The sequence below is a fragment of the Flavobacterium sp. PL12 genome, from assembly GCF_039123485.1.
Lineage (GTDB): Bacteria > Bacteroidota > Bacteroidia > Flavobacteriales > Flavobacteriaceae > Flavobacterium > Flavobacterium weaverense.
This window is the reverse complement of the sequence record NZ_JBANDI010000013.1, coordinates 1-57671: the sequence shown is the minus strand read 5'-3', so window position 1 is coordinate 57671 and position 57671 is coordinate 1. Positions and strand designations below refer to the sequence as shown.

51 protein-coding genes (1 of these 51 running past the window's edge) are annotated in these 57671 nt (G+C 32.2%); 21 read left to right on the top strand and 30 right to left on the bottom strand.

Annotated features, from left to right (window positions below; all coding sequences use genetic code 11):
• The 6 genes from yidC to guaA form a co-directional block, all read right to left on the bottom strand.
• A protein-coding gene (yidC, locus tag RCH19_RS07900) for a membrane protein insertase YidC (RefSeq protein WP_343022764.1) crosses the window boundary here: on the bottom strand, positions 1-1597 show its 5' portion. It extends 311 nt beyond the left edge of the window; the window shows 1597 of its 1908 coding nt (coding positions 1-1597); the start codon lies at positions 1595-1597; the stop codon falls past the left edge of the window.
• A 53-nt stretch (positions 1598-1650) separates the two neighbouring features.
• On the bottom strand, positions 1651-3264 hold the full coding sequence (locus RCH19_RS07895; protein WP_343022763.1) for a CTP synthase: 1614 nt from the start codon (positions 3262-3264) through the stop codon (positions 1651-1653).
• 197 nt (positions 3265-3461) lie between these two features.
• The gene (locus RCH19_RS07890; RefSeq protein ID WP_343022762.1) at positions 3462-3695 is read right to left on the bottom strand and encodes a DUF3820 family protein; all 234 of its coding nucleotides are present in this window, start codon (positions 3693-3695) and stop codon (positions 3462-3464) included.
• Between the two features lie 71 nt (positions 3696-3766).
• Entirely contained in the window at positions 3767-4168 is a 402-nt protein-coding gene (locus tag RCH19_RS07885) for an OsmC family protein (protein ID WP_343022761.1), read from the bottom strand.
• On the bottom strand, positions 4168-6120 hold the full coding sequence (locus RCH19_RS07880) for a LysM peptidoglycan-binding domain-containing protein (RefSeq protein ID WP_343022760.1): 1953 nt from the start codon (positions 6118-6120) through the stop codon (positions 4168-4170). Before RCH19_RS07880 ends, RCH19_RS07885 begins: the two co-directional genes overlap by 1 nt.
• 129 nt (positions 6121-6249) lie before the next feature.
• The gene (gene guaA, locus RCH19_RS07875) at positions 6250-7779 is read right to left on the bottom strand and encodes a glutamine-hydrolyzing GMP synthase (protein ID WP_121924269.1); all 1530 of its coding nucleotides are present in this window, start codon (positions 7777-7779) and stop codon (positions 6250-6252) included.
• 192 nt (positions 7780-7971) lie between these two features.
• Between guaA and RCH19_RS07870 the strand changes: the two genes are divergently transcribed.
• Positions 7972-8499, top strand: coding sequence for a hypothetical protein (locus tag RCH19_RS07870; RefSeq protein WP_343022759.1), 528 nt, complete (start codon positions 7972-7974; stop codon positions 8497-8499).
• A 104-nt stretch (positions 8500-8603) separates the two neighbouring features.
• On the opposite strand, the gene RCH19_RS07865 is transcribed toward RCH19_RS07870, so the two are convergent.
• Entirely contained in the window at positions 8604-9272 is a 669-nt protein-coding gene (locus RCH19_RS07865; RefSeq protein WP_343022758.1) for a hypothetical protein, read from the bottom strand.
• A gap of 282 nt (positions 9273-9554) precedes the next feature.
• On the opposite strand from RCH19_RS07865, the gene RCH19_RS07860 reads away from it, so the two are divergent.
• The 6 genes from RCH19_RS07860 to RCH19_RS07835 are packed head-to-tail and all read left to right on the top strand — an operon-like array spanning position 9555 to position 15392.
• Positions 9555-9944: a RidA family protein gene (locus RCH19_RS07860; RefSeq protein ID WP_343022757.1), complete on the top strand. Its 390-nt coding sequence runs from the start codon at positions 9555-9557 to the stop codon at positions 9942-9944.
• Positions 9945-9998: 54 nt separating this feature from the next.
• Positions 9999-11255: a voltage-gated chloride channel family protein gene (locus RCH19_RS07855; RefSeq protein ID WP_343022756.1), complete on the top strand. Its 1257-nt coding sequence runs from the start codon at positions 9999-10001 to the stop codon at positions 11253-11255.
• A 60-nt stretch (positions 11256-11315) separates the two neighbouring features.
• Positions 11316-12320, top strand: coding sequence for a bifunctional oligoribonuclease/PAP phosphatase NrnA (locus tag RCH19_RS07850; RefSeq protein WP_343022755.1), 1005 nt, complete (start codon positions 11316-11318; stop codon positions 12318-12320).
• 4 nt (positions 12321-12324) lie between these two features.
• Positions 12325-12978, top strand: a complete 654-nt coding sequence (gene gldI, locus RCH19_RS07845) for a gliding motility-associated peptidyl-prolyl isomerase GldI (RefSeq protein ID WP_343022754.1) — start codon at positions 12325-12327, stop codon at positions 12976-12978.
• Between the two features lie 16 nt (positions 12979-12994).
• Positions 12995-14119 (top strand): peptidylprolyl isomerase, encoded by a 1125-nt coding sequence (locus RCH19_RS07840; protein WP_121924262.1) that lies wholly within the window; start codon positions 12995-12997, stop codon positions 14117-14119.
• Between the two features lie 34 nt (positions 14120-14153).
• Positions 14154-15392 (top strand): peptidylprolyl isomerase, encoded by a 1239-nt coding sequence (locus RCH19_RS07835; protein WP_343022753.1) that lies wholly within the window; start codon positions 14154-14156, stop codon positions 15390-15392.
• Between the two features lie 74 nt (positions 15393-15466).
• Here RCH19_RS07835 and RCH19_RS07830 read toward each other — a convergent pair whose 3' ends face one another.
• Both RCH19_RS07830 and RCH19_RS07825 read right to left on the bottom strand, forming a co-directional pair.
• Entirely contained in the window at positions 15467-15910 is a 444-nt protein-coding gene (locus RCH19_RS07830) for a hypothetical protein (RefSeq protein WP_343022752.1), read from the bottom strand.
• 134 nt (positions 15911-16044) lie between these two features.
• On the bottom strand, positions 16045-16647 hold the full coding sequence (locus RCH19_RS07825) for a GNAT family protein (RefSeq protein ID WP_343022751.1): 603 nt from the start codon (positions 16645-16647) through the stop codon (positions 16045-16047).
• A 225-nt stretch (positions 16648-16872) separates the two neighbouring features.
• Between RCH19_RS07825 and RCH19_RS07820 the strand changes: the two genes are divergently transcribed.
• Positions 16873-19701: a pitrilysin family protein gene (locus RCH19_RS07820; protein ID WP_343022750.1), complete on the top strand. Its 2829-nt coding sequence runs from the start codon at positions 16873-16875 to the stop codon at positions 19699-19701.
• Between the two features lie 264 nt (positions 19702-19965).
• Here the strand turns inward: RCH19_RS07820 and RCH19_RS07815 are convergent, their stop codons facing one another.
• From RCH19_RS07815 to RCH19_RS07770, 10 genes are all read right to left on the bottom strand, one after another.
• Positions 19966-20325, bottom strand: coding sequence for a hypothetical protein (locus RCH19_RS07815; RefSeq protein WP_121924257.1), 360 nt, complete (start codon positions 20323-20325; stop codon positions 19966-19968).
• Between the two features lie 62 nt (positions 20326-20387).
• Positions 20388-21566 (bottom strand): AIR synthase related protein, encoded by a 1179-nt coding sequence (locus RCH19_RS07810; protein ID WP_343022749.1) that lies wholly within the window; start codon positions 21564-21566, stop codon positions 20388-20390.
• A 179-nt stretch (positions 21567-21745) separates the two neighbouring features.
• Complete coding sequence (locus RCH19_RS07805) at positions 21746-23248, bottom strand: carboxypeptidase-like regulatory domain-containing protein (RefSeq protein ID WP_343022748.1); 1503 nt, start codon at positions 23246-23248, stop codon at positions 21746-21748.
• A 33-nt stretch (positions 23249-23281) separates the two neighbouring features.
• Positions 23282-24646 (bottom strand): CsgG/HfaB family protein, encoded by a 1365-nt coding sequence (locus RCH19_RS07800; RefSeq protein ID WP_121924254.1) that lies wholly within the window; start codon positions 24644-24646, stop codon positions 23282-23284.
• A gap of 1 nt (position 24647) precedes the next feature.
• On the bottom strand, positions 24648-25052 hold the full coding sequence (locus tag RCH19_RS07795; RefSeq protein ID WP_121924253.1) for a curli production assembly/transport component CsgF: 405 nt from the start codon (positions 25050-25052) through the stop codon (positions 24648-24650).
• A gap of 15 nt (positions 25053-25067) precedes the next feature.
• Positions 25068-25358, bottom strand: coding sequence for a CsgE family curli-type amyloid fiber assembly protein (locus RCH19_RS07790; protein ID WP_343022798.1), 291 nt, complete (start codon positions 25356-25358; stop codon positions 25068-25070).
• A gap of 44 nt (positions 25359-25402) precedes the next feature.
• Positions 25403-25804 carry a hypothetical protein gene (locus tag RCH19_RS07785; RefSeq protein ID WP_343022747.1) on the bottom strand — a complete coding sequence of 134 codons (402 nt, stop codon included), beginning with the start codon at positions 25802-25804 and terminating at the stop codon, positions 25403-25405.
• A gap of 7 nt (positions 25805-25811) precedes the next feature.
• On the bottom strand, positions 25812-26348 hold the full coding sequence (locus RCH19_RS07780; protein ID WP_343022746.1) for a hypothetical protein: 537 nt from the start codon (positions 26346-26348) through the stop codon (positions 25812-25814).
• Positions 26349-26426: 78 nt separating this feature from the next.
• Positions 26427-27281: a hypothetical protein gene (locus RCH19_RS07775; protein WP_343022745.1), complete on the bottom strand. Its 855-nt coding sequence runs from the start codon at positions 27279-27281 to the stop codon at positions 26427-26429.
• 347 nt (positions 27282-27628) lie between these two features.
• Positions 27629-29818, bottom strand: coding sequence for a glutamine synthetase III (locus RCH19_RS07770; RefSeq protein WP_343022744.1), 2190 nt, complete (start codon positions 29816-29818; stop codon positions 27629-27631).
• Between the two features lie 294 nt (positions 29819-30112).
• Here RCH19_RS07770 and RCH19_RS07765 point away from each other — a divergent pair, with 294 nt between their 5' ends.
• Positions 30113-31060, top strand: a complete 948-nt coding sequence (locus RCH19_RS07765) for a TerC family protein (protein ID WP_121924247.1) — start codon at positions 30113-30115, stop codon at positions 31058-31060.
• Positions 31061-31129: 69 nt separating this feature from the next.
• On the opposite strand, the gene RCH19_RS07760 is transcribed toward RCH19_RS07765, so the two are convergent.
• The 6 genes from RCH19_RS07760 to RCH19_RS07735 all read right to left on the bottom strand — a co-directional run bounded on the left by RCH19_RS07760 (position 31130) and on the right by RCH19_RS07735 (position 37983).
• A complete protein-coding gene (locus RCH19_RS07760; protein ID WP_121924246.1) occupies positions 31130-31633 on the bottom strand; it encodes a hypothetical protein in 504 nt (167 codons plus the stop codon).
• A 314-nt stretch (positions 31634-31947) separates the two neighbouring features.
• Positions 31948-32193, bottom strand: a complete 246-nt coding sequence (locus tag RCH19_RS07755; protein ID WP_121924245.1) for a zf-TFIIB domain-containing protein — start codon at positions 32191-32193, stop codon at positions 31948-31950.
• Positions 32194-32204: 11 nt separating this feature from the next.
• The gene (locus RCH19_RS07750) at positions 32205-33134 is read right to left on the bottom strand and encodes a TerC family protein (RefSeq protein ID WP_343022743.1); all 930 of its coding nucleotides are present in this window, start codon (positions 33132-33134) and stop codon (positions 32205-32207) included.
• Between the two features lie 7 nt (positions 33135-33141).
• The gene (locus RCH19_RS07745) at positions 33142-33756 is read right to left on the bottom strand and encodes a hypothetical protein (protein ID WP_343022742.1); all 615 of its coding nucleotides are present in this window, start codon (positions 33754-33756) and stop codon (positions 33142-33144) included.
• Positions 33757-34021: 265 nt separating this feature from the next.
• The gene (locus RCH19_RS07740; protein ID WP_343022741.1) at positions 34022-34321 is read right to left on the bottom strand and encodes a hypothetical protein; all 300 of its coding nucleotides are present in this window, start codon (positions 34319-34321) and stop codon (positions 34022-34024) included.
• Between the two features lie 209 nt (positions 34322-34530).
• Entirely contained in the window at positions 34531-37983 is a 3453-nt protein-coding gene (locus RCH19_RS07735) for a methylmalonyl-CoA mutase family protein (protein WP_343022740.1), read from the bottom strand.
• A gap of 291 nt (positions 37984-38274) precedes the next feature.
• On the opposite strand from RCH19_RS07735, the gene RCH19_RS07730 reads away from it, so the two are divergent.
• Complete coding sequence (locus RCH19_RS07730) at positions 38275-38985, top strand: DUF4197 domain-containing protein (protein ID WP_343022739.1); 711 nt, start codon at positions 38275-38277, stop codon at positions 38983-38985.
• 209 nt (positions 38986-39194) lie between these two features.
• Here RCH19_RS07730 and RCH19_RS07725 read toward each other — a convergent pair whose 3' ends face one another.
• On the bottom strand, positions 39195-39980 hold the full coding sequence (locus RCH19_RS07725) for an alpha/beta hydrolase (protein WP_343022797.1): 786 nt from the start codon (positions 39978-39980) through the stop codon (positions 39195-39197).
• A gap of 87 nt (positions 39981-40067) precedes the next feature.
• Here RCH19_RS07725 and RCH19_RS07720 point away from each other — a divergent pair, with 87 nt between their 5' ends.
• A complete protein-coding gene (locus tag RCH19_RS07720; RefSeq protein ID WP_343022738.1) occupies positions 40068-40223 on the top strand; it encodes a hypothetical protein in 156 nt (51 codons plus the stop codon).
• Here the strand turns inward: RCH19_RS07720 and RCH19_RS07715 are convergent.
• Both RCH19_RS07715 and pyrF read right to left on the bottom strand, forming a co-directional pair.
• The gene (locus RCH19_RS07715) at positions 40218-41030 is read right to left on the bottom strand and encodes a helical backbone metal receptor (RefSeq protein WP_343022737.1); all 813 of its coding nucleotides are present in this window, start codon (positions 41028-41030) and stop codon (positions 40218-40220) included. The two genes, RCH19_RS07720 and RCH19_RS07715, sit on opposite strands and share 6 nt — an antisense overlap.
• A 95-nt stretch (positions 41031-41125) precedes the next feature.
• A complete protein-coding gene (gene pyrF, locus RCH19_RS07710; RefSeq protein WP_343022736.1) occupies positions 41126-41944 on the bottom strand; it encodes an orotidine-5'-phosphate decarboxylase in 819 nt (272 codons plus the stop codon).
• Between the two features lie 514 nt (positions 41945-42458).
• On the opposite strand from pyrF, the gene RCH19_RS07705 reads away from it, so the two are divergent.
• The 5 genes from RCH19_RS07705 (at position 42459) to RCH19_RS07685 (ending at position 46676) form a co-directional block, all read left to right on the top strand.
• Complete coding sequence (locus tag RCH19_RS07705; protein WP_343022735.1) at positions 42459-43019, top strand: AraC family transcriptional regulator; 561 nt, start codon at positions 42459-42461, stop codon at positions 43017-43019.
• Between the two features lie 16 nt (positions 43020-43035).
• Positions 43036-43482, top strand: a complete 447-nt coding sequence (locus tag RCH19_RS07700) for a response regulator (protein WP_121924236.1) — start codon at positions 43036-43038, stop codon at positions 43480-43482.
• A 1-nt stretch (position 43483) separates the two neighbouring features.
• The gene (locus RCH19_RS07695) at positions 43484-45280 is read left to right on the top strand and encodes a CHASE3 domain-containing protein (RefSeq protein WP_343022734.1); all 1797 of its coding nucleotides are present in this window, start codon (positions 43484-43486) and stop codon (positions 45278-45280) included.
• A gap of 508 nt (positions 45281-45788) precedes the next feature.
• Positions 45789-46325: a hypothetical protein gene (locus RCH19_RS07690; protein WP_343022733.1), complete on the top strand. Its 537-nt coding sequence runs from the start codon at positions 45789-45791 to the stop codon at positions 46323-46325.
• A gap of 9 nt (positions 46326-46334) precedes the next feature.
• Positions 46335-46676 carry a hypothetical protein gene (locus tag RCH19_RS07685; protein WP_343022732.1) on the top strand — a complete coding sequence of 114 codons (342 nt, stop codon included), beginning with the start codon at positions 46335-46337 and terminating at the stop codon, positions 46674-46676.
• Positions 46677-46758: 82 nt separating this feature from the next.
• Here the strand turns inward: RCH19_RS07685 and prfA are convergent, their stop codons facing one another.
• The gene (gene prfA, locus RCH19_RS07680; protein ID WP_121924233.1) at positions 46759-47835 is read right to left on the bottom strand and encodes a peptide chain release factor 1; all 1077 of its coding nucleotides are present in this window, start codon (positions 47833-47835) and stop codon (positions 46759-46761) included.
• A 453-nt stretch (positions 47836-48288) separates the two neighbouring features.
• Here prfA and RCH19_RS07675 point away from each other — a divergent pair, with 453 nt between their 5' ends.
• Entirely contained in the window at positions 48289-49950 is a 1662-nt protein-coding gene (locus tag RCH19_RS07675) for an ATP-binding protein (RefSeq protein ID WP_343022731.1), read from the top strand.
• Between the two features lie 232 nt (positions 49951-50182).
• On the opposite strand, the gene RCH19_RS07670 is transcribed toward RCH19_RS07675, so the two are convergent.
• Positions 50183-50923 (bottom strand): DUF3891 family protein, encoded by a 741-nt coding sequence (locus RCH19_RS07670; protein WP_343022730.1) that lies wholly within the window; start codon positions 50921-50923, stop codon positions 50183-50185.
• A 205-nt stretch (positions 50924-51128) separates the two neighbouring features.
• Between RCH19_RS07670 and RCH19_RS07665 the strand changes: the two genes are divergently transcribed.
• The 4 genes from RCH19_RS07665 (at position 51129) to RCH19_RS07650 (ending at position 57494) form a co-directional block, all read left to right on the top strand.
• A complete protein-coding gene (locus RCH19_RS07665) occupies positions 51129-51614 on the top strand; it encodes a DUF6265 family protein (RefSeq protein ID WP_121924230.1) in 486 nt (161 codons plus the stop codon).
• Positions 51615-51877: 263 nt separating this feature from the next.
• On the top strand, positions 51878-54193 hold the full coding sequence (locus tag RCH19_RS07660) for a DNA topoisomerase 3 (RefSeq protein ID WP_343022729.1): 2316 nt from the start codon (positions 51878-51880) through the stop codon (positions 54191-54193).
• Between the two features lie 245 nt (positions 54194-54438).
• On the top strand, positions 54439-56832 hold the full coding sequence (locus tag RCH19_RS07655; RefSeq protein ID WP_343022728.1) for a TonB-dependent siderophore receptor: 2394 nt from the start codon (positions 54439-54441) through the stop codon (positions 56830-56832).
• A gap of 113 nt (positions 56833-56945) precedes the next feature.
• On the top strand, positions 56946-57494 hold the full coding sequence (locus tag RCH19_RS07650; protein WP_343022727.1) for a PepSY-associated TM helix domain-containing protein: 549 nt from the start codon (positions 56946-56948) through the stop codon (positions 57492-57494).
• Positions 57495-57671: the final 177 nt, after the last annotated feature.

The window sequence follows — 57671 nt, the reverse complement described above, 5'->3', positions numbered from 1 at the left end:
GCGCAGCCATTTGTTGATCTCCAGAAGTCATTTTCATATAAAAGAAAATCGCTATCGCAGCTAATATTGGAAATAAACTAATATGGCTTCCGTACATTGGAATATGGAAAGGTAATTTTATAACCTCATCAAAAGAAGATAAATCATCTGCCCAAAGGAAGCTTTTTTGTCTTAATTCAAATGCTGAAGGGAAAAACTGGAACGACGCATACATGAAAGGAAGCTGAATCAATGCTGGAATACAACCCGCCATTGGATTTACACCTGCTTTGTTGTACAACTTCATTGTTTCCTGCTGTTTCTTCATTGGATCTTTCTTAAACTTATCACCCAATTCAGCAATCTCAGGACGAAGTACTTTCATCTTAGCTTGCGATAAGAAAGACTTGAAAGTAATAGGTGACATTGCTATTTTTATAAGAATAGTAAAAACAATAATCGCTATCCCATAAGAAATATAATCACTTAAAAATCCAAATAAAGGAATAAATATAAACTTGTTAATCCATCCAAAAACTCCCCAACCTAACGAGATAATTTTTTCTAAATTCTTATCGTAATGCTTTAAAGTTGCATAATCTGTTGGACCAAAGTACCAACTCATTTTATGGTCTAATTCTCCGCTTGTAAATGCAAGTGGAATATTTGCTTTATATTGCTTAGTGTAAACTGTGTCAATTTTATCATCTTGAACTAAATTAACTGAAGTTACTTTAGCAGATTCTAATGGTGTTTTTGATAATAGTATACTTGAGAAAAAATGCTGTTTGAAAGCTATAAAAGTGGGCTTTTCTAAATCCTCTTCTTCTGATTGACCTAAACCAGCATAATCAATTTTTCCATCCTTATGTTCAAAATAGATCTCATTATAGCGGTTTTCATAAGCAATACTTTTTTCATTTCTGTACGCTTTTAAATCCCATTCTAAATCTAAAGGTTTTGAAGTATTCAAAACTTTATTCAATCCTTGAGAACGAATATCAAAATCCACCATATATTCGTTAGGCTTCAATATGTATTTGTACTCCAGGAATTCGTTAGCTCCCGCCTTCAATTTCATCGAAAGTACTTGATCTGCTCCAACTTTCTGCAAAGTAGGTTCGAAGAATAAATCTTTAGAATTTAAAGTTCGATTATCACTCGTAAGTAACTGCACATTTAAATGAGCATTATTGTTTTTGATCAATTCAACTAATTCGCCTGAACCTTTCTTGAATTTTTCGAATTTCTTCAAAACAGCTTCAACAATAAATCCTCCTTTATTTGAAATTGTTAATTTAACAACTTCATTCTCTATAACTGTTAAACCATCTTTAGCAGATGGAAGTGTCGCTGAATACGCAAAATTACCTAAGTTCTTTTGCAATTGAGCTAATTGTATTGAATCACCGGTAGTTGCTACAGCTACCGTTGCTGTTGCAATTGTTTTTGCTTCTAATTCTTTAGCTTTAGCTTCTTTAGATACTAATTCCTTCTTTGCTTTATCAGCCGCAACTACTTTTGGGTCTGGCTGATTTTGGTACATGATGAAGATCAAAATAACAAAAATCAATACAAAACCAATAATCGAATTACGATCAAATCTTTTTTCTTCCATCTTACTTTAAAAAGTTATAAATTTTAAGGTTACTGAAAACAAATTGTTAACAGTTATTTCTTTTTTGCCTTAACGGCTGCCGCCACGAAACTTACAAAAATAGGATGCGGATTCGCTACCGTACTTTTGTATTCTGGATGGTATTGTACACCAATAAAAAACGGATGATCTTCAATTTCTATAATCTCAACCAACCCAGTATCAGGATTTACACCCGAAGCAATTAAACCTGCATTTTGTAATTGCGCTACATAATTACTATTGTATTCATAACGGTGACGATGACGCTCTGAAATAGTATCTTTTCCGTATATTTTATGTGCCAATGAATCTTCCTTTATGTCACATTTCCAAGCTCCAAGACGCATTGTTCCACCTTTATCAGTTACTGTCTTTTGCTCTTCCATCAAGTTAACAACAGGATGAGAAGTATGTTCATTCATTTCAGTCGAATTAGCATCAGCTAATCCTAAAACAGTTCTTGAATATTCAATAATGGCCATTTGCATACCTAAACAAATTCCGAAAAATGGAATTTTATTTTCACGAGCAAGACGAACTGCGTCTATCTTACCTTCAATTCCTCTTTCACCAAAACCTGGAGCAACTAGTATTCCATCTAAATTAGCAAACTTTTCGCTGATATTACTAGCATCAATATGCTCAGAATGTATTGAAATCACATTAACTTTAGTTTCATTTGCAGCACCTGCATGAATGAAAGCTTCCAAGATAGACTTGTAGCAATCTTGCATTTCAACATATTTTCCAATCAATCCAATATTCACTGTGTGTTTTGGATTTTTCAATCGCTTTAAAAAGATATTCCAGTTTTTTAAATCTGGAGCTGCTTTTTTAGGCAAATCTAATTTCTTCAACGCTACGATATCAAGACCTTCTTCCAACATTAAATTTGGCACTTCATAAATAGTAGAAGCATCTATCGATTGTATAACTGCTTCTCTTTTTACATTACAAAACAAAGCTAATTTGTTTCTTAATTCTTCTGAAATTTCATGTTCTGTTCTACAAACTAAGATATCAGCTTTAATTCCGCTTTCCATCAACGTTTTTACAGAATGCTGCGTCGGTTTTGTTTTTAACTCACCTGCAGCAGCTAAGTAAGGAACTAATGTTAAATGAATTACAATAGCGTTATGCTCACCTAAATCCCAAACCAATTGTCTAACAGACTCGATATACGGTAAAGATTCAATATCTCCAACCGTTCCACCAATTTCAGTTATAACAATATCAAAGTCACCTGAATTACCAAGCAACTGCATTCTATCCTTAATTTCATTGGTAATATGGGGTACAACTTGTACTGTTTTTCCAAGAAATTCTCCTCTTCTTTCTTTTTCAATTACCGAAAGATATATTCTACCAGTAGTAACATTATTCGCTTGAGAAGTAGGAACATTTAAAAAACGCTCATAATGTCCTAAATCTAAATCTGTTTCAGCACCATCATCAGTAACATAACATTCCCCATGTTCATAAGGATTTAATGTTCCTGGATCTACATTAATATAAGGGTCAAACTTTTGAATTGTTGTACGGTATCCTCTTGCTTGTAACAATTTTGCTAAAGATGCTGCAATGATTCCTTTCCCTAAGGATGAAGTCACACCGCCTGTAACAAAAATATATTTCGTTTGATTCATTCTGTTGTTGTTTGTGTTGTAGTTGTGTAAAAAACTTGGCAAAAGTACGAATTAAATTAGAGAAACAGCCAATTAGATAATGAGAAAATAAATAGATAATTTTATTAAAAAGTTTGCACTTTAGAACATAAAAAAAAAGCTACTTAAAGCAGCTTTTTTTAGTTATATCGTAGTTATACACATTGTCAATAAAATATTTAATTTGGCTTAGGATACTTCTTTTTAATATTTCTTATTAACTCCTCTAAGCCATTAAGTTTCAATTCGTAAATTAACTTTAGTTGTTCTCCTAACTCGCCTTTAGGAAATCCCTTATTGGAATACCAAACAATGTAATATTCGGGTATATCGATAAGAAACCAGCCCTCATATTTGCCAAATGGCATTTTAGTGTGAGCGAGCTTAATGAGTTGTTTTTGGTTTTGATCCATTTGATAAAAAGAAAAAAGAAGCAAGAATAAAGATTCACTTTACACCTACTTCTTTCTTTAATAGCTAAATATTATTTCCAGTTAAAAGTAATTCGTTTTTCAACATCTGGATGAAGACTTAAAAACACGGGACAAGTCATTCCAGCTCTCTCAAGAACTGTCTTACTTTTTTGATCATTAGTTCCTTGAATTTCAAAAACTATTTCAATAGCACCAATTCGTCTTGGTTCAGCATTCATAACTTTTACCACTTCAGCAGTAGTACCTGCCAAATCAATTCCTAAATCTCTAGCTTTAATTCCCATAATAGTCATCATGCAAGTTGCTAAACCATTAGCAACAGTATCTGTAGGAGAAAACGCTTGTCCTTTTCCATTATTATCTACTGGTGCATCCGAAAGAATTTCGGTTCCAGATTGTATGTGAATCGACGATGTTCTTAAATCTCCTAAATAGGTTACTTTTGATGTCATTATTTTGCTTCTTTAATAGTTAAATCAGTGTCGTAATACAAAATATAGATTCCTTTATTTGCATATCCGCCACTTTCTTGTTTATAAAATTCAAATTTATTATCAACTTGTTCCGTTGCTGAGTTTTCAACAGTATCTTGGTATTTCTCGCCTTGAGACATACGCATCATGGTATCAAAAGTAAGGTCAAAACCTCTTGTTGCAAAAACAGTAGGATCAATTCTATTTTTCTTTTTAAACTCTTTTTCGAAAATTAAAGCTTCAGGAGATTCATTTTCGCGATTTACTGATGGATACATTAAATTCAACTTAGCTAAGTTGGCAATACTAACCTCATCAGTATCCAAAGTTTCATTAGGCTCTAAAATAACTAACTGGACTTTATAAGTAGACATTGAGCCTAACATTGCTGCAACTGTCGCTTTAATCATTCCCGTATTTGCTGTTTCCATTACTACGTAGTTTATTTTATCTTTCACAAATAAACTTTTCAAGTTTTCACCTGAAACTCCACCGTTACCGTTAAGTACAGAAAATTGAACATCCTTTTGATTTTCCCTAATATATTTTATTATCGAACCTTTCTTTTTGTCTACGACTGCAATCATATTTCCACCTTTCGAACGCATAAATTCAAACATTGCATTTTTAACCGCGTCAGGCGACGGAACTGATTGAAAAACGTTTGCAAAAGAAACGCCTTGATCTTTAGACAAAGGAGATATTACAGCTACATCATTCGACAGCAATAACTCAGCGGTTTTATCAACATTACTTTGATAAAATGGCCCTATTACTACATTTGTATTTTGTAAATCATTATTACTTACAAGAGAAGTAATAGCAGATGAATTTTTAGTTTCTTGCGAATCAAATATTGAAATATCAATATTAAGACCTAATGTTTTTGCTGAGTCGATTGCTATTAAAGCACCTGCATAAAAATCTAAAGTCATATTTAGAAACTTATCCTTTTTTAAGCGTTTTGAAGTTGAATTAATTGAATCACTTTCGATTTTAGCAATATTAAATGGTAAGAGTAGCACTAATTTTTTTCTATCCTTACTTTTAACCTTTGATAACTCTGTGTATTCTTTTTTGGTTTCTTGAGCATTTACAATCTCAGCAGAAGTTCCAGGAACTTTCAAAACCATACCTTCTCTAACTCCTTCAGACAAAGCGGGATTCAATTTTAACAATTCCTCTTGAGTAATAGTGAACATTTTAGACAAACCGTATAATGTCTCTTTTGGTTTAACAGTGTATTCTTTATAATTTTTTGTATCCGCTATTCTTACACCTGGAGTAGCTGTTATGATTTCTTTTTTAATTTCTGCTTTTACTGGAATTACGTCTGTTTTTACAGCATTCCCCTTAATTAATAATTTAAAACCTTCTGGCAAATTAGTAACTACTTCAGGATTTTTACGTTCTAATTCTTGCAATGATATTCCATATTGTTTCGCAATAGAATATTTAGTTTCTTTTGGAAGAACATAATGGTAAACTGCTTTTTCTGTTGATTCAGCAGCTAGTTTTTGAGTTTTATTTGTTGGGATAGTCAGTGTCTGGCCTATTTGCAAGCCGTCTTTTTCAAGAAATGGATTTACTTGTTTCAATGCTTCTTCTGTTACACCATATTTCTTTTGAATACCGTATAAAGTCTCTTTTGGTAAAACCTGATGCGTTATCACATCGCCATTTGCCTTAGTTGGAACCGTTAAAGCTTGTTTTATAGATACGATAGGAATTAACAAAACGCTTTTTGGTTTTAAACCCGTTTGCGCGTCTGGATTTAACTGATAAATATCGTACGGTGTGACATTATATTTTTGAGCAATCTGAATGATTGTTTCTCCTTTTTCAACTTTGTGTGTAATGGTTTTAACTTGCGCAAAAGCGCTGTACGTAAAAAACAAAGCAGTCATGCAAATCGTAAAAAAATATTTCATCCTAGTTTATTTATAAATTATTCAACTCTTTAATAAAACAACGGTATCAAATTTTATTCCAAAAATCTGATACCGTTTATATACTGAACGTTATTTTTAATGCTGCTCAAAAGAAGATGGAAGTTTAAATTATTCCCATTCAATTGTTGCAGGCGGTTTTGAACTAATGTCGTAAACTACTCTGTTAACTCCTCTAACTTTATTGATAATATCATTAGATATCTTCATTAAGAAATCATAAGGTAAGTGAACCCAATCAGCCGTCATACCATCTGTTGATTCTACGGCGCGAAGTGCTACGACTTTTTCATAAGTACGCTCGTCACCCATTACTCCAACACTATTTACAGGAAGAAGAATTGCTCCGGCTTGCCACACTTTATCATACAATCCCCAAGATTTTAATCCATCAATAAATACAGCATCTACATCTTGCAAAATTTGTACTTTTTCTGGTGTAATATCTCCTAAAATTCTAATTGATAATCCAGGACCTGGAAAAGGATGTCTTCCTAATAATTCTGGGTCAATTCCTAGTGAAGCTCCCACTCTACGCACTTCATCTTTAAAAAGCATGCGTAAAGGCTCCACAATTTTCAATTTCATGTAGTCTGGTAATCCTCCCACATTATGATGTGATTTTATAGTAGCCGATGGTCCTTTTACAGAAACCGACTCTATTACATCAGGATATATGGTTCCTTGTGCTAACCATTTTACATTTTCAATTAGGTGTGATTCATCGTCAAAAACTTCGATAAAAACACGTCCTATAATTTTACGTTTTGTCTCTGGATCACTAACTCCTGCCAACTCAGACAAGAAACGATCACCAGCATCTACTCCTTTTACGTTTAAACCCATTCCTTTGTACTGGTCTAAAACGCTTTGATATTCATTTTTACGAAGTAAACCGTTATTTACAAAAATACAATATAGGTTTTTACCAATAGCTTGATGTAATAAAACTGCCGCTACAGTAGAATCTACTCCTCCTGAAAGTCCTAAAACTACTTTATCATCTTGCAGTTTCTCTTTTAATTCTGATACCATTTCGCTAACGAAAGCTTTTGGTGTGAAATTTTGAGGAACTTCTGCTATTTTAACTAGAAAGTTTTCTAACATTTTGGATCCATCTGTCGAATGAAAAACTTCAGGATGATATTGAATTGCATACGTTGTCTCACCTTCAATTTTGTAAGCAGCAAATTCCACATCATGCGTGCTTGCTAATTTTACTCCATTTGTTGGCAATGCTTTGACACTGTCACTATGACTCATCCATACTTGGCTATTCTCTGAAACACCTTCGAAAAAAACTTCATTCTCTTTAATAAAAGACAAATTAGCTCTACCATATTCTCTTGTGTTTGAAGCCGCAACTTCACCACCACTAAAGTGAGCTAAGTATTGTGCTCCGTAACATACGGCAAGTAAAGGAAGTTTTCCTCTTATTTGAGATAAATCAGGATGAGGCGCATCTTCTGCTCTAACAGAAAAAGGACTTCCTCCTAAAATTACCGCTTTGTAAGAAGATAAATCAGTTGGGAAATTATTGTACGGGAAAATTTCGCAGAATATATTTAATTCGCGAACTCTACGCGCAATAAGCTGTGTATATTGCGATCCGAAATCTAAAATAAGTACGTTGTGTTGCATGCGCAAAAATACTTTTAATATTTTGAATTGTAAAATTGAATTTTGAAAATATTCAAAATATTTTTATTCTCTATTTTCTCTCTTCAATCTAAATAGCAACTACTACAATTTTTTAAAACTAAAGGAGTTATTAATACGTATCTTATTATACATTTTGATACTCAAAATAAATCTAAAATCACTCCAATTAAAATGAAGAAACTAACTTTCTCGTTAATTACATTTTTGTCTGTTCTACTTATTTCTTGTAATGTAGTTGACGACCTACTAACTTTTACAATAAACAATCAGACTTCGTTTAAAATTTCTACCGGTTTCCCGCTCAACCTTGCTTCTGAAATAATCACTCCTGATGTAACAACAAATTCCAGCTCTGAATTTGAAAACAACAATACTAAAGCAAATTTAGTCAAGGATGTAAAGCTGAAAGAATTGAAATTAACGATAACTGAACCTACTAATAAAAACTTCAGTTTTTTAAAATCAGTACGTTTATATATTTCCACTGATTCAAATGACGAAATTGAGTTGGCCTATTTAGAAGAGGTAAATTCGACATCAAATACTATAAATCTAACTTGTACATCAGATAAATTAGATAAATACATAAAAGCGCCGAGTTATAAAATCCGAACTAAATTAGTAATTAAAGAAACTGTGACAAAGGATATTGTAGTTACTTCAGATATGAAATTTAGAGTTACCGCTGATCCTTTCTAAAAAACTAGATTGAAAAACAGCAGAAACTAAATCTTTTAAACTAAAAAAACAGCCTTCCGAAATATTTCAGAAGGCTGTTTTTCTTTATTCAAATAAAACGAAATTTATTCTTTTACTAAAATGATTGTAGCTTTAAAACCAGTGCCAAGATTCCACTGACTTGCTGATATCAAACTTCCCTTATCATCATAAACCTTAAACTCAGCAGTATTAGGTCCAGAACTTCCTTGATTTAAAGCTTCAAAATCAATTTTGTTGAATCCTTTTTCCAAAACAATTTCAAAACCTTTGAATTCACTGTCTAAATTAACTTGTTGCTGAATAACTTTATCGTTTAAGTATACTCTAATTTGGTCACCATCAACGTAAGCAGCATCACGATACATTACTTTGGCTGTGGTAGATCCGGTAGCAAAATTACCTAAATTTTGATTTTTTCGATACACAATTCCTTGTGAATTATCTTCTTTCTTATTCCATTTATCCTTGTAAACATCACCAGGATTAATAAATTCATTTTTAGGTGTCATTGAAAAATTATCGGCCGGAGCAATTGAACCTAAAGGAGATGGCTTTGGACTAAATATATCTGGACTTTTAAAAACGTTGGGAGTATTTATAGGAGGTATATCAACCTTTGGCAGCGTTTCTTTTTTCATCTTTGGCGCGTTATTTTTAGGCGGAATTGCTTTAAATTTCGAATTAAATTCGCTTTGAGCATATCCGCTTAAACTCATTGTAACGGTAATAAGTAAGAATAAAATCCTTTTCATATCTTTTTTAATTAGTGTATCAGTTTTAGAATAATTTTAAAAATAAAAAACCATTTGCAATTAATCTATAATCAATTAGCAATTTAACTTTCATTTATAACTTCAAATACGCATTAATATTTCAATTCTAAGTTATTAGAAACTTAAAAAATCTTGCAGAAATTCGGTTTTAAATGTTCAATGAGAATTATTTATTTCCAATAAAACTCTAAATCGCAAATAATATACCAAAAAAATTAAAAAGTCTATTATTTTGAAAATCTAACTAACAAGATAAATAAAATGAGCAGAAAAAACATACTAACAGGGTCACCATGGGAAGATAAAATGGGATATTGTCGCGCTGTAAGAATAGGAAATTGTATCGAAGTGTCAGGAACTGTGGCAATAGTCGACGGAACAATCGTGAAAGCGAATGATGCGCATGCACAAACATTAAACATACTAGAACGAGTAGCAAAAGTTCTAGAAGAACTAGACGCAAGCATGAAAGATGTGATTCGCACGCGCATCTTTACAACTGATGTTTCCTTATTTGAAGATATAGCAACTGCTCATGCAAAATATTTTAAGGATATAAAACCAACTACAGGTTTTTACGGAATCAACCAACTTGTCGCTCCTGAATATCTTGTAGAAATAGAATTTACGGCTATTATTACTGAGAAATAATAGTTTAAGAACGAATTTTAATACTTTTGCTTGAAATTCACTTTCGAATAATAAATGATAATTCAAAATAATAAAAACACAACAGCTTTAGTTCTCAAATGGATTCTCATTTGTACTTTGATAGGCATTTTTACTGGATCAGCATCTGCATTCTTTTTGGTAGCATTAGAGTTGGCAACTAAGTATCGAGAAGATAATAATTGGATTATTTGGCTGCTGCCAATAGGTGGTTTAGTAATAGGCTTGAGTTATCATTACTGGGGTAAATCAGTGGTAAAAGGAAACAATTTATTGTTAGAAGAATACGAAAATCCACAAAAAATAATTCCGTTAAAGATGGCTCCTTTGGTGCTGTTTGGAACTTTGTTCACGCATCTATTTGGAGGCTCTGCAGGTCGAGAGGGAACAGCTGTGCAAATGGGAGGCGCTATCGCTGATCAATTTACAAGAATTTTCAAACTTGATAATTCAGAAAGAAAAACGATTATAATTCTAGGAATAAGTGCCGGTTTTGCTTCGATTTTTGGAACGCCATTAGCTGGAGCAATATTCGCGTTAGAGCTTGTGATTTTTAGTAAGATCAGTTACAAAAGCATTCCGCTTTCTTTTATAACTGCATATATTGCTTACTTCACGGTTGAGATTTGGCAAGTAGAACATACTGCTTACAGTATTCCTTTTGTTCCAGAATTTACTACAACAACATTGTTTTGGATCATCAACGTTAGTATATTATTTGGTCTAGCAGCGATGTTATTTTCAAGAAGTACACATATGTGGGGAACACTATTTTCAAAAACAATTGCCTATCCTCCGTTAAGACCTTTCGTGGGAGGAATTATTTTAGCCATTGCCTTTTATTACATTGGAACAACAAAATTTGCAGGCCTAGGTGTTCCTATTATCGTTGACGCTTTTTCAACGGCAAACGCTCCCTATGATTTTTTACTTAAAATAGTATTCACTGGGTTTACTTTAGGAGCAGGATTTAAAGGCGGTGAGGTAACACCGTTGTTTTTTGTTGGGGCAACTTTAGGAAGTGCACTATCGCTTATCGTTCCATTACCTATTGCGTTTTTAGCCGGCTTAGGTTTTGTTGCTGTTTTTTCTGGAGCAACGCACACTCCCATCGCTTGCACGGTTATGGGAATGGAACTTTTTGGTATAGAAAGTGGGTTTTTCATTGCGATAGCTTGTACAGTGGCTTATTTTGCATCTGGTTCAATGGGTATTTACAAAACACAAATAGTAAGGGGTCCAAAATACCATTTGTATGAAAAATTTAAAAGAAAAGGAACCGACCTTTTATAATAGGTGAAAATCATGTTAATGATTTCAAGATTAGCGTAAAAAAATGTAATTTCGCAACCTATGAAAATACAAGACATTCAAGCGATACAGTTGTTATTATCAACTACAAAAAAGATTGCAATAATCCCACACCGTGGTCCTGACGGAGATGCTATGGGTTCTACTCTAGCGTTATATCACTTTCTTTTGAAGAACAATCACAGTCCAATAGTAGTTTCACCTAATGAATTTCCAGATTTTTTATCTTGGATGCCAGGTTCTGAAACCGTCAAAATATTCGAAAAAGACAAAGAAAATTGCACTAAAATATTAGAAGATGCTGAAGTAATTTTTACTTTAGATTTTAATGCTTTACACCGTACAGGTGAAATGGAACATGTTTTATCGCAGCTTAAGGCTCCATTTGTAATGATTGATCATCATCAAAAACCAGACGATTATGCAGCAGTTACATACTCTGACACTTCGTTTGGATCCACTTGTGAAATGATTTATAACTTCATCAATTTCCTTGGAAAAAAAGACCAAATTGATAAAACAATAGGTACTTGCATTTATACTGGAATATTAACTGATTCTGGTTCTTTCCGTTTTCCTAAAACAACAGGGAATACACATAGAATTGTTGCTGAACTAATTGATTTAGGAGTTGAAAATACAGAGATCCCCACTTTATTATTTGACAACAGTGGCTACGATCGCTTACAGCTTTTGGGAAGAGCATTGCAAAACATGAAAGTAATAGAAGAACGTAAAACTTCTTATACAACTCTTACGCAAGAGGAATTAAACACTTTTCATTATGTAAAAGGAGATACTGAGGGCGTTGTTAATTATGGCTTGAGTATAAAAGGAATTCATTTTGCAGCTATTTTCATCGAAAATAAAGAAGAAAATATTATTAAAATTTCTTTCCGTTCCCAAGGCGATTTCGATGTAAATCAATTTGCTAGAGATCATTTTCACGGTGGTGGACATAAAAATGCTGCCGGCGGAAAATCAGAACTTACAATGGAAAAGACTATTGAAAAATTTGAAGATTTAGTTATGAAAATTAGCATCTAAAAACATGAAAAACGTAAAATTATTTACATCAATATTTCTTTTGCTTGTGCTAGTTTCTAGCTGTAAACAACCGCAAGAAGCGAGAAGACCAATTTCGCAAGCTTCGGGTAGTTTTATGAAGAAGTCAATTGTTAGGAATAAAAAATTAGTTGCAACAGAAGAAACTCAGATTCAAGCGCTGATAAAAAGTAATCCTGCTGTAAAATATAGTGCTTCTAAAAAAGGCTATTGGTATTCATACGATATACAAAACAAACTGGACTCTTTGACACCAAAAAAAGGAGATGTAGCTTTCTTTGATTACGAAATTAAAGATTTGAAAGGAACCATTATTTATTCTGAATTAGAATTAAGACCTCAAATATATTATGTAGACAAGCAAAATATTATAATGGGATTAAGAGACGGAATTAAACTAATGCGAAAAGGCGAAAAAGTCAATTTTATTTTCCCTTCTAATATGGGATATGGTTATCGAGGTGATCAAAAGAAAATTGGTATGAACCAACCTATTATTTGCACAGTAACACTTCGCGATTTTAAATCGGAAGTGCTGTATAAAAAAGAAAATACTTTAAAAGTAAAAACGCCAGCAGCTACTGCAACAGTTCAGGAAGAAAAACCAGTTTTAACAAAACCCAAAGACACTTTAAATTAATAAAATAAACTTAGAAATGAAAAAAAAGATCCTACTTCTACTAGTTGTAATAGCATCTCTTTACTCTTGTAAAGAAGACAATAGCAATCTTCCTGATGGTCTATATGCTAAAATTGAAACGAATAAAGGAGACATAATTGTAAAATTAGATTTCGAAAAAGCGCCAATTACAGTAGCAAACTATGTCACTTTAGCGGAAGGGAAAAACGACTTTATTACAAATGATAATCTTAAAAATAGACCGTTTTTTGATGGTTTAAAATTTCATAGAGTTATAAAAGATTTCATGATACAAACAGGAGATCCGCTTGGCACAGGATCAGGAGACACAGGATATAAGTTTAAAGATGAGTTCACAGATTTAAATTTTGATAACGCTGGTGTTTTGGCTATGGCCAATAATGGACCAACTACTAATAGTAGTCAATTTTTCATCACACATGTTCCAACGCCATGGCTTCAAGGAAAGCACACTATTTTTGGGCATGTTGTCGAAAATGGAATGGACAATGTAAATAAAATTGAACAAGAAGATTATATTAAAAAAGTGACAATCATTAGAAATGGTGAAGCTGCTAAAAAATTTAATGCTGTAAAAATCTTCAATGACTATTTTTCAGTAGAATCAGAGAACCAAAAGAAAAAAGCTGCAATTGACGCAGAAAATAAAAAGGTTTATGACGAAAAATATAAAAATGTGAGAGAAGAAAAAATTGCTTACTTCGCTGACTTAAAATCTAAATCTACACGAACTCCTACCGGATTACAATATATTATTACAAAAAAAGGCGATGGTAAAAAACCAGCTAATGGAACTAATGTATTTATTCATTACGCAGGATTTCTTGAAGATGGCGAGTTATTTGACGCAAGTATTGAAAGTGTTTCAAAAACTTTTGGTAAATATGACGAAAATAGAGCGATGCAAAACGGTTACCAACCTATTTCTTTTCAAGCTGGTAAAAAAGATGGCATGATTCCTGGATTCATTGAGGGGTTAGAGCATTTATCTTTTGGTGATAAGGCAGTAGTTTTTATTCCAGCTCGATTAGGTTATGGCGCTGCAGGTGCTGGAGGAGTTATTCCACCTAATTCTAATATCATTTTCGAGATAGAATTGTTAGAAAGTATGCCACAATAATATTTAAAAAGTTACAACTTAAATAAATTAGAAAATGAAATTTAAAATTCTGTTTTTATTGTTTTTAGGAATGTTAAGCGTTCATTCGCAAACGATCAAGAAAACTGTTACTGCTAAAAAACCTGCGACTGCAGTAAAAGCAACTGTAAAAAAAGCAGTAGCGCCAATTGCTAAAACTGCCGTTGTAACTGAAGGAATTTTTGCAACTATATCAACAAATAAGGGTGACATTACTATTCAATTAGAATATCAGAAAGCTCCAATTACTGTAGCTAACTTTATAGCATTAGCAGAAGGTAACAACACATTTGTTAAAGATGAAAAATTAAAAGGAAAACAATTTTACGACGGTTTAAAATTTCACCGTGTAATAAATGACTTTATGATTCAAGGAGGAGATCCTTCTGGAAATGGATCTGGGGGACCTGGATACTCTTTTAAAGATGAATTTACAGATTTAAAACATAGTAGTGCTGGGATTCTATCTATGGCTAATTCTGGACCAACTACTAATGGAAGTCAGTTTTTTATAACGCATAAAGCAACACCATGGTTAGATGGAAAACACACTGTTTTTGGTCATGTAACTAAGGGGATGAATGTTGTAAACACAATTGTTAAAGACGACGTAATTACAAAAGTAATTATCTCTAAAAAAGGCGTTTTAGCCCAAAAATTTGATGCCGCTAAAGTGTTTACTGATTATTTTAGCACAAAATCAGTAGAACAAATGAAGCAAGATTTAGCAGTTGCTGAAAGCAAAGCAAAACAAGCTGCTATACAAGCAGAAGCTAAAAAAGAATATTTAGCAAAATACGGTCCAATCGCAGTTGCAAAAGTTAAGTATTTAGCTGAAGTTAAATCTAGCGCAACTACAACTCATTCAGGATTAATTTATAAGATAGTTAAAAAAGGAACTGATACTAAGCCTGCTGATAAAAGTACTTTCTTCTTCCACTATGCAGGATATTTTGAGGATGGAACATTATTTGACAGTAGTTATGAAGATGTCTCTAAAGAATACGGAAAATTTGACGCTAACAGAGCGATGCAAAATGGATACCAAGCTTTTCCTTTTGAAGCAGGTAAAAAGGATGGAATGATTCCCGGATTTCTAGAAGCATTATCTCTTATGTCTTACGGAGATAAAGTAGTAGCATTTCTTCCCTCTACTTTAGCTTATGGCGAGCGCGGAGCTGGAGATGTTATCCCACCAAATACAAACTTAATATTCGAACTAGAAATGTTTGAAAAACAACCCGCGACAAAATAATAAACAATAGAGTATTTAATGAAGAAACCCGATAGTTTAATAACTATCGGGTTTCTTTATTTTATGCAAACTTGTTATTTCTTAGAAGGAAACTTCCAGTCGAATTCGTCTTTTTGATTTATGATGGCTCCTATTTCAAATTTGACAACTTCGTCGAACTCAGTTTGAAAAATGATCCAGTTTTCCTCATTAAAGTAATTTTCAAAAGTGTCAAATTCTTCTTGAGTGAACTTAGTAATTGATTTTGCAGTCAAATCTTTTTTTACATCACTGATTTTTCTATCAATAATTTTATTTCCAAAAAGTTCTAAATCCTTACTTGAGGCTACAATATAACCTAATTTGAATTCTTCCTCAACATAGAAAGTTAATCTAACTTTTAATTTATTATAAGCAAAGATCACATTATCATCTTCGTCTTTATAATTTCTATCTGGTTTGCCATAAATAGCAATAACGTCATTTTCTTTCATACCGAAAATGAGCTTGTCAATTCCGTTTTTTGGATTTATTTTCATATTCTTTTATTTTATGCAAAGTTCGGGAAGATTTTTGCATTGTGTGCTATATTTTTTCTTTAATAATATATTGATAATCATGGAATCGATTGGAACTAAAAAGAGCTCTTGCTTTTGCGATTTAACGAAAAATTTTACAACATTATTTTTTTTCTAAGGTTCTCTTTAACTTCTAAAAACCATTCTTCTTTTAAAATACTTAGAATAATACTATCTCTTCTTATTCCGTTCTTTGCAGTTGGCATGTGACTTCTTAGCACACCTTCAACTTTACAACCTATACTAATCATTGCAGCAATACTCCTTTTGTTGGCATTATCAGCACGGAATTCAACCCGCTCCATCTGCATTTTTTCAAAAGCATATTGCAATAACAAAAATTTGCAATGTTTGTTTATGCCCGTACCTCTAAATTCTTTTCCGTACCAAGTGTATCCCAGTTGCAACGTTTTAAAAGGGATGTTGATATCATAGAAACGAGTGCTGCCAGCATATTTTCCTCTCACTTTATCGAAAACAATAAAAGGAAATTGCATTTTATCTTCTCTTCCTTTCAAAGCATTTTGGATATATTTTTCTAAGTTTTCCCTTCCCTCTGCACCAATTGGAGAATATTCCCAAATTTCAGGTTCGTTGATAGAAAATTCAATTAAATTTTCAACATCTGAAATCTTTAAAGGTCTAAGTAAAACTTTTTCGTCTTCAAGGATTAAATCTTGGCTAAAATCAAAATCCATATTATCTCTATTTTGTTAATGTAAAAAATTAATTCAAATATAATATTAAATACACATTTGTCTCTTATCGAAAATTCTGTTCTTTTTTTAAAATTATCAATTGGATAAACTGCTAAGAATTTTGCTAGTTACATTTGAGAATTCTGTAGGTACTCAACTGTAAAATTGTTATTTTTTCATACATTAGATGCTTCAAAAAAATATTACTGACCATAATCAAACACTATGAAACTTCACCAATTACTCCTCCTCTATCTATCGTTTTTTGCTTCATTCGCTCTCTATTCTCAAAACGAGAAATCAAAAGAATTTAAAGTAGAATATGAAAAATTTACTTTGAAAAATGGTTTGCAAGTCATTTTGCACGTTGATAGATCAGATCCAGTTGTAGCAGTAGCTTTAACAAGTCACGTAGGGTCAGCAAGAGAAAAAGTGGGAAGAACGGGATTTGCTCATCTATTTGAACATTTACTATTTCTAGAATCAGAGAATTTAGGTAAAGGTGGATTAGATAAGATGAGTGCTCGCATTGGTGGCGAAGGTGCAAATGGTTCTACAAGCAGAGACAGGACTAATTATTTCCAAACAGTTCCTAAAGATGCTCTAGAGAAAATGATATGGGCGGAGGCAGATAAATTAGGCTACTTCATTAACACAGTTACTGAACCCGTTTTAGCGAAAGAGAAACAAGTCGTTAAAAATGAAAAAAGACAGAGCTATGACAACAAGCCGTACGGACATACTTTTTCAGTAATATCTAAAAATTTATATCCTAAAGCTCATCCGTATAACTGGGATGTGATAGGCTCTTTAGAAGATTTACAAAACGCAACGCTAGAAGATGTAAAAAGTTTTTATAATCGCTGGTATGTTCCAAACAACGTGACATTGACAATCGCTGGTGATTTTGATGTCAATCAAACTAAAATTTGGGTTGAAAAATACTTTGGCGAAATAAAAAGAGGTGGCGAAATTCCAAAAATGGAAAAACAAGCTGTTTCGTTAAAAGAAACTAAGAAATTCTATTACGAGGATAATTTTGCACGTTTACCGCAACTTACATTGACTTGGCCTTCTGTTTACGAATACCATCCTGATAGTTATGCATTGGAAGTTCTAGCATCTTATCTAGCTAAAGGTAAAAAGGCGCCGCTTTACAAATCTTTAGTTGAAGATAAAAAAATAACGGACGCAGTAGATCTTTACCAATATAACTCAGAAATCGCTGGACAATATATGTTGAGCGTGACAGCATTTAAAAAGGTAAATTTAAATGATGTACTGAGTGGAATCGATCAAGCATTCAAAGATTTCGAACTAAAAGGAATTTCAGAAAAAGATTTAAGTAGAATCAAAGCGGGCCAAGAAACTGCCTTTTATACCAACTTGTCAAGTGTTTTAGGTAAGGGATTTCAATTAGCTCAGTATGAAATTTTTGCGGGAGATCCAGGATTTATCGATCAAGATGTAAAAAATATTCTTGCCGTAACTACTAAGGACGTTATGCGAGTTTACGAGAAATACATTAAAGGAAAACATTTTATTGCGACAAGCTTCGTTCCAAAAGGTCAGTCAGATTTAGTTTTAAAAGGTTCAACATTAGCAACTGTAGTTGAAGAAAAAATTGTTGAGGGTAAAGAAGATGACTTTGACGCAAGTATTGCAGCAACATATGAAAAAACACCCTCCACATTTGACCGCTCGATCGAACCAGACTACGGCGAAAGCCCAGATGTAAAACTTCCAACAGTATGGAAAAGCAATTCAGCCTCTGGTTTAAAAGCAATAGGAATTGAAAATCATGAGGTTCCGCTAGTGCAATTTTTACTTCAAATAAAAGGCGGAATGCTTTTAGAAACGAAAGATAAAATAGGAGTTTCAACAATGTTAGCAGAGCTACTCACAAAAGGAACAAAAAATAAAACACCAGAGCAACTTGAAAACGCTATTGAAAGTCTTGGCGCAACAATTAGAGCTTACGCGACTGATGAAGGAATATTTATTGCTGGAAGTTCACTTGCAAAGAACTACAGCGCTACAATAGCATTAGTGGAGGAAATAGTATTACAACCACGATGGGATTTGAACGAATTTAATTTAATTAAGCAAAGTACTTTAAGCCAGATTCAACAGCAAAAAGCAGATCCTAATAGTATTGCCAGAAATGAGTTTAAAAAACTTATTTACGGTAAAGAGTCGATATTATCTCACAATAGAATTGGTGATGAAAATACATTAAAAAACATATTTATAGCTGATCTAAAAAATTATTACGCGTTGAATAGTTCTCCATCAGTTTCAATTTTTCAAATTGTAGGTGCTGTATCTCAAAAAGAAGTTGAGCAATCTTTAACTAGCTTAAATAAAAGTTGGAATTCTAAAAAAGTAATGCTTCCTCAAGTACCGGTTCCAGATGCGATAACACAATCAAAAATATATTTTTATGATGTTCCTGGCGCCAAACAGTCAGTTATAAGAATTGGCTATCCTGCTCTAGCAGCTACTGATAGTGACTTTTACAAAGCAGAAATCATGAATTATCGTTTAGGTGGTGGTGGTTTTGCCTCACAATTAACACAGCAGCTGCGTGAAGGTAAAGGATATACTTATGGAATTAATTCTTCTTTTTCAGGTTCTACTAACAAAGGGCCATTTGTAATTGGTAGCGGAGTACGATCTAACATAACTTTTGAAGCAGTTAGTTTAATCAAGGAAATAGTAAATAATTACAGTAAAAACTACAATGAAAATGATCTTGCAGTAACAAAAGGATATTTGATTAAAAGTAACGCAAGAGCCTTTGAAACATTAGGTGCTAAGCTTGGAATGTTATATGAAATTAGCAATTATAATTATGCTAACGATTACGCTAAACAACAAGAAGATATTGTAAAAAGCATTGAAATTAATGACGTTCAAAAACTTTCAGAAAAATATTTAAATGCTGAGAAGATGATTTATTTAATAATTGGCGATGCCGAAACACAGTTGAAGAAGTTAGAACAAATAGGATTTGGAAAACCTATACTTTTAAATGAATCAGTGGTGAAATAGAAATTCATTTTGGAAGATCTAGTTTGTGCTTTTTTTTCGATAAGATGGAAAGGCACAAATTTTCCCTTTATTTAAGTAATGTTTACACACTAATAGAATTTCAGTAAACTTGCACATCAAATAAAAAATCTAAGATTATAAATGATAATCTTGTTTATACTAAAATAGCTACTACCGAAATATCGATAGTAGCTATTTTAGTATTTAGAAGAATTTTTTTTTCCAAAAGGCTTTTATGAAATACTCAAATAATTATGAGCACTATTAATCAGCCATTTCATCGTAACGTTGTGGCACTTGAGGATCGTAAAGCGGACATTTAAATTCCTCCATTATACTAACAAGACTATCCATAGTCTTTCCTTCCGTTCCATAGCAGTCAATTTTTATGCTCTGTGGCGTAGTCCGAATATGGAAAGCGCCAACTCCATCAGTGTTTTTCCAACTTCTATCATCTACTTTTTCCCATTTTGAGAATACAGAAGCTATTCTATTTAAAATGACTTGAACAGGAAGTTGTTCCAATCCATCAATTTCTAATTCCTCCTCACTTATAGCCTCATAGACTTCATGATGGTTTAAATAAACTTCGTCAATGTAATTCCAAAAAAGTAATTCGTACATTTTAAAATAGTTGAATATTGTAATTAGAAAGATTTAAAATTCATCTATCAACAATAAAATAATTAATATTCGAAAGTTCCGTATTCGCTGGTAATCGTTAATTTTTTACTTTCTGATTCTAATACTCTACCAACGATTTGCGCATCAACATTAAATGACTTAGAGATGGCAATAATATCCTCAGCTATATTTTCTGGAACGTAAATTTCCATTCTATGTCCGCAATTAAAAACCTGATACATTTCTTTCCAATCCGTTTTGGATTGCTCTTGTATCAATTGAAATAAAGGTGGTACTGGAAATAAATTATCTTTTATGATATGTAAATTTTCTACAAAATGTAAAATTTTAGTTTGCGCTCCACCACTGCAATGAACCATTCCATGAATATCACTAGATGTATATTTATCTAAAATTTTCTTAATGATTGGAGCATACGTCCTTGTTGGAGAAAGAACAAGTTGTCCTGCGTCGATTGGAGAATTTTCAACTTTATCAGTCAATTTTACTTGGCCTGAATAAATTAAATCTTCTGGAACCGCTGCATCAAAGCTTTCAGGATATTTAGTTGCTAAATACTTCTCAAAAACATCATGTCTCGCTGATGTAAGTCCGTTACTACCCATTCCGCCATTATAACTCTTTTCGTATGTAGCCTGACCAAAAGAGGCCAATCCTACAATTACATCTCCAGCTTTAATATTAGCGTTGTCTATTACTTTACTACGTTTCATACGAGCAGTCACTGTGGAATCAACAATAATTGTTCTTACAATATCGCCCACATCTGCAGTTTCTCCACCAGTAGAGTGAATAGTAACTCCAAATGTATCCAACTCTTGAATTAGCTCTTCAGTTCCATTAATAATAGCCGAAAGAACTTCACCAGGAATTAGATTTTTATTTCTACCAATAGTTGATGAAAGTAAAATATTGTCGGTTGCACCAACACACAATAAATCATCAATATTCATAATTAATGCGTCTTGAGCAATTCCTTTCCAAACTGATATGTCGCCTATTTCCCTCCAATACATATATGCTAAGGAGGATTTTGTTCCTGCACCATCTGCATGCATTATTAAGCAATAATCTTCATCACCAGTTAAATAATCTGGCACAATTTTACAGAACGCTTGTGGAAACAATCCTTTATCAATATTTTTTATAGCATTATGAACATCTTCTTTCGCTGCTGAAACACCGCGAAGCGCATATCTTTTTGAAGTATCTGAACTCATGTATTGTAGTTGTAAAGCCTTATTTTAGGCATGTAGTTGTTGGGCAAAGATAATTATTTTTTTGGGTTTTGCCTATGGTCTTTTAGGAAGACTTTACGTTGATTTTAAGCAAAAATAAAAGCTAAAAAAAATACCCGAACTGTATAGCAAGGGTATTTCAATTACAACATTTTAATATATTATTCCCAGTCAGGCATAAAGTTACCGCTAAATAAAACTTCTCTTTTTAGAGCAGCATTGCCAGATATATACAATTCCATTTTTAAAATATTTTTTTCAGAAACTCCATCATTTGAGGTATTTACAAATATAACCTCAGCTTCATTAGGAGAATAGCGCGCATCAAGGTCATTAGTACCTCCTGTTTTTTCTGTTGTAATTTGAAGAGTCGCAGCTGTATTAAAATTGTATTCGAAAATTCTTGTATCTAGTTGTCTATAATTTGAACTTTCATACTCAGTAACATCTTTTGTATACAATAATTTTTTTCCTGTTATTGATAAGTTTAACCCACCAATAGCACCAGTTTGCTCAGGCAAAATAGTCGAAATAACAACACCGGATGAATTAATTACGTAAATTTCAGCCTTGTAACCATTACTATCATTTACTTTAAGTGCTATTTTCGTCCCATCACTACTCCAGTCACACTCCGATATAAATTTTCCGTTTGGAGTCTGAAATATTTTTCGTAAACCACTTCCATCACTACCAATTTCATATAATTTATCAAAATTTGGATAAATGATTTTGTTTCCTGAATTATTCCACGAGAAACCGATGTAGTCTGGATTAAAACCGGCAATGGGAACTGAATTAGTAACCTTTGTTTTATTCGAACCATCAGAATTCATAATAAATATATGATTTTGAGCGCCATTAGACTGAATAAAAGCAATCTTATCCGACTGATTATTCTTTCTGGGTCTCCAACTATTATTTTCTAAACTTGTAATTTGATAGCTCGTTTTATCTTGGCTTGCAGCAAAAATCACATTGTTAGAATTTATCTTTTTAACTATGAGAAAACGTGTTGTTGGAAATGCGAGAGTAGAAAATGTAAAAACTTGACTCAAGACAGGTTTACTTTTAGAATCTGTAGCAGATACTTGCCAGAAATATTTAGATCCGTATAATAGATTTGTCAGAACTAATTCTTTTACCTTAATGTCTGAAAATTTTGCGATTGTGGTATTTTTATCATTTCTAACAGTGATTTCGTAAGTAAGAATGTCATTGTTGGAATCTGTAGCATTCCACTCTAGCTTTGTACTTAAATTTTGCCCCAATGCATTATCTAATGGCGCGATAGCTAGTGGTGCAGATGGTGGTTGGTTTGCTCCTGTGTTCTTAGTTAATTCAAATACTACTTCACTATTTAAATTTTTATTAACTGTTACTGCTTCAAATTTAGAAAGATAACCATCCATTTGCGTTTGTAGAGAATACTCTCCAATTTTAATATTTTTGATAGTAAATTTTCCTTCAGCATCCGTAAAAACAGTACTCGACGTTGGACTTGAAAAAACTTTTACGTTTTCTAGAGGTACAAATGCATCTGCAGAAACAACTTTTCCAGTTATTGTTCCATATACTTCACTAGTACCATCAATCTTCTCTTCAGAACAAGAAGAAAAAATTAAAAATGCAACTAAAATAATGATTGAGTTTATATATTTCATCGATCTCTTTTTTTATAAAAATTACAACAACAACTATTTATTTTTCTTTTTACCTAAATAATAAGTAATTCCTAAACCAAATTTATAATAGTAATCATCTCTTTTCCCCGTCACTATGTAATCAATATTATCACTGAAATTAATATTATATTCTCCAAATAACTTTAAACCTACATTACTACCGATTAAGTATTCTAAACCACCTCCAAATTGAACTTTGCTGTGATTGTTTTCAAAATTTTTATTAAATCCATATCCTCCACCTGCATAGAAAAAGGGTGAAAGATTATCTTTAGGTAAAAGAAGCCACTCTAAATTCAAGTCCAGAGTTACATAGCCAGCATCTAAACTATTTTTATTCGCAAGTTTTAAAACATTTGTTGATGCTGAAATACTAAAGCTTTGCGACAATGCATATTTTAAAGCGCCTCTCGCAAATGGTCTTGCAAGTGGATTTGAATAATCTCCATCCATTAATGTGGTGCCAGCACCTATTTCAATTCCAAATTTATTTCTTCTTGACTCCAAAACTCTTCCATACATTTTTGAGTTATCTGCAACTTCATTTTCCTTATTGTATTTGTCGAGTAAAGCATCAACTTTTTCTTTTGGATCGTCTGTTATTAGAATTCCATCTTTTATACCTTCCAAAACAATAGACTCTACTGCTTTTTCTATAGCTTCACTAACCGCCATATGAATAGGTTCGTTGGTTGTATAACCTGTTTCTACTTCTAAAAGTCTTTTAAAATTAACGTAGCGAAATAAACTCTGGTCTACTGCTTGCGATAAAATAGTTTTAGAAATATAAACTGATTTTAGAATTTTCCCATTCGAGGTAGAAACCATTCTTAAATATACTGTTACTCTATCTTGACGATATTTTACTGACCCACCTGCACCAAAATATCGGGCGCCAAAACCACCAGTTATTATATTTGAATCATATGAAACAATTCCTCCTTCTAGAAGAACTCCTGCGTAAAGAAGCGGCGTTAATTGAGTGTCATTTGGATTAGTACTTTTAATATATTCCTGTCTAGTCGAGCGAATCAAATTTCTTTCCTGTAGTAAGTTGCCCACGTTCTCTCTTTCAATAGGGATAAACCACTTAGAATCTTCTAAAGCTTTAATTAAAATAGAGGTTGCGCCTTGTGTCACGGCAGTACTAAAACTACTTCCGTTCTCTTGCGGCTTATATTGTCCAGTTTGATCTCTAAATTTATACACTCCTACTACAACTTGTTCTTTTGGTGTCGGTAAATTTTTTAATAAAGAAGTAGCAGGCGTTCCCTCGCCTATTATTGCTTTTTCTATTCCGGTGGGCTGATTGTAAAAACCCGCACAACCCGATAAAGAAATCAATATGAATAAAGAAAAGTAGGTTTTAATTTTCATATTATTTATTTGGAATTATTATTTGAGTTTGCTCACCAGTTTTAGTATCAAGGATATTTAAAGACAATCCTTCCGAAGTTGGAAAGATATCGATTGAATAACTACCGAAAGTATAGGACCCTTCTGCTAAGCCGTCCGTTCCAAATTGTTGTTTATAAAGCAAACTTGATATTTGGCTTAGTAACTGTGCATTTAAGCTTTCTTTAAATTTTTGTAAGTCAGTTTTTTTCTCTGCTTCAATCAACTTATCTTTAAATTTATTTTGATTTTCAGCACTGCTCATTAACCACTGATAATTAAAAGTATCGCCTCCAAAGGCAGGATTCACAGGCTTGTAAACAAAAGCTTGCGCTTTCATTGACACTGAACAAAAAAGTATAAATATTAAAAAATAAATGTATTTCATAATAGAAGTATAAATTTAATATTGTGTGAAATATTTACTTTGCTTTTCCTTTTCTTTGAAGTAGAAATAAGTGAACTTAACTGCTTCACTCGCTACTTCATCTAGAAACTCATCATCTGGTCGTGCCATAAATTCATAAATAACTTCATTATTTATTTCAATACTAAGCTTTATGTTTCGTCCATAACTAAATTCTTCTCCAATGGTAACGATATCATTTGCGTTAATATTAATGTCAATATATTTATAAAAATATTTATCATAAAAATCCTTCCCAACCCTAGTTTTAGTGTTATCAGTAACAATGCCTTTGATATTAAAACCTTCATCTGGTAAGCTAGGAACTACTTCTACTTTTTTTTTTCGGCATTAAAAACTAATCGCTCTTTGCTTACAATTTGTTTTTCTTCATTAAAAAAAAGTAGCATAATAATTACTTCGTCATCATCATTAATGTTTACCTGAGTTGTAGATAACTTTATTTTTTCAGATGGTTGTAATGTAAATAGTCCTTCCTGCGAATTATTAGATTTATTTGCATGTGTTGCAACACTATTCTTTATGACTGATAATTGGTATGACGCGCTTTTTAAACTATTCGTCAAATTTTCAGCTGTACCAGTAATTTTAATATTATTTTCAACTTTTTCTACCTCAATTTTAGCTTTTACTTCATCTTGAGGCACACTATTTTGGGCAAATATGAATGAAGTTGCTAATAATAGTATTAGTGAGAAATATCTATTTAGCATTTTATATTTAGTTTAATTTATTTAAAATTATAACAGAAGCTCCAGTTCCAGTTTGCATAACTTTCATATCTTTTGAAATAGAATTAGTTCCTATACTTTTAATATTTTGATCGTTACCGTTTTGAATCATCGAAGTGTTAGTTTCATAATTTGTTTTATAGGAATAGTCATTAATTATATTCCTATTACCTTTCTGGCTTATCTCAGCCATTATGCTGCGTCCATCTTTAACCAAATTATATTCGTTGTTATTCCCTTCTTGGTTCACGGAAATTGATGCTTTTTTTGAATTAATATCTAATAACGTCACATTAAAATTTCCAATTTGTTGAATAGCAACGACAGAATTTTTAATTTTATTAAAAGATTCGTCATTGTTGTTACTATTTCTAGAAGAGTTTAAAAAATTAAGCGCGGAATCTTGCTGCTCAAATAGGGAAGAATTATAATTTTTAAATGCGAAATTTTCCTCCGATTGTTGAGAAAAAGTAAGCTGCGTGAAAAATAAAAAAATCGCACTACTTAAGAAATAGGTATTTTTCATCTTATAATTTTTAGAATTAAAAAAAAATGAGATAGTCTAGTTAAGACTATCTCATCTTATAGCTATATTCCTAGGAAATTACATTCCGTTATTTTGAGTTACAGTAATAGAGTTGCTGTTTCCTTTAGAGAATGCAAGACTTTCATGTGACATTCCATTTTGAGTAACACTTGCATTGTTAAGATTACCAATTTGTAGCGTATTATCTAACAATTTAGTACCATTTTGAGTAGTCGTTGCAGTATTACCATCACCATATTGATAATGATTTGACTCATTTCCAGCTGCTGCTAAAGTTCCAGATGGCGAAGTTTGAGTTTGAAAAGAATGATTTTCTTTACCACCTTGGCTTGCATAAGCAGTATTGCTATCACCATTTTGTGTTTGGATCGCATCATTATTGAAATGTGGCGAAACTGGAACTACAACTGCTGCTGCAAATGCTAATTGTGCTGCACTAAATTTAGATGGCGATACTGGTTTTTCATTACCAGTTGTTCCTTGGTCAATAGTAGCTACGTTGCTTTTACCTGTTTGAATTTGTTTAGCCCAGTCAGAACCTTGAGTTGCATTTGGAGCTCCTACTATTTGATCCTGCCAAATAGTTGCTTTATTCATGTCACCTGTTTGGATTTGGTAAGCTTCATTATCTTTATTACTTTGAGAGATAAAAGCATCATTGTTATTACCTTTTTGCATAACGTCAGCTAAATTCGACAAAGCATTAAATGAAGCAGGTTGAATTCCTTGATAAACTTGAGATTTATTGCTGTTTCCTAATTGATCAACATTAGACTTGTTAAGACCACCGTGTTGATTTACAATTGAAACATCTGAATTCCCAACTTGATTAACAGCTGAAATGTTACCTTGAGCAAATGATACTGCTCCTACAAATAGCATCGCGGAGATGCATAAAATTACTTTTTTCATAATAAATATATTTAATTGGTTGTTAATACAAATTATTATGTAGGTTCTATAAAAAAGTAATGGGCAGATCACTTCTTTAGAAATAATAACAAGACTTTTATTATAATAAAATGATCTTGTTTGATTATCTTATTTCAAATATAGAAAACATTTCAAAATGGATAAAATATAAATGTTTGTTTTACAGCCTTTTGTAGAACTTTTCGACAAGATGTAGAATTATGTCGACAAAGTACACAAATGTTAAAATTTTAATGTAAGAATTTTAACATTAAATTAAAATTTAGACTTTGGACATAAAAAAAGAGGCACTAAAGCCTCTTTTTTATAATAAATTATTTACAATATTACTTTGTAAATAGTAATTCTCTATACTTTGTTAAAGTCCATATTTCGTTGTCAACCAATAATTCTAGTTTATCACAATGTTTTCTAATAGTTTCAAAATAAGGTTTTACATTATTACAATATGCTTCTGCCATCTCTTGAGCATCGTTTAAAGTATTTGCTTTCTTTCTCTCATTAGTCATCGCTACCACATTTGAATTAATTCCTTCAATATGTTTAGAGATTTGCTTAATAAGAACAATTTGCTCCTTCCCGATTGTTTCAAATTCAGCTCCAAAAATATCTTTTAATCCTTTTACATTCGTGATTAATGTATTTTGATACTTAATAGCTGTAGGTATAACATGGTTTTTAGAAATATCTCCTAAAACTCTACCTTCAATCTGAATCTTTTTAGTGTATTCTTCCAATTCAATCTCATATCTCGCCTCTACCTCAACATGGTTCATGATATTCAATTCAGAAAATAAATCTAAAGATTGTTTAGATACTCTTGCTTTTAGTGCCTCAGGAGTTGTTTTAAAATTACTCAAACCTCTTTTACCTGCTTCTATTTCCCACTCTTCGCTATATCCATCTCCTTCAAAAAGAATTTTTTTAGATTTTTTAATATATTCTCTCAATACATTAAAGATCGCATCATCTTTTTTCATGTCCTTAGATTCAATCAAAGCATCAACTTCAACTTTAAAGTCTCTAAGTTGTTTCGCAACAATTGCATTCAAAGTAGTCATTGAATTAGAACAGTTAGCAGTAGAACCTACCGCTCTAAACTCAAATTTATTTCCTGTAAATGCAAATGGAGAGGTTCTATTTCTATCTGTATTATCTAAAAGAACGTCTGGGATTTTCCCTACTACGTTCAATTTTAAGTCTGTTTTTTCTTCTGGCGATAATTTACCTGCAGTTACACCTTCTAATTCATCTAAAACCTTCATCAATTGGCCACCAATAAATACAGAGATAATTGCAGGAGGTGCTTCATTAGCTCCTAATCTATGATCATTACCTGCAGAAGCAATAGCTGCTCTCAATAATGACTCATTATCATGCACTGCTTTAATTGTGTTAATGAAAAATGTCAAAAACTGTAAATTACTCATTGGAGTTTTACTTGGACTCAACAAGTTAATTCCAGTATCTGTAGCTAAAGACCAGTTATTGTGTTTCCCAGATCCGTTAACTCCTTTGAAGGGTTTTTCATGAAACAAAACTTTAAAATGGTGACGCTCTGCTACTTTTTGCATCACATCCATTAATAAGCAGTTGTGATCTACTGCAAGATTCATTTCTTCGAAAATTGGCGCTAACTCAAATTGATTAGGTGCTACTTCATTATGACGTGTTTTTACAGGAATCCCTAGTAACATACATTCTTGTTCCAAATCTCTCATATACACAAGAGCACGAGTAGGAATAGAACCAAAATAATGATCGTCTAATTGCTGCCCTTTAGCAGAAGTATGTCCTAACAATGTTCTTCCAGTCATCATAAGATCAGGACGAGAATTTGCTAATGCACTATCAATCAAGAAATATTCTTGCTCCCATCCTAAAGTTACAGTTACTTTTTTTACATTTTTATCAAAATATTTACAAACTTCTGTCGCCGCTTCGTCGATAACAGTTAGCGCTCGTAAAAGTGGTGTTTTAAAATCTAATGCTTCTCCTGTGTACGAAATAAAAACTGTTGGGATACATAAAGTAGTTCCAAAAATAAACGCTGGAGATGTTGGATCCCAAGCCGTATATCCTCTTGCTTCAAATGTATTTCTAATTCCTCCGTTTGGAAAACTAGAAGCATCCGGTTCTTGTTGAACTAACTGCGCTCCGCCTAATTTTTCAACAGGATCACTACCATCCATAGATGTTTCAAAGAAAGCATCATGCTTCTCTGCAGTTATACCGGTAAGTGGTTGAAACCAGTGTGTATAATGAGTTACTCCTTTAGAAAGTGCCCATTCTTTCATTCCTAATGCAATATAATCAGCTAACTTTCTATCAATTTTAGTTCCGTGCTGAACAGCTCCTTGAACTCCTTTATAAGCATCTGAAGTTAAATACTGCTTCATTGACTTATCATTAAAAACATTTGCACCAAATAAGTTAGATTTTCTATCTGATTCTTCAAATATAACTGGCTTTCTTGTGGAAGCTTCTCTTAAAGCTTGGAAACGTAATGTTGACATAAAATTGATTTAATTTAGTTAGACCCCTACTAATTTGATGCAAATATAATTTATTTGTCAATTTTACAGCAAGCAACCCCCATTTTTTTTGAGTTTGGAAGTGAATTTTAATTTAATATCAATAAAAATCTAACGTTAATATTGTATCTGTAATACCAAAAAGCATCATTTTATAAAGCATTAGCATAAAAAGAGATGAAATTATGTGAACGATAGCTTTTAGGTAAAAAATCTAACCAACATATAAAACCAAAAAGTATCTTTACAAAAAAATTGACCTAAATACTTTAAATTATGATTGTCTGGATTCTTTTTTTAATCGCTGTTTTGATATTTCTTGCACTTGATTTAGGTGTTTTCAATAAAACACCACATATTATTAGTACAAAAGAAGCAGGAAAGTGGACTGCTATATGGGTAACATTGTCATTTATGTTCTCTGGAGTTATTTACTGGCTTTACAGTACGAACTATATAGCAAATCCTGATGGATTACAACCTGCAACTGCAGCGATAAAGTTTATTACGGGTTATCTCATTGAACTATCACTAAGTATTGATAACATTTTTGTCATTGCGATAATATTTGCTGCTTTTAAAATACCGCAAAAATACCAGCACCGCGTTTTGTTTTGGGGAATATTAGGTGCTATAATCTTTAGAGGATTAATGATATTTTTTGGTGTTATGCTGATCAATAAATTCTCTTGGATGACTTATATATTTGGAGCATTTCTAATCTACACAGCTATGAAAATGTTATTTAGCGGTGACGACGACCAATTTGAACCTAAAAAATCATTCGTTTATAAAATGCTTAAAAAGATTGTTCCAATATCAAACCATATTGACAAAGAACATTTTTTTGTAAAAAGAAGACATATTACCGCCGCTACACCATTATTTGTAGCGCTTGTAGTGATTGAGGTGATGGATGTAGTTTTTGCAATTGACAGTGTCCCAGCTATTCTTGCAATAACAAATGATCCATTTCTTGTTTTCAGTTCGAATATATTTGCAATCTTAGGATTGAGGTCTATGTACTTTTTCCTCGCTAATATGCTTGCTAAATTTAGTTATTTAGAATACAGTCTTATCGCTATTTTAAGTTTTGTGGGAGTCAAAATGCTACTACACGATTTTATTAAACTACCAGAATGGGTTTCTTTAGCTTTTATAGCAGTTTCACTTATTTTAGGAATTGTAATCTCATTGAGAAAAAGTAGTAAAGAAGCACTTTAAATATTTACAAATGATCGAAAACAAAAAAAGGGAAATCAAATGATTTCCCTTTTTTTGTTATAATAGAACTTACAAGCTTATCTTTTTAACTTCGCTTTTGCTAACTTTTAAAGCGGACATTACAGAGTCAATATTATTTTTATTGACTGTTTTAGCAAATCCATCAGGTATAATTACTAATCTGAAAGTTTGATTTTGAGTCCAGCTAGAAGCTAAAGTGTTTAAATTAAAATTAGCTGAAAGAGATATTTTAGCATTGAATCTTGTAAAGTCATAATTGTAATCAAGCGCTCCTCCATCATTAAAATAATAGGTTTGAGGCATTAATTTCCAAACGTCTTGCCCGTTTACAACTTCATATAAGTGATACATTAAAACAGAATCGTTAGCATAAATTGGCGGATCAAATACAACCAGCTTAGTATAATTATTATTAGAATTAAATGACGCTGTAACTTCAAACACTTCTGTTCTAGGATTATTGCTTACTGGCGAGTCATAAACTTCAGTTACTTCACAACTTTGTAGTGTCATCATCCCGATGAAAGCTAACAACAAGGTAATTTTTTTCATAATTTGTGGTTTTTATATTTTTTCTAAAAAACTATATCCACTAATTGTGCCAAAGTTACTATTGTATACTAAAGCAATAGTACGAATGATCAAATAATCAACAAAATAAAATTATAAACTACTAGTAAACAGTCGAATAATAATAATAAAAAATTTATTTATTTTCTTTTAAAAATTCATTTTTTCAAGTACAATTTGTAATTTTTATTAGTTGTTTTTGGCTTTAAGCCAAAGAAAAATTTATAAGAATCTATATTTAATTTCGAATAAAAAAACCGCATCATATAAAATATAATGCGGTTTTAAATTAAGTGTTAGTCAAACAATTCGTTCAACCAATGCTTCTTCTTGTGATCTTTATAATAACCTTGTTGAGAATTATTACCGTAGGATTGATTCGGCGGACTAACAATTGTTTTTGACTCTGTCGTCGATCGTTCAATTATCTTGTCAAGTTCGCCTCTATCTAGCCAAATTCCTCTGCATTCTGGACAATAATCGATTTCAATTCCTTGTCTGTCTGACATAACAAGGGCAATTTTACATGTGGGACAATTCATAATATTTATTTTTAATTATTTATTAAATCATTTTTTTTTGGAAAAGCAATGGAAAGCAAAACAGAAATTAGTAAAATTCCTGTTATCGCCAGTAATGAATACAAAATTGGAATTTTGTAGAAGTCGACGATTGTCATTTTTATTCCAACAAAAACTAGAATTGCTGATAAACCATATTTTAAGTAATGGAAATATTTTGTAATTCCAGCTAAAGCAAAGTACAGTGCTCTTAAACCTAGTATTGCAAAAACATTTGAAGTAAAAATTATAAAGGTATCATCTGTGATAGCGAGAATAGCCGGTATGGAATCCACAGCAAAAATCAAGTCAGTAAATTCAACTATCAAAAGCACAACAAATAAAGGTGTAGCAAATCGCTTTCCATCGATCTTTACAAAGAATTTACTACCATGAGACTCTTTAGACACAGGATAAAACTTCTTAAAGAGTCTAACTAAAGGATTTTTATCCGGTTGTATATCTTCATCTTTATGAAAGAGCATTTTGATTCCTGTAACAACTAATAAGATTCCAAAAATATAAATAATCCAATGAAACTTACTTATCAACGCTGCGCCCGCAAAAATGAAAACTGCTCGCATCGCTAACGCACCTAATATTCCCCAGAACAGAACTTTATGTTGGTATTTAGCTTCTACCTTAAAATACGTAAAGAGCATTATGAATACAAAAAGATTATCTATACTTAAGGACTTTTCGATGACGTAACCTGTTAAAAACTCTATTGCTTTCTGTTTGCCTAAGAAAACGTAAATTCCGTAGTTGAAAATTAATGCAAGGCTAATCCAAACTGCACTCCAAACAAGTGCTTCTTTTATTTTAACCTCGTGAGATTTTCGATGAAAAACACCTAAATCTAAAGCTAACATTAATAGGACAAAGCCCAAAAAGCAAATCCAAACAAAACTATCTATTACCATATATATTTTAAATTATGTATTTTATTAAAACAAAACCTCCTATTAAAAAGATTGTAAAGCTGAGGGCTAAAAGATTAAAATATTTATTTAAAAAATTTTTAATACTTGGTCCGAACTTCCAAATCAACCAAGCTATTAGAAAAAATCGCGCTCCTCGACTTACAATTGAAGCAAGTGCAAACATCCCTAAATTGATATTGAAAGCGCCCGCAGTTATAGTAAATACTTTATAAGGAATTGGGGTGAAACCAGCTGTGAATATTACCCAAAAATCCCAATTTGTAAATAGAATTTTGATGTTTTCATACAACTCAATTGAAAACCCTGGAACGTTATTAAAAAAGAAATTGGCAAAAGATGAAAATTCTCCAGCTGCTGTTAACCACGCTAAGTTCCCAATTGCATAACCGAGAAAAGCCCCCAGAACAGAGCCTAATGTACAAGTAAATGCATATTTAAAAGCTTTTGAAGATGCTCCTAAAGCCAGAGCAATCAACAAAACATCTGGTGGAATGGGAAAAAAAACTGATTCAGCAAATGCGAGTAAGAAAAGAACAGTCATGCTATACTTTGTCTCTGCCCAACTTAAAACCCAATTATATAATTTTCGAAACCAATTCATTTTATTTAAATTTAAGTGTATTATTATTGCTAATTAGCAAGCAATGACGCTTTCACTATTCCTAGAGTATATCTACTTTTAATCGCTTTTAATGGAATGGAAGTTCAACATGCTTTCACTAATTTTTCTTCTTTTACTTCAAAATTTGAAAAAAAGTTATAAGAATGTGATTGAGTTAACAAACACAGTACTCCCCAGTACAAATTAAAATATTGCAGGAGTAAGTGAATAAGATTCAAAAACAATTAAGAAAAGTCAGTGACTATTAAATAAGTTTTGGCGGTTGCCAAACGGGAAAAAAAGGAAATTTCAGACGTGTAGTCGAATGAAAATAATTGTGATGCGTAATCGATTCAGGTAGAGCGAAAAATTCACTTGCAAAAACTAATTGGTCTTCCTCATTTAATTCCGAATCAGAGTCAATATAATCACCGTTAGAATGGTTCTCAGCGCATAATTCTATTACAGAAGATGTGGGAATTTCTTGAAAACAAATATCAAAAAATAATAGCATGCTCATTATGAGCATTATACTAGTTAGACTGTTTTTTGGATTAATTTTCATGGCGCAAAAATAATTAAAAACTAATATGTTGGTATTTCTAACATCAAGTATTTAGAATTATTTAACAACAATGGTCTATTATAGATACGTCCAACTGAAATTTTTAGAGAATATTAAAGTTTTCGAAAATATTTTAAAACTAATAAATCCCGATTTAGATCGGGATTTATTGATAAAACTTAATTCATTATAAATTAGTGATTATATGCTTACATATTTCTTCTATACTGACCGCCCACTTCAAATAAAGCAGCTGTAATTTGGCCTAAAGAACACACTTTAGTTGCTTCCATTAGATGGTCAAATAAGTTTTCATTTTTAATAGCTGCTTCCTGTATATCGTTCAGCTGCTGTTTAACTTTATCTTGATTCGACTGATGTAAATTATTCAACATCGTAATTTGATATTGTTTTTCTTCTTCCGTCGCACGAATAACCTCAGCAGGAATAACCGTTGGAGAACCTTTAGAACTCAAGAAAGTATTTACACCAATAATTGGGAACTCACCTGTATGCTTTAAAGTTTCGTAATACAACGACTCTTCCTGAATCTTAGAACGTTGATACATTGTTTCCATCGCACCAAGAACTCCACCACGCTCTGTAATTCTATCAAATTCAGCTAAAACTGCAGCTTCTACAAGATCTGTCAATTCTTCGATGATAAAAGCACCTTGAATTGGATTTTCGTTTTTAGCTAAACCTAACTCTTTATTAATAATCAATTGAATCGCCATTGCACGACGAACTGATTCTTCTGTTGGCGTCGTAATTGCTTCATCATAAGCATTAGTATGTAACGAATTACAATTGTCGTAAATGGCATACAATGCTTGCAAAGTAGTACGAATATCATTAAAGTCAATTTCTTGTGCGTGCAAAGAACGTCCTGATGTTTGAATATGGTATTTCAACATTTGTGCTCTTTCATTAGCTCCGTATTTAATTTTCATGGCTTTCGCCCAAATTTTACGCGCTACACGACCAATAACAGCATATTCTGGATCAACTCCATTCGAAAAGAAGAATGATAAATTAGGTCCAAAATCATTAATATTCATTCCTCTGCTCAAATAGTACTCAACATATGTGAATCCATTTGAAAGTGTAAACGCTAATTGTGTAATCGGGTTTGCTCCCGCTTCTGCAATGTGGTAACCAGAAATAGAAACTGAATAAAAGTTTCTGACATTTTTAGTAATAAAATACTCTTGAACATCTCCCATCAATCGCAACGCAAATTCTGTTGAGAAAATACAAGTGTTTTGCGCTTGATCTTCTTTTAGAATATCTGCTTGAACCGTTCCACGAACTTGAGAAAGTGTTCTTGCTTTGATCTCATTATAAACTTCAAGGGGCAAAACTTGATCTCCTGTTACGCCCAGAAGGAATAACCCTAAACCATTATTCCCAGCTGGCAAATCTCCTTGATAATGCGGTCTTGCTACTCCCTTATCTTTATAAATTTTATTTATTTTTTGCTCAACTTCTTTTTCTAAAGCATTTTCCTTGATATAGTACTCACATTGCTGATCGATAGCTGCATTCATAAAAAAACCTAATAACATAGGAGCTGGACCATTGATAGTCATACTCACTGATGTCATCGCATGAACTAAATCAAAACCAGAATATAGTTTTTTAGCATCATCTAAACAACAGATAGAAACTCCTGCATTTCCAATTTTCCCATAAATATCAGGACGTACATGTGGATCATTACCATATAAAGTCACGCTATCAAAGGCAGTTGACAATCTTTTAGCTGGCAAACCAGCACTCACATAATGAAAACGCTTATTCGTTCGTTCCGGTCCACCTTCACCCGCAAACATTCTAGATGGATCTTCCCCTTCTCTTTTAAAAGGATATAATCCTGCAGTAAAAGGAAATTCTCCAGGAACATTTTCTTGCAGACACCATCGTAAAATATCTCCCCAAGCTTGGTATTTAGGTAAAGCGATTTTCGGAATTTGAGAATGCGAAAGTGACTCCGTATGTGTAGCCATTTTAATCTCACGATCACGAACTTTAAAAGTATAAACTGGATTCTTATATTTATTTACTTTTTCATTCCAAGTCAATATAATTTCCCAGTTGTACGGATCTAAATCCATTTTTACTTTTTCGAATTGATTCAGTAAAAGATTAAGGAAAATTTTATTTTCAGTAGCTCCCTGTTTTTCAAGTTCGATTGCTGTTGGCATCACTGAATCATCATCAATTCCAACTTTATTAATAGTTGGAACTTTTCCAGAAACACTTTCCAATGTTTTGAATATACCGTATAATTTTTGCGCTACTTGTTCTTGACTAACGGCTGTTACATCATACTTGCGATTGCTTTCAGCTATTTCAGATAAATAACGCGTTCTATGTGGCGGAATAACATAGATTTTCTCACTCATTTCACGCGTGATTTGGAACGTCGATTTCAAATCAGAATTTGTTTTCTCATGGACTTTATCCATAATCGCTTTGTACAGCGTATTCATTCCTGGATCATTGAACTGTGAAGCTATTGTACCAAAAACTGGCATTTCATCAGGATTAACATCCCACATATTATGATTGCGTTGGTACTGTTTTTTAACATCCCTAATTGCATCTAAAGCACCTCTTTTATCGAATTTATTCAACGCTACCAAATCAGCAAAATCAAGCATGTCGATTTTTTCTAATTGCGTTGCAGCTCCAAATTCTGGTGTCATTACGTATAATGAAACATCAGAGTGATCCATGATTTCGGTATCAGATTGACCAATACCAGAAGTTTCAAGGATTATAATATCATAATTAGCCGCTTTAATTACTTGAATTGCGTCAGCTACATATTTAGATAAAGCTAAATTTGATTGACGTGTCGCTAAGGAACGCATATAAACTCTAGGATTATTAATAGCATTCATGCGAATTCTATCGCCTAATAATGCTCCACCAGTTTTACGTTTAGAAGGATCCACTGAAATTAAGCCAATCGTTTTTTCGGGAAAATCAATAAGAAAACGACGTACTAATTCATCAACTAATGAAGATTTTCCTGCTCCACCTGTCCCTGTAATTCCAAGAACGGGAGTTTTGCAATTCTCAATCATTTTTTGGATAGCTTCCAAAGCAGGTTTTGCTATTTCAGGAAAGTTCTCTGCAGCAGAAATAATTCTTGCAATGGCTGTTGGATTTTTAGATTCTAATTTCTCCAACTCATTTGTCAATTTATCACCAGTTGGAAAATCTGACTGTTGCACTAAATCGTTAATCATTCCCTGCAATCCCATCGCTCGACCATCATCTGGTGCATAGATACGTGTGATTCCGTATGCTTGTAAATCAGCAATTTCAGAAGGTAAAATAACTCCTCCTCCTCCTCCAAATATTTTTATCTGTGGTGCTCCTTTTTCTTGAAGCAAATCATACATATATTTAAAATACTCGTTGTGACCTCCTTGATATGAAGTTATTGCAATAGCATTAGCATCTTCCTGAATTGCAGTATTTACGACCTCTTCAACGCTTCGATCGTGACCTAAGTGGATTACCTCAACACCTGTAGTTTGAATAATTCTACGCATGATATTAATCGCTGCATCGTGACCGTCAAAAAGCGCGGCTGCGGTTACAATTCTTACTTTATTGATGGGGATATATGGTTTTTGTTGTTCCATTTTATGAATATGATAATTTAAGACCGCAATTTACAATTTTATTTTAAAGATTATCAGAAGTTACGGCCGCTTGTTAATAAAAAGGAAAGTTAAATTATTACTATTAAGTCTTTATCTAAAGCTTTAGTCAGACTTCAAACAGATTTACATAAATATGCTTCACTATTGTCATTTACTAAACTAAAACAACAATCGATAATTTGTGTTTAAAAAAAGTATGGCTTTGTTTTTGAATAAATACTATTTTTACAAACGCCACGAGGTAATATTAATAAAATAAATAAGTAGACAATGAAAAAAGTTTTAATTTTAATGGTGGCTGTCTCTCTTTCGGGCTGCGCTGAAATGCAACAAGTAATGAACCAATTCCCGCAAACACAAGGCGTAAATGGAATTGATATTGCAGGAGGATTAAAAGAAGCCTTAAACAACGGAATTACGAAGCAAGTAACAAAACTTACCGCTACTGATGGGTTTTATAGAAACGAAGCAGTAAAGATTTTAATGCCTGAAGAACTTAGAAAAGTTGACGCTGGATTAAGAAAATTAGGACTAAGCTCATTAGCTGATGAAGGACTTAAAGTTTTAAATCGTGCTGCTGAAGATGCAGTTAAAGAAGCAACTCCTATATTTATCGACGCAGTTCGTAATATGACTTTTATGGATGCTAAAACAATTTTGATGGGAAGTCAAAACTCAGCGACTAATTATTTACAAAATAGCACTTCGACTGCTCTTTATGGAAAATTTAATCCCGTAATCAAAAACTCATTCACAAAAGTAGGCGCTGATAAAGTTTGGGCAAATATTATAAATAAGTATAACAGCATTCCATTGGTTAACAAAGTAAATCCTGACTTGACTGATTATGTAACAAATCAAGCAATGAATGGTGTTTTTAAAATGGTAGCAGTAGAGGAAAAAAACATCCGAACTAACATAAGTTCTAGAACCTCAGTATTATTACAAAAGGTTTTTGCAATGCAAGATAAGAGGATGTAATTTTTCTTTTCGAAAGAAGCAAAAATCAGTAAAATGATATTACTTTTTATTGTCAAAAAAGTTAACGTATAGACAACAAAGTAATAACATATCCTTAACAACACAATGCTGGTTTATGTATGATATTTGCAGAGTAATAAACTGGTTATTTATTATTTTGGTTTTGGTTAGTTAAAGAATTGCCTGCATTTTAAAAATGCAGGCATTTTTTATTTAGCTGTTTTCATAAAGGAAAGAACCGCTTTATTAAAAGCAATAGGTTGCTCTACATTTACTACGTGGCCAGAATTCTCAACCACAAATAATTTAGAGGATTTATAATGGCTTTCCACTACTTTTCTAACAGAAGGTAGAAACATATAATCCTCCTCACCCATTACATAAAGTGTAGGTATATTTAATTCTACTTGTCTAAACCACTTAAGAACTGGATTTATTTCAGCTGTCAGTTTAAACCATTTAATAAATTCTTTTTGGTAAAGCTTTTTCGCTTCATTGATAAAAAGGATTCTTGATTGTTTATGATTTTTCTTTGGCATAATCACAAAAGCAAAAAGCTTATACAGCAACAAATAAGGCAAAACATATTTAAAAATATTTCCGACACGCATCAAAACTTGCGAACGGAAATTCATTTTTAAGATTGCACCGCCTAATATCATGCTTTGAACTCTTTCAGGATACATCTCAGCAAGTTGTCTAATTAAAATAGTACCTAAAGAGATGCCGACAAAATGGGATTTTTTAATTTTAAGAAAGTCCAACACTTCCAAAATATCATTGGCTAAAGCCGAAAAAGTATATTTTTGCTTGAACGCGGTTTTTAATGTTGCTTTAGATTCTCCGTGACCGCGTAAATCTAAAAGAAGAACATTGTACTGTTTCTTAAAATCACGAATCTGCTTAAACCAAATAGAAGAGCTACCACCTGCACCATGAACAAAAGTAACCCATTGTTCGCTGTTCTTATTTTCATAAATGGTATAATTGATCACGCCTTTTTTTTGTAAAAATAGAACTTTAATTTTAAATGCCAATCTTAACAAATTATTTTGCTTGTATTATAATTGTAAAATGTAAATTTGCCACAAAATTACACCATGAAAGGATTATTGAAAGAGGAAAGTGAAATAGAAAAGCTTAAAAGAGAATACGAACAACTCTCTAAAATTAATTTTGATTTGGAGAAAATTGACATATCAGAAGAAGAACTTGTTCTTGAAGAATGTGAGTTATAATTCTTGATGTAGGTTTTTAAAATATTCAAAAGCTTTCAATAAACGACTTCCGTACCAAGAAAACATTTCTCCGTCAACAAGAAAAGTTTTTGCATGAGTTGTGTACTGTTTAATTTCTAAAGCATGCTCTTCTTTAAAAGGGTACGGTTCTGAGGAAAGAAAAAGTAAATCAGGATTTCCGATTAAAGAAATAGTTTTAATATCAATTTCTGGATAGCGACCTTGATCTTGATACACATTATCAAAATGATTTAACTTCAATAATTCATTTATAAAATTGTCGGCTCCAGCAACCATATATGGATCTTTCCAAATAAAATAAGCGACTTTTTGCCACGAATTTCCATCAGTTTTATCTTTAATGAAATTTTTAAAATCAGCTAAGCCAAAAGCTAATTTATCATTCCATTTCTTGGCTTCTGTTCTACAATTAAACAATTGTCCAAAATCAGATATCATTCTAAAATTATCTTCAATTGTAATTATATCTGTGACCCAAACAGCACAAATTTTGCGAAGTTCTTCTACAATTTCTTTAGTATTTTCCTCCTTGTTACAAATTATGATATCTGGCTTCAGTAATCTGATTTTTTCATAATGCACTTTTTTAGTACCACCTACAGGTTTTATAGTTGACTTTAAGTGATATGGATGCACACAAAATTTAGTAATCCCCACTAGTTTACTTTCTAATCCTAACTCATACAACAATTCTGTTTGTGAAGGAACTAGAGAAATAATCCTTGAAGGCGTTACCTCAAAAGTATGTGATATTCCAAGCTGATCAATAAGTGTTTTTTGTCTCAATTTTACAGATTTTTATAATCAAAATTAGTGTCAAATGATTAGAAAGTGATTAAAGCATCAATTTTAATTATTCTCGGAATTTAAAATAGATGAATTTAAAGCTTAGATAATATTTGCTCCATTTCCTGCTGTATCTTCAAAGCTTCTTCTCTGGCCTTTTGAGCAAAATCAGTTTTGTTTGAGGCATAAATAATCCCGCGAGAAGAGTTAATTAGTAAACCTATATTTTTATTCATTCCATATTTACAAACTTCTGAAAGGCTTCCGCCTTGTGCACCAACACCTGGAACTAGTAAAAAACTATCTGGTACAATTTTACGAATTTCAGTAAAGTATTCCGCTTTAGTTGCTCCCACAACATACATCAGTTTATCTGAATTCTTCCAAGTTTTAGAAGTTTCAAGTACTTGCTTGTACAATTCCTTTCCGTCCACAATTAAAGTCTGAAAATCAAAAGCACCTTCATTTGAAGTCAGCGCGAGCATAATAGCATGTTTATTTTCGAAAGCTAAAAAAGGCTCTACCGAATCTTTACCCATGTAAGGAGCTACAGTAACACTGTCAAAATTCATATCTTCAAAAAAAGCTTTAGCGTACATAGTCGATGTATTTCCTATGTCTCCTCGCTTTGCATCGGCAATCGTAAAAATATCTGGGTAAGTAGCGTTTATATACTTGATTGTTTTTTCTAATGCAATCCAACCCTTAATTCCATACGCTTCATAAAAAGCAGTATTAGGCTTATAAGAAACGCATAAATCGTGAGTTGCATCAATAATTGCTTTGTTGAATTCAAAAATTGGATCCTCTAACTCTAGTAAATGCGGCGGAATTTTATTTAAATCGACATCTAATCCTACCGTAAGAAAAGATTTTTTAATTTTAATTTGTTGTATTAATTGCTGTGTTGTCATTTTTGAATAGTTGTTTGGCAAAATTACAAACATACTGCTCATATCAAATAAAATATAAGAATAAAATTCTACTTTTTAAATGCAGTTCAAGAAAGACTTTACGCTAGTTTTTGATTAAAAATTAAAATAGTACAATCACTTCAAAATGATTATAAATATTAGTTCTCGTATTAGAGTGAAAAGTAATATTTGAAACTCTAAGCAGTAATTAATACAGAAGTAATATTGTAATAAAATAGTGAGCTTTTTCGCTAAAAAATAAAAAATTTAAAAGTATGAGTACTGTTAAATTTTTTGAATTTAACGTTTGTTCATTTTAAAAAATTGTTGGACATTAGCAGAAATCCAGAATGCAAGTAATTATAAATCAAAACGTATCAAAATAAATTGCAGTAAAAAAGCCTGTATAGAACTTTAACTACGCAAATAACCTACAAAAATATTTTAGTGCATTAATGCGAAATAGGCAATTAAGTGCAACAATTTTATATCTTTACTCATTAATTAATTTTTTATGAAAGTATATTTAAAATTTGATTATGCCCAACTGACAAAAAAAATTGTTCAGGAAAAGCTATCTGAATTAGGATATAAATACAATTTTATTGGTTTTGGCGAATTCAATTTTTTAGAAAAAGTTCCCTCTGCAAAGATAGCTGAAATCACTAGTGTTTTTAGAGAATACGGTATCGAAATAGTGGAGAGTCAGAAAAGTGTTTTGGTTCAAAAAATAAAGGATACGATAGTTGAAATGGTGCATAGTGAAACTCCATTAAACATAAAAAGTTCAGTGTATATTGCTGAGAAATTAAACCTTAGCTACGCTTACTTGTCCAACGTTTTTTCAGAAGTTACTTACACTTCTATTGAAAACTTTATTATAATACAAAAGATAGAATTAGCTAAGCAATTGATGATAAACACACCTCTTAATTTAACCGAAATTTCCATTCAATTAAATTATTCGAGTGTGGCACATTTAAGCACGCAGTTCAAGCATATGACAGGAATGACGCCATCTGCTTTTCAAAAAATCATAGTTAAAAGAAGAGAAATATCAAATAAAAAACAATAGCTAAACCGTTACAAACATGAATACTGATTTTATAAACATCTGTCTTGCAGACGATGACGAGGACGACAGATTGTTTTTTACAGATGCGTTTGATGAATTAAGAATAAACACGAAAGTGAGTACTTTTAATGATGGTGTTGAATTGATGAATTATTTAAATAATGAAGATTCAATTTTGCCTAACGTATTGTTTTTAGATTTAAACATGCCTAAAAAAAATGGTGTAGAATGTCTACTTGAAATTAAGCAAAATGAAAAATTTAGTGACATTGCAATTGCAATTTACTCAACTTCATCCTCTGAAGAGCATATTGAAGAGACATTCATTAATGGAGCTAATATCTACATCAAAAAGCCGAATGATTTCGAAAAATTAAAAAAAATACTTTCAGAAGTAGTGACTTTGAACTGGCAGTACCATACTTCAGGTTTAAATAAAGACAATTTTCTAATGAGAATGTAAGATGAAACGTATCGGACTTCATAAATCACCTCTGTTCTTAAAGATAATATTTGTTGTTTCGGTAGCAATCATATTTTTTATTGGTGGGATTACTTTCAAGCATATTACGATTTTAAAAAAATCGTCTGCTTATGTTAGTAATAGTTATGAAGTTAATATTGAATTAGAACGTTTGATGTCTTGCATAAAAGATGCTGAGACTGGACAACGAGGTTATCTACTGAGTAAGGATAAAAAATTTCTTATTCCATATCAAAATTCAGGATCACTGATTAAAAAGTCGCATCAAAGAATTTCAGAACTAACTTCAAATAGTAGAACACAGCAAAACAATCTAAAAACGCTTCAATATCATATCAATAAGCGTTTAAATTATCTCTCTAAAAATCTTTATCTCGTACAGCATGAGAAATATAGCGAAGACGAATTAGAATATAATTTAATCACTGGTCAAAAATCAATGGATTCTATTCGCCTTAGAATAGAAGATATGATTATTACACAAAAGGTACTTTTAAAAAATAGACAGAAGGATTATGATTCAACTATGAATTATACTCCGCTACTTATCTATTTAACGTTGATTATAACCTTAATTTTAATCACCATTGCTTTTGTCAAAATGAATAGAGATTTAATTCTATTAAAGAATACTATTCATACGCTCACCGTCGAAATTGAAGCCAATAAATTATCTGAAATTGTTGGAAATTTTGGTAGTTGGAAATTAGATATTGAAACAAATACCTATACCTTTTCAGATAATGAATACCGTCTACTTGGCTGTGAACCACAATCATTTGAAGCCAGTAAAGAAGGCTTTTTAAAGTTCATTCATCCAGATGATTTAGAATTCGTGAAAGAAAGCGCCAATAATGCTATTATGAATGATTCTCGCGTTCCGTTTATGTACCGTGTAATTCGTAAAGATGGCCAAGTGAGATATTTTAAAGATATGGGCCAAGTGGTTTCATTTGCTTCTCAAAATAAAACATACATAGGTACAACTAGAGACATCACTTCAGAAATTGATGATAAGATTACTACTGAAGAAAGAAATAGAGAATTAGAAAGTAATAACAAGGAATTGAGTGCTTTTAATTACATCGCAAGTCACGATTTACAAGAACCGCTGCGTAAAATTGAAACATTTATTTCTAGGTTAATAAGTAAAGATCACGATAATATTTCTACTGCAGGACAGCAGTATATAGCAAGCATTCAAAAATCAGCGAATAGAATGCGTGTTCTCATCGAAGATTTGCTTCAGTTCTCTAGAACAAATAAAGCAGAAAAAACATTTCAACTCTCTAACTTAAATTGCTTACTGGATAATGCAAAACAAGAATTAGCGCAAACAATTGAAGAAAAAAAAGCTGTGTTAACGAGCAGCGTTTTACCATCTTTATCACTAATACCATTCCAAATCCAACAACTATTTATCAATTTGATAGGCAATTCGCTTAAATATAGTAAAGTAAACGAGGCACCTTCTATCAATATTAATTATTCAGTTATCGTTGCTAACGAAGAAGAATTCTTACCTGATACCTATCAAGAATACCACAAGATAACGGTGGAGGATAACGGAATAGGTTTTGACCAAGAATACGCTAAAAATATTTTTGTTCTCTTTAATAGACTTCACAATAAAAATGAATACCAAGGAACTGGAATAGGATTAGCTATTTGCAAGAAAATAGTTGAAAATCATAAAGGTTTCATCTTTGCAAAAGGAGTACTTCACGAAGGATCTACCTTTATTATATACTTGCCAGTAGAACAAAAACAGGCTTAATATTTCTCCAAGTCGAAATTGCAGCTAACAATTGATTCTTTAGTAATGTTTGTTCTTATTATTTCCAAAACAAAATTAAAGATTTACTCCTCTACTTTCAAAAAGTTTTTACATCCCGATTTACTTGTAGAATTAACTCACCATATTTCAAGCAAATTCTATTTTATTCTGCATTTGAAAGTTATCCTCATTCCCTATAAACCATTATAATAATGAATATACTTCCGCGCAAAAATAGGATACGCGATTAATAACATGAACATCAACGACTTGTACTTAGTATCAAAAGACTAAAAAATAGAACATAAACAGTTTTACCAACATAGACATTATTTCTCTGAAATAAACAGAAAAAATCACACCATTAAATTCTATAAATATTTTTAAAAAGGATGTAACTGCAAAACTTGAATCAAATTGCAACTTTGTAAAATCAAAATCGCAATTATACAAACGCAAATATGTTGTTTGACTGCACAAACAAAAACTTAAATAAAATACTTAAACTATGAAAAACGTTTTCAATATTAAAACAGTTCTTACAACACTAGCTTTAGTTCTAGGATTAGCAACAGCAAGCGCACAAGAAGCAAAAAATTACGATCAAGGTTTTAGATTAGGTTTCGGAATCAATGGTGGAGTTCCTATTAATAACCAATACGATTTTAGCCTTGGCGCTGATGCAAGACTTCAATATGATTTGTCTCAAAAATACTCTTTAACTTTTACTACTGGATTTTCAAATATGTTTGCACCAGGAAAAGATAACGACTTAGGATACATTCCTGCTAAAGCTGGATTTAAAGCTTTCGTTTTAAAAGATCAATTGTATCTAATGGGAGAAGTTGGTGCTGCATTTGCTGTAACTAATGGATATGATAAAACATCATTGTTATTAAGTCCTGGAATTGGATACGCAACTAGTAAAGTAGACATTAGCTTAAGATACGAACACTTTAATGATTTTGCTATCATTAGAAACGGAGCTGTTAAAGAAGGTTTAGGTCAAGTTTCACTTAGATTAGCTTACGGTTTTAAAATATAATAGAACACAATGAAAAATTTAGCGACATTATTAACTCTTTTTGTTCTTCTGGTTACTTTTACTTCCTGTAAAACTGATCAGCAGAAAAAAGCAGAGATAGTGACAAACAATTATGTTAGATATATTGATTCGGTTACTAAGAAAGGGATTAGCAATGCCATTATTGATTGGAATCACATCGCGAAAGGTTTCGAGAAGAAGTCAAACGAACTCAATATAGAAATTGACAAATTGGAGAATGTTAAACGTTTCGATGATAAGATTAATCCTGCTACAGCAAAATACGAAGATTTTAGAAACATAGTATTTGAAAAGAAATTACAGCAGGAAAAAAATCTCTCTTTACAATAAATGAATTGGTTAGTTTATAAAAAAAAGCCAGCGGAAAATAAATTTTCGCTGGCTTTTGATTTATAAAAGATTCTAATTTGATTTAGAATACTTCGCTTGCTTCTTTTAACTTCTCCATATTGTTAACTAATTGTAACTCATCAATTAGTTTCTGAATTTTACCATTCATTACACCATCCATATCAAAAACATCCATCCCAACTCGGTGATCAGTAACGCGACCTTGTGAATAGTTATAGGTACGAATTTTTGCAGAACGGTCACCTGAACTTACTTGTGAGGTACGCTTAGTAGCATCTTCAGCCTGCTTTTTAGCTAATTCTTGTTCGTATAAACGAGAACGCAAAACACCAAAAGCCTTATCCTTATTTTTATGTTGTGATTTTTGATCTTGACATTGCGCTACTAAACCTGTAGGAATGTGTGTCAAACGAACTGCCGATTTAGTTGTATTCACTGATTGTCCACCTGGTCCTGACGAACAGAAAAAATCAACACGTACATCATTCATATCAATTTGCACATCAAACTCTTCCGCTTCTGGAAGCACCATAACTGTCGCTGCAGATGTGTGTACACGACCTTGTGTTTCCGTTTGTGGAACACGCTGTACGCGGTGAACACCAGCTTCAAATTTTAATGTTCCGTAAACATCTTCCCCGCTTACTTCAAAAATAACCTCTTTGAATCCCCCAGAAGTTCCTTCATTCATATCAACTACAGAAGTTCTCCAGCCTCTATTCTCGCAATATTTTGTGTACATACGAAACAAATCACCTGCAAAAATACTCGCTTCATCCCCACCCGTTCCGGCACGAATTTCAACCATAACATTTTTAGCATCTTCTGCATCTTTAGGAATCAACATAAATTTGATTTCATCCTCAAGTGCTGGTAATCTTTCTTTTGCCTCATCAAGCTGCATTTTAGCCATCTCGGTCATATCTGCATCGCTATTATCAGCAATTATTTCATTCGCTTCATCGATATTAGCCATCAAAACCACGTATTCATCGCGTTTCTCAGCTAAAGCTTTTAAACTTTTATACTCTTGATTCAATTGCACATAACGCTTCTGATCTGAGATTACATCCGGTTGAATGATTAAATCCGAAATCTCATCGAAACGTTGCTTTACTATTTGAAGTCTATCTAACATTTTCTATTCTTTTATTGGAATGCAAAATTACGAAATTTTTATTTATAGTTCGATACTTGCTCTTTTCAATTTTACTCCTTTTAAATAATGCTATTTCTTGGAGCTACTTCCTGCTTTCCGCTTGTATCTTTTATTTTAGTTTTATACTGCCGCTACTAACTAAAATAAAAGGATATCGCTACAATCAGGGCTAGTATTTTCTGCTAGTTAAAATTATTTCTGGTTTTATAGATTGTTTTTTTTACTTTAAATTTTGACTCTTTTATTGAATCCTATCTCTTTTAAAAAAGATAAAAGCAAAGTGGCATTCTTTCTTAATTCTTACAAACTATAACTCATAAATAATTCCCTAAAAATTAATTTTCAATTGAAAAATAAAATTGAAAAATAAGCGCGTTCTTATAGTACCTTTGGACTGCTTTAAAAAGATAAAGTAGTAAAAAAATAGTTTGTATGCCTACAGTGATTACTCCTATAAATGAAGACGAAAATACTTCTGCTGCTCAATTATTGATCGCTAATAAAAATTTAGCTTTACAAATTATTGAGACAAAAACACGAGAAGCGCAATTAGTTATCGCTAACGCTAAACTTGTTTTCCAAAACAAAGAAAAAGAAAATCGCGCCGCCGAATTAGTCATTGCTAATCAAGAATTAGTTTTTCAGAATCAAGAAAGGCAAAACCTAGCGGAAGAACTACTTGTAGCTAACACTCAACTTGAGTTTCAAAATAAGGAAAAGCAAGATCGTGCCGCTGAATTAATCATTGCTAATCAAGAATTAGCGTATCAAAATAAAGAAAAGCAAAAAAGAGCGGAAGAACTAATTGTAGCCAACACGGAACTTAAGTTTCAGAATATTGAAAAGGAAAATCGTGCCGCCGAATTAATTGTTGCTAATCAAGAACTAGCCTACCAAAATCAAGAAAAGCAAAAAAGAGCGGAAGAATTAATTGTGGCCAACACCGAACTTAAGTTTCAAAATAAAGAAAAAGAAAAACGTGCCGCTGAATTAATTATTGCTAATCGAGAACTAGCCTACCAAAATCAAGAAAAGCAAAAACGAGCAGAGGAATTAATTGTAGCCAACACGGAACTAGGGTTTCAAAATGAAGAAAAAGAAAAGCGTGCAGCCGAATTAATTATTGCAAATCTTGAACTTGCATACCAAAATCAAGAAAAGCAGAAACGAGCTGAAGAATTAATTGTCGCCAATACTGAACTTGAATTTCAAAATCAAGAAAAGGAAAAGCGTGCGGCTGAACTAGTTATTGCCAATCAAGAATTAGCGTATCAAAATAAAGAAAAGCAAAAAAGAGCGGATGAACTAATAATTGCTAATGAAGAGTTAGAGTTTCAAAATAAAGAAAAAGAAAAACGCGCTAACGAATTATTGATAGCTAACAAAGAGATAGAATCATTTACTTATATTTCTAGTCACGATTTACAAGAACCACTGCGAAAAATCCAATCATTTTCCGGAAGGATATTTGTTGAGGAATATGATAATTTATCAGCTATGGGTAAATATTATGTAGAGAGAACAAAGCTCTCTGCATTACATATGCAAACTCTTATCAATGATTTGCTTGCTTATTCACGAACAAATACTACCCAAAGAAAATTTGTAAACAGTGATTTAAACCAAGTGGTTAAAGAAGCTATGGAAATGCTTAAGGACGACTTGCTTCAAACAGATGCAACGATCGAGTTTGATGACTTATGTGAAATAAATATTATTCCATTTCAATTTCGTCAATTAATACAAAACTTGATTAGTAATTCACTTAAATTTTCGATTCCAGGCCAAAAGCCACATATAATCATAAAAAGTAACTTTGTAGCGTACGATGAAAACAGTACACAAAACTTTAAATTAAAATCGGATTACTATCACATCAGTATTAAAGATAACGGTATTGGATTTGAGGCGGAATACAAAGACAAAATTTTTGAAATATTCCAAAGATTAAACGATCGAAAAAACTACTCAGGAACTGGAATTGGGCTTACAATAGCAAGAAAAATTGTTGAAAATCACAATGGAATAATCACTGGTGAAGGAGAGCTCAATCAAGGTGCCAGATTCGATATTTACATACCGGCACAACAATAATTTAAAAAACGCAATCTACTATATGATTGCGTTTTGTTTTTTTACTCAATTCTGCTATTATAATATTTATAAGGACAGAATGTATTTAAGGATTGTTATTGGCACAAATACTTTTGTTAATGAAATGTTTTAGAGAATCTCATGTAAAAGTATGTTTAATCTAATTTGAGCAAGTAGTCACCGATTTACTTCTAAAACATGATAATACATTCTTTAATAATAAAATGTAAAATTACTTAGAAAATTTAAATTCTTGTCTTTGAACAGCTGTGTTTTTACAAACCTCATTGAATTCTTCGACAGATTTAAAATGTAATTGCTCTATGATTTTATACTCATAGAAAACTTTGAAGGAATCTCTCTTAAATACCCAAGGTACTACAGTAATAATATTCTCAGCTTTATAAAAAGTTTGATTCATATTACCATCTGGACCTTGAGAAATTTCCATTTTTCTACCTTCTGGCTGTATTTTATCCATACAAATTAGTAGTGAAAAAGCATCGCACCATTCAACAAATCGGTACAATCGCTCCGCGTATTTTTTATCAATTTTGAGATGTTTTAGAATATTTTTCCGATTTACTTCTTGCTCCTTAATATATGCATCTAACTTTTTATCCTCGCCATCAGTTTTGTCTCCAAAAATAAAGTCAATATGCATCGAAGTTAACAAAGCATTCAATTGTGATTTTGACGTAGCGTTCTCCATCGCATTATATTGTTGTGTCAAATCTGTTTTTTTCGATTCATCACTAACTAAAAAATGTCTTGGTGCTCCGGCTTCCGTCAAGTTTTTATTTTCTTGCGTCTCAGCAATTCCATCATCATGTTCAGCAATGGCAATAAGCGTTGGAACGAGAATATCAGTTGGAACATCAATCTCATATTCATAAGCTAACATGGAAGCAAGCAATCCGTGCGAGCGTTGATTAATAATCTTCCAACCTTTAATATGTGAGGCAACAATCATAATTTAAAAGGTATTAGTAATTAAAATTTGGTCTTAATCAAATATAGTAATAATCTTTTGAAATTTTATTTTTTAGAGTTAACTGAATTTATCTTTGTTTTCAAGAATTAGATATAATTTTAATACACTGTTTTTTAGATAGGCTTTTTACTGTCTTTTTCATAGTTTTACATGGGTTCAATATCAAAAACTTTACTTCTCTTTTATGAAAAATAAAATCACAATTTTAATAGTATTTTTTGCTTTATGTTCGTGTAAAAATAATGAGTCTGAAAATATAGAAAAGGACAAAATGATTGTTGGAAACTGGCTATTAGGCAAATGGGAAAATAAATCAGTTGATGGCAAACTTACGGAAGAATGGAGCAAACTAAATGATAGCACCTACCAAGCTACTTCCTATTTTATCAAGATGAAAGATACACTGCATCATGAATCGATTACTTTACAACAAAACGGTGAACAGCTTACTTATGTAGCTGCAGTAAAAGGACAAAATGATGACAAACCCGTTACATTCAATCAACTTGAATCAACAGAGAGCAAATTAGTTTTTGAAAACTTAAAAAACGATTATCCTAAAAAAATAAGTTATACTCAAATTTCTAAAGATAGTATCGCTGCTGAAGTTTCAGGAATTCAGCAGGGAAAAGCAAGTAGTGAGAAATTTATAATGAGTAGGATCAAATAAAAGTCCCAAATAACAATAAGTTAGTTAGTTCTTCAAATTACCAGCTCTTATGAAAACTAAGCGATATTAATAGCCCTGATGGAAGCGGCATCCTCGTAGCATTGCGGAGAGATACAGCGGACAGCAGGACAAAACGCTTTGATAAATCTGGAAGTTTTGCTCCTAACAATTTTGAAAAACGACATCGTTCATAACTCCTGATGATTTCACTTCGGTACCAATTTCTAAATTCCTAATTTGCGACTTCAAATAATTAGCATAAAATGAAGGTCTGTATTGCCGAAAAACCAAGTGTTGCACGAGAAATTGCATCTGTATTAGGAGCTAATACCAAACATGATGGTTATTATGAAGGTAATGGTTATGCGGTGACGTACACCTTTGGACATTTATGCACATTAAAAGAACCCAACGATTACAAATCACATTGGAAAAGTTGGGATTTGAATAATTTACCCATGCTTCCTGAAAAATTTGAAACTAAAGTAGTAGAGAATTCTGGGATTCAAAAGCAATTTAAAATCATTAAAAGTTTATTTGATAAAGCCACATTAGTGATTAATTGTGGGGATGCGGGACAAGAAGGAGAATTAATACAGCGCTGGGTGATGAACGAAGCAAAGTATAAAGGCGAAGTCCAGCGTTTATGGATTTCATCTCTAACCACCGAAGCAATAAAAGAAGGTTTTCAAAACTTAAAACCGTCTGCTAATTACGATAATTTATATTACGCAGGATTCTCTAGAGCTATTGGTGACTGGTTATTAGGTATGAATGCTACCCGTTTATACACCGTAAAACATGGCGGATATAAACAAGTTCTGTCTATAGGACGAGTTCAAACGCCAACATTAGCCATGGTGGTAGACCGCTTTAAAGAAATTGAGAACTTCAAACCACAACCTTACTGGGAATTACAAACCTTATATCGAGATGTACTATTCAGTTATGAAGAAGGCCGTTTTCTAAAAAAAGAAGATGGAGAACTTCTAGCGAATAAAGTAAAGGAAAGTGATTTTGAGATAATCTCTGTCGAAAAAAAGAATGGTAATGAATTTGCTCCTAAATTATTTGATCTAACAGGACTTCAAGTATATTGCAATACAAAATTTGGTTTTACAGCTGATGAGACTTTAAAAATCGTTCAGACCTTATATGAACAAAAGGTAGTTACGTATCCTAGAGTAGATACTACTTTCTTACCAAGCGATATTTATCCGAAAGTCCCTGGGATTTTACAAAATTTGACTAATTACGCTGCGTTGACACAACCTCTTTTAGGAAAAAAGATTAAAAAATCACCAAAGGTTTTTAATGATAAAAAAGTAACGGATCACCACGCCATTATTCCCACTGGAATTCAGAATAAGTTGCAATACAACCAACAGCAAGTTTATGATATAATAACAAAACGTTTTATAGCTGTGTTTTATGATGACTGTTTAGTAGCTAACACGACAGTTATAGGAAAAGCAGCTGATGTTTCTTTTAAAACAACTGGAAAAGAAATCTTGAAAAAAGGTTTTCGTATCGTTTTTGAAGATCCCAACAGTAAAGAAAAAGAAGCTGATATTTTACCAACTTTCATTGTAGGTGAAAAAGGTCCGCACCAACCCTCATTTTTAGAAAAAGAAACTAAACCGCCCAATCAGTTTACAGAAGCTACTTTATTACGTGCGATGGAAACTGCGGGAAAGCAAGTTGATGATGAAGATCTACGAGAATTGATGAAAGAAAACGGTATTGGCCGACCATCGACACGAGCTAATATTATTGAGACTCTTTTTAGAAGGCAATATATCGTTAGAAATAAAAAACAAGTGCTACCTACTCCAACAGGAATCCAACTAATCGATACTATTCAGAACGATTTAGTAAAATCAGCGGAGCTGACTGGTTCTTGGGAAAAGCAATTAAAAGATATTGAAAAGGGAACTTATACTGCTGGATCGTTTATTAATAATATGAAGCGAATGATCGAAGTTTTAGTAGATGAAGTTCGCAGTGAAAAGCGACATGCTAATATTTCGCACGCTGCAGCTGCTCCAAAAGAAGTTGTAAAAATAGAGAAAAAGAAAGCTGCTGGAATTTTGGCAGAAGCTTGTCCAAAATGTAAAAGTGGTTCTCTTATAAAAGGAAAATCAGCATATGGCTGTAGCGAATATAAAGCAGGCTGTACATTCTTACTTCCCTATGTTTTTGCAGATAAAAAAATATCAGAGAATCAGTATTTGCGATTACTTCAAAAAGGGTCGACAGTTAATTTAAAAGACTTTAAAACTGATGCTGGTTTACAAGAAGGACTTATTAGATTTGGAGAAGATTTCAAACTTATCCTTGAAGTTAAGAAAACAGCAAATCTAAAACCAGTGACTGAAAACAAGATAAATTCTGATGCGTTGGCTTGTCCAAAATGTCAAAAAGGAACAATTTTAAAAGGAAAAATAGCTTACGGTTGCGACCAATATAAGCTCGGTTGCGACTTTAAAGTTACTTTTGATGAAGTTAGATCGAAACTAAAAGATCAGAAACCAACAAAAGAAATTGTTCATCAAATACTAAAAAATAGTGCTAAATAACTGACTTTAAGTAAGTTTTAGAATAACAAAAACACCTTATTAGTTATATCAGTTTGAATACATTTTCTACTAATAGCACCTAATTTATTTGAACAAAAGTTAAATATTTTTAGTAAAATACTGATATTCAAACATATAAAAAACATCTAAAATTATTATTGATATTTAATCTAAATAAGCTTTGTGGATTCAAAATGAGGTTTTATATTTGCATCGTTATTTTTAATTATTCCAAATAAAGAATCATGAGCAATAGAATTAAAGCACTTTTCATCTTATTATTTACAACATTTTACATACAAGCGCAAGACAGCGGAATTATCGAAGGTAAGATACTTTCGGCAGATGGATTTCCTCTTCCGGGAATCGCAATCAAATTAGGAAAAGTAGCTAAAACTACAGAAACAGATGTTAATGGTGAGTTCCTCTTTAACAACTTTCCAGCAGGAAATCATACTATCACTCTAGAAGGAAGCGGTATGAAAAAACAATCAAAAGAAATTAAAGTAATACCAAATCAAACTAATTATGTACAATTTAAATTAGTTGAAGATATTACAACTTTAAAAGAGTTAGTTATTAAGATCAAACAGAGTCCTAACAAGAAAAAGGAAACTGTACTATCAGGTTTAAATATAAAACCAATTGATCTTCCTCAAAGTATTCAAATAATAGGACATCATGTTATCGAGCAGCAACAAGCAGTGAGAATGAGCGATGTTATCAAAAACGTAAACGGTGTTTACGTAGGTTCAGCTCGTGGTGGTGCTCAAGAATCATTCTGGTCTAGAGGTTACGATATGTCAGCAAACAATATGTTTAAAAACGGTTTCCGTTTCACTAATGGATCTATGCCTGAAGTTTCTTCTCTTGAAAGAGTAGAGGTATTAAAAGGAAGCGCTGCGTTATTATTCGGTAACGTTGCTCCAGGAGGAATCTTAAATATGGTAACTAAAAAACCGTCGTTTAAAAGCGGTGGTGAGATAACTATGCAATTAGGAAGTAATGCGTTTTACAAACCTTCTATCGACATTTACGGTCCTTTAGATAAGAATATAGCATATCGATTTACTGGTTCTTATGAGAACTCAGAAAGTTTTAGAGATGTAGTGAAAAAAGAACGTTACTATATTAATCCATCGGTGCTTTTTAAAGCAAGCGAAAAAACAGAAATTGTTTTACAAGGAGATTATTTGCACGACAACTGGACACCAGATTTTGGAACAGGAATTATTGGAAAAACGATTGCAGACATACCTAGAAACACTTATTTAGGGGCAGAGTGGTCAAACGGTCAAACCAGACAAGCGAGCGTTTCTGGATTAGTAAAACATGAATTCGATGAGAACTGGAAACTAAACTTTAATAGCTCTTTCCAAAATTATGAAAGAACATCAAAAGGAACAGAACGAATTCAACCAGAAGCAAACGGAGATTGGAAACGTCCATTAGGTCAAAATAGAAATTTAGAACAAGTAATTGGTGAACAAGTTAGTCTTCAAGGTAACTTCTCAACTGGAAAGGTGAAACACCAATTGTTTACTGGAGTTGACTTTGAAAACTCATTTTTACAAGCATACACTTTTGCATTTGATCCAAAAACGTACGGAAGTGGAAACATCTTTGATTTTGATAATTTTAATCAAGGTGGAGCAATACCTGAAGGAACTAATACTAAAATAGTAAAAACAGATACGAACCGTTTTGGTATCTATGCACAAGATTTAATTTCTCTTACTGATAAATTTAAAGTACTTGCAGGAATTAGATGGTCATGGCAAGAATCACAAGCAAACACAAGTGATTTAACTAAAAATCCAGTAGTTGTTAAAGAGGATGTTAAACGAATTGATCAAGCTTTCACACCGAAAATAGGTTTAGTTTACCAACCAACGAAAGACATGTCTTTATTTGCAAGTTATTCTAACTCTTTCACTCCAAATTCAGGAACGACAGTTGATTTAAAAGTAATCAAACCATCATTAATTGATCAGTATGAATTAGGAATTAAAAAAGATTTCTGGAGAGGATTATTAAGTACGAATATTACTTTTTACCAAATTGAAAATAGCAATTTAGCACAAACTGCAGAATTTAAAGCAGACGGATCAAGCAATACTGATTCTAGTATTAAAGTATTAAGCGGTTCAACAAAAAGTAAAGGTGTGGAACTAGATATTACTGCGAGACCTATTGAAGGATTAAGCATTTTAGCTGGATATAGTTATAATGACATGCATTACACTAAAACATCTGGATTAGAAGGAAGTTTTATAGTTGGCGACCGTTTAGCTAGAACTCCTGCAAATACTGCAAATTTAAGCTTCTTTTATACACTACCTTCAGGAGCATTAAAAGGATTATCATTTGGATCTTCTGCAAACTATATCGGAAATCGCGTAGGTGGATGGAACAATCAATATAGAGCTGCAGAACCTAACGGAATATTTGATAGAGAAATTCCTTTAAATGATTACACGACTATTGATGTATCTGCTGGATATGAGTGGGGTAAGTTTTCAATACTATGTAAACTATCGAACGTTGCAAATGAGTTAAATTATACGGTGCATGAAAACTATAGTGTGAATCCTATCGCTCCACGCCAAGTGATGACAGCATTAAAGTACAAATTCTAAGTTACAATCACTCTAAAAGACTTTTTTCTGAACTACAAATTATTTCAGAAAAAAGTCTTTATTATTTATACTAGAAATTATTATTTTCGCACTTGCAAAAACTAAAAAAAGTAATGAAAAAGAAAACCTTCCGTAACTTACATAGAGATTTAGGTTATTTTTATATCGGACTAATCATTTCATTCGCCGCTTCAGGACTTATGATGAATCACAGAGACTCTTGGCACCCTGAAAAATATACTACAGAAACTAAGTCGATTACAATTCAACTTCCCGAAGAGGATAAAATCAATGAAAAGTTTGCTGAAGATTTAGGAAAACAGCTTGGTATCGATGATAAATTTCGCCGCCACAATGTTAAGAAAGGTACTTTGAAAATATCATATGAAAAGCACGATGTTGAAATTGATATTGCAACTGGAAAAGGTGAAATAGTAACATTTTTAAAAACACCAATTATCAGCCAGACGATGAAATTGCACAAAAGCACTTCTAATTTCTGGATCTACTATTCTGACATTTTTGCTTTGAGTTTAATCGCAATAGCGTTAACTGGAACTATAATGGTGAAAGGTGGTAAATTTAGTTTTAAAGAACGCGGTTGGAAACTAGCTTTAGCAGGAATCATTTTCCCGCTTATCTTCTTATTTTTATTAGCGTAAAGGATTCAAAAAGCAATACTGTTACTTAAAATAAAAAATCCCAATTCTGAATTAATCAGTATTGGGATTTTTCAATTATAATCATTAATGTCCGATAAAAAATAAATCCGCATGATTTTATTTTTCATCTATTTGATTGCCAATGTTTTAATTTTTATTTTCTGTGCTTTTATAAAA

What these genes read in the sequence shown, in the direction of transcription:
- RCH19_RS07860 (WP_343022757.1), top strand. Translation starts at nt 9,555, where the DNA reads ATGAGCAGAAAAAACATACTAACAGGGTCACCATGGGAAGATAAAATG.
- RCH19_RS07740 (WP_343022741.1), bottom strand. Translation starts at nt 34,321, where the DNA reads ATGAAAATTAATCCAAAAAACAGTCTAACTAGTATAATGCTCATAATG.
- RCH19_RS07780 (WP_343022746.1), bottom strand. Translation starts at nt 26,348, where the DNA reads ATGAAAAATACCTATTTCTTAAGTAGTGCGATTTTTTTATTTTTCACG.
- RCH19_RS07890 (WP_343022762.1), bottom strand. Translation starts at nt 3,695, where the DNA reads ATGGATCAAAACCAAAAACAACTCATTAAGCTCGCTCACACTAAAATG.
- RCH19_RS07820 (WP_343022750.1), top strand. Translation starts at nt 16,873, where the DNA reads ATGAAACTTCACCAATTACTCCTCCTCTATCTATCGTTTTTTGCTTCA.
- RCH19_RS07880 (WP_343022760.1), bottom strand. Translation starts at nt 6,120, where the DNA reads ATGAAATATTTTTTTACGATTTGCATGACTGCTTTGTTTTTTACGTAC.
- RCH19_RS07670 (WP_343022730.1), bottom strand. Translation starts at nt 50,923, where the DNA reads ATGATTGTTGCCTCACATATTAAAGGTTGGAAGATTATTAATCAACGC.
- RCH19_RS07850 (WP_343022755.1), top strand. Translation starts at nt 11,316, where the DNA reads ATGAAAATACAAGACATTCAAGCGATACAGTTGTTATTATCAACTACA.
- RCH19_RS07650 (WP_343022727.1), top strand. Translation starts at nt 56,946, where the DNA reads ATGAAAAAGAAAACCTTCCGTAACTTACATAGAGATTTAGGTTATTTT.
- RCH19_RS07785 (WP_343022747.1), bottom strand. Translation starts at nt 25,804, where the DNA reads ATGCTAAATAGATATTTCTCACTAATACTATTATTAGCAACTTCATTC.
- RCH19_RS07795 (WP_121924253.1), bottom strand. Translation starts at nt 25,052, where the DNA reads ATGAAATACATTTATTTTTTAATATTTATACTTTTTTGTTCAGTGTCA.
- RCH19_RS07830 (WP_343022752.1), bottom strand. Translation starts at nt 15,910, where the DNA reads ATGAAAATAAATCCAAAAAACGGAATTGACAAGCTCATTTTCGGTATG.
- RCH19_RS07695 (WP_343022734.1), top strand. Translation starts at nt 43,484, where the DNA reads ATGAAACGTATCGGACTTCATAAATCACCTCTGTTCTTAAAGATAATA.
- RCH19_RS07805 (WP_343022748.1), bottom strand. Translation starts at nt 23,248, where the DNA reads ATGAAATATATAAACTCAATCATTATTTTAGTTGCATTTTTAATTTTT.
- RCH19_RS07810 (WP_343022749.1), bottom strand. Translation starts at nt 21,566, where the DNA reads ATGAGTTCAGATACTTCAAAAAGATATGCGCTTCGCGGTGTTTCAGCA.
- RCH19_RS07840 (WP_121924262.1), top strand. Translation starts at nt 12,995, where the DNA reads ATGAAAAAAAAGATCCTACTTCTACTAGTTGTAATAGCATCTCTTTAC.
- RCH19_RS07855 (WP_343022756.1), top strand. Translation starts at nt 9,999, where the DNA reads ATGATAATTCAAAATAATAAAAACACAACAGCTTTAGTTCTCAAATGG.
- RCH19_RS07750 (WP_343022743.1), bottom strand. Translation starts at nt 33,134, where the DNA reads ATGGTAATAGATAGTTTTGTTTGGATTTGCTTTTTGGGCTTTGTCCTA.
- RCH19_RS07675 (WP_343022731.1), top strand. Translation starts at nt 48,289, where the DNA reads ATGCCTACAGTGATTACTCCTATAAATGAAGACGAAAATACTTCTGCT.
- gldI (WP_343022754.1), top strand. Translation starts at nt 12,325, where the DNA reads ATGAAAAACGTAAAATTATTTACATCAATATTTCTTTTGCTTGTGCTA.
- RCH19_RS07825 (WP_343022751.1), bottom strand. Translation starts at nt 16,647, where the DNA reads ATGGATTTTGATTTTAGCCAAGATTTAATCCTTGAAGACGAAAAAGTT.
- RCH19_RS07745 (WP_343022742.1), bottom strand. Translation starts at nt 33,756, where the DNA reads ATGAATTGGTTTCGAAAATTATATAATTGGGTTTTAAGTTGGGCAGAG.
- RCH19_RS07700 (WP_121924236.1), top strand. Translation starts at nt 43,036, where the DNA reads ATGAATACTGATTTTATAAACATCTGTCTTGCAGACGATGACGAGGAC.
- RCH19_RS07895 (WP_343022763.1), bottom strand. Translation starts at nt 3,264, where the DNA reads ATGAATCAAACGAAATATATTTTTGTTACAGGCGGTGTGACTTCATCC.
- RCH19_RS07665 (WP_121924230.1), top strand. Translation starts at nt 51,129, where the DNA reads ATGAAAAATAAAATCACAATTTTAATAGTATTTTTTGCTTTATGTTCG.
- RCH19_RS07775 (WP_343022745.1), bottom strand. Translation starts at nt 27,281, where the DNA reads ATGAAAAAAGTAATTTTATGCATCTCCGCGATGCTATTTGTAGGAGCA.
- RCH19_RS07885 (WP_343022761.1), bottom strand. Translation starts at nt 4,168, where the DNA reads ATGACATCAAAAGTAACCTATTTAGGAGATTTAAGAACATCGTCGATT.
- prfA (WP_121924233.1), bottom strand. Translation starts at nt 47,835, where the DNA reads ATGTTAGATAGACTTCAAATAGTAAAGCAACGTTTCGATGAGATTTCG.
- RCH19_RS07800 (WP_121924254.1), bottom strand. Translation starts at nt 24,646, where the DNA reads ATGAAAATTAAAACCTACTTTTCTTTATTCATATTGATTTCTTTATCG.
- RCH19_RS07865 (WP_343022758.1), bottom strand. Translation starts at nt 9,272, where the DNA reads ATGAAAAGGATTTTATTCTTACTTATTACCGTTACAATGAGTTTAAGC.
- RCH19_RS07690 (WP_343022733.1), top strand. Translation starts at nt 45,789, where the DNA reads ATGAAAAACGTTTTCAATATTAAAACAGTTCTTACAACACTAGCTTTA.
- RCH19_RS07755 (WP_121924245.1), bottom strand. Translation starts at nt 32,193, where the DNA reads ATGAATTGTCCCACATGTAAAATTGCCCTTGTTATGTCAGACAGACAA.
- RCH19_RS07655 (WP_343022728.1), top strand. Translation starts at nt 54,439, where the DNA reads ATGAGCAATAGAATTAAAGCACTTTTCATCTTATTATTTACAACATTT.
- guaA (WP_121924269.1), bottom strand. Translation starts at nt 7,779, where the DNA reads ATGCAACACAACGTACTTATTTTAGATTTCGGATCGCAATATACACAG.
- RCH19_RS07815 (WP_121924257.1), bottom strand. Translation starts at nt 20,325, where the DNA reads ATGTACGAATTACTTTTTTGGAATTACATTGACGAAGTTTATTTAAAC.
- RCH19_RS07835 (WP_343022753.1), top strand. Translation starts at nt 14,154, where the DNA reads ATGAAATTTAAAATTCTGTTTTTATTGTTTTTAGGAATGTTAAGCGTT.
- RCH19_RS07730 (WP_343022739.1), top strand. Translation starts at nt 38,275, where the DNA reads ATGAAAAAAGTTTTAATTTTAATGGTGGCTGTCTCTCTTTCGGGCTGC.
- RCH19_RS07705 (WP_343022735.1), top strand. Translation starts at nt 42,459, where the DNA reads ATGAAAGTATATTTAAAATTTGATTATGCCCAACTGACAAAAAAAATT.
- RCH19_RS07765 (WP_121924247.1), top strand. Translation starts at nt 30,113, where the DNA reads ATGATTGTCTGGATTCTTTTTTTAATCGCTGTTTTGATATTTCTTGCA.
- pyrF (WP_343022736.1), bottom strand. Translation starts at nt 41,944, where the DNA reads ATGACAACACAGCAATTAATACAACAAATTAAAATTAAAAAATCTTTT.
- RCH19_RS07760 (WP_121924246.1), bottom strand. Translation starts at nt 31,633, where the DNA reads ATGAAAAAAATTACCTTGTTGTTAGCTTTCATCGGGATGATGACACTA.
- RCH19_RS07870 (WP_343022759.1), top strand. Translation starts at nt 7,972, where the DNA reads ATGAAGAAACTAACTTTCTCGTTAATTACATTTTTGTCTGTTCTACTT.
- RCH19_RS07770 (WP_343022744.1), bottom strand. Translation starts at nt 29,818, where the DNA reads ATGTCAACATTACGTTTCCAAGCTTTAAGAGAAGCTTCCACAAGAAAG.
- RCH19_RS07685 (WP_343022732.1), top strand. Translation starts at nt 46,335, where the DNA reads ATGAAAAATTTAGCGACATTATTAACTCTTTTTGTTCTTCTGGTTACT.
- RCH19_RS07735 (WP_343022740.1), bottom strand. Translation starts at nt 37,983, where the DNA reads ATGGAACAACAAAAACCATATATCCCCATCAATAAAGTAAGAATTGTA.
- RCH19_RS07660 (WP_343022729.1), top strand. Translation starts at nt 51,878, where the DNA reads ATGAAGGTCTGTATTGCCGAAAAACCAAGTGTTGCACGAGAAATTGCA.